We start from the raw sequence: 57,671 nt of genomic DNA, 5'->3' as shown, positions 1-57,671 counted from the left end.
CCTGCATCTCGCGCATGAGGCCGCCGCCCTCCAGGGTCCCGATGGCCGAGGCGGCCTTCGGGCACGTCAGGTAGAACAGCGTCGGAAAGGGCGTGCCGTCGGGCAGCCTCGGCGCCGTCTCGATCACGGCGGGCCGCCCGCACGGGCAGCGGCTCGCCACGCCGCGCACACCGCGCGGCTCCCGTCCGAGCTGAGCCGCTATCGCGGCCCGGTCACCTGCTTGCATCATTTGCGTCCCCACCCGCGGATCTCACGTCGGGCCCCTCCCGCCGGGCGCGTCCGGCCCCTCCGCCGGGGCGTCCGGTTCCGTCCCGCCGAGCCGCGGGACGGGTCAGCGCCGCTTGTCGGCCGCCTCCACCGACCGCCACAGCGTCTCGTACCACGGCGGCCTGTTCGTCGGCCCGCCCTTGCGGGCCTGCCGCCCGTCGCCGTCGCCGCCGTCCAGCACGATGTAGCACTTTACGTCAGGACGGCAGTAATGGAGTCTTCGCGTCGCCTCACGCTCAATGTACGACTTATCCCCCAACTGCTGCTTGCGTTGGGCGAGAATCTCCACCTGGCGGCGGGCCACCGCCTCCTTCTGCCGGAGGTCGGCGATCTCCTTGCGCTGGGCGATGTACTCCCGGACGGGATAGGCCAGGCTCAGCGCGATCGCGCACACCACCACGGCCAGGATGGCCGCACGGCTGGTCAGCGCCGGATTGCCGCGGCGCGCGCCGCCCGCGCGGCCCTCCTCGTCCCCGTGGTCGTCGTGCCCGGCTCCGGGGTCCGCCCGGGACTCGCCCCGCGCCATCAGCCCTGCGCGTCGAAGCGCGGGAACGCGGCGGCGCCGGCGTAGCGGGCGGCGTCGTCCAGCAGCTCCTCGATGCGCAGCAGCTGGTTGTACTTGGCGACGCGGTCGCTGCGGGCCGGGGCACCGGTCTTGATCTGGCCGCAGTTGGTCGCGACGGCCAGGTCGGCGATCGTGGTGTCCTCGGTCTCGCCGGACCGGTGGCTCATCATGCAGCGGTAGCCGCTGGTCTGCGCGAGCGAGACGGCGTCGAGCGTCTCGCTGAGCGTGCCGATCTGGTTGACCTTGACCAGCAGCCCGTTCGCGGCGCGGGCCTTGATGCCGCGGGCGAGCCGCTCGGGGTTGGTGACGAACAGGTCGTCGCCGACGATCTGGACGCGGTCGCCGATCGCGGCGGTGAGGCCCTCCCAGCCGGCCCAGTCCTCCTCGTCGAGCGGGTCCTCGATGGAGACCAGCGGGTACTCCGAGACCAGCTCGCCGTAGTAGGCGGCCATGTCGTCGGAGCTCCGCTTGGTGCCCTCGAAGGTGTACTGGCCGCCCGAGTGGAACTCGCTGGCGGCGACGTCCAGGGCGAGCGCGACGTCGCGTCCGGGGGTGAAGCCGGCCTTGCGGATCGCCTCCATGATCAGGTCGAGCGCGTCCCGGTTGCTCGGCAGCTCCGGCGCGAACCCGCCCTCGTCGCCGAGGCCGGTGTTCAGGCCCTTGGCCTTCAGCACCGACTTCAGCGCGTGGTAGGTCTCGGCGCCCCAGCGCAGCGCCTCGGCGAAGGTGGACGCGCCGATCGGCGCGATCATGAACTCCTGGATGTCGACGTTGGTGTCGGCGTGCGCGCCGCCGTTCAGGATGTTCAGCATCGGGACGGGCAGCAGGTGCGCGTTCGGCCCGCCCACGTAGCGGAACAGCGGGAGGCCGGCGGAGTCGGCCGCGGCCTTCGCGACGGCCAGGCTGACGCCGAGGATCGCGTTGGCGCCGAGCGCCGACTTGCCGGGCGTGCCGTCGAGGTCGACCAGCAGCTGGTCGATCAGCCGCTGGTCGGAGGCGGGGTAGCCGACGAGCTTCTCGTCGATGGTCTCGTTGACGGCCCGGACCGCGTTGCGGACGCCCTTGCCTCCGTAGCGCTCACCCCCGTCCCGCAGCTCGACGGCCTCGAACTGGCCGGTGGAGGCCCCGCTCGGCACGGCGGCGTGCGCCTCGGTCCCATCGGCGAGCAGGACCTCGACCTCGACGGTCGGGTTGCCGCGGGAGTCGAGGATCTCCCGGGCGAGTACGGCCTCGATCGACGACACGGGGAACCCCCTGGTGGTGCGAGTGATCTGACATGGAGCGGTCTGGTGCGGTCACCGAGCCTATCCGCGCGGCCCCCGCACCGCCCAACTGGCTCGCCGCCGACCGGCATGACGACTCACATATCGGACACCGGCACGGCGTGAACTGAACGATCTTTTACCCGCCGCCCACGGTCGTGTTTGCCCCGTTCCGGCAAGAAATCACGGGTACTGGCAGGAACGTGAACGCACCCGGGAGGTCGTCATAGGTGTCCGGCCCCGCTGGCCGCCCGTGCAGCTGAGCCGCTGGATCTGGCGGGCCGCCCTCCGCAATCCCGAGATCCGGGTGCGCGTGACGATAACGGCCGTGCTGGTCACGCTGTTCCTGTCGACGGCGTTGTGCGCGACGGTGCTGTTCCTGGTCAGGCGGCAGGTGGTCAGCGACACCATCGAGGAGCTGTCCAAGGACAGCCGCAGGGTCGTGACCCTGTACCACGCCGGCCGGCTGCAGCAGGAGATCGTCGCGCCCAACAGCGAGCTTCAGCAGGTGGCGGACCGGCGGGACAGGGTGTACGCGGCCACGCCGCGGATGCGGGGCCGGCCGGCCCTGCCGTTCCCGCCCCCGCCGCAGGACAACGACCGCCGCGACGGCCGGATCTGCGACGTCGACGCGCCGGGCGGGGAGTGCTTCCTCGTCGTCGAATACCAGATCGGCCTCGGGGAGGACGCGCTGTTCGTCTACTCCCTGGCGGCGGAGCCGGGACTCCTTCCGCGCCCGCTGCTCACGGCGCTGCTCCTGTTCAGCATCCCGTTCTTCGCCGGCCTCGTCGGCTACGGAACGTGGCGGTCGGCGACCCGCACCCTGGGGCCGGTCGACGAGATCCGCCGGGAACTGGACGAGATCACCGCCACGGACCTGCAGCGCCGGGTCCCGCGGCCGGCCCGCCGCGACGAGGTGGGCCTGCTCGCCGAGAGCATCAACGCGACCCTGGACCGGCTGGAGCAGGCGGTCGCGCGGCAGCGCGGGTTCGTCTCCGACGTCTCCCACGAACTGCGCAGCCCGCTCGCCGCGCTGCGGATGGAGCTGGAACTCGCGCTGTCGGCCCCCGAGGAGACCGACATGTCCGAGACGCTGCAGGCCATCCTGATCAACACCGACCGCTTGGCGGCGGTGGTGGACGACCTGCTGGCGCTGGCCCGCCTGGAAGCCGACCGGAACTTCCAGCGCGAGACGGTGGATCTGACCGAACTGACGGACCAGGAGGTGCTGAGGCGCCCCCGCCGCGCCCAGGTGACCGTCCTGTCGGAGGGGGCGGTGACGGTGCCGGGCGGGCGCGGGGAGCTGGCGCGGCTGCTGACGAACCTGATCGACAACGCCGTCCGGCACGCGTCCCGCGAGGTGACGGTGATCCTGCGCCTGGAGTCGCCCGCGACCGCGGTCGTCGAGGTGATCGACGACGGCACCGGCATCGCGCCCGAGGACCGCGAGCGGGTGTTCGAGCGATTCACCCGGCTGGCCGAGGGGCAGCACCGCGACGCCGGCGGCACCGGGCTCGGCCTGGCGATCTCCCGCGACATCGCCGAGGCGCACCGCGGCTCACTGATCCTCACCGACCGCGCCGACGGCGCCCCCGGCGCCCGCTTCGTGCTGCGGCTGCCGCGGTGAACGCCCGCCCCGGGGGCCGCGCCGCGGCGGGCCGTCAGGAGATCCCGAGTTCGGCGCGGAGCCGTTCGCGTTCGGACTCCAGCAGCTCGATCTGGCCCTCCAGCTCCTCGCGGGCGGCGAGGTACTGGCCGGAGTCGGCGAAGTCCGTGGCGTCGCCGGGCGGCGGCGGAAGGTCGGCGCGGAGCCGGTCGAGGGTCTCGTCGAGGTCGCGGAGCCGGGTCCGCCGGTCATCGCCGGCGGTCTCGCCGCCGGTCCCGCCCGTGTCGCGCCGGTCCGGGTCGCTCTGGTTCGTGTCGCGCTGGTTCATGTGGTCCTCCCGTGGGTCTGCATGCCCGTGACGCGGTGGTCCTCACCCGCGCACGCGATCAGACGCGGATCACGGTCTTGCCGCGGGCGCCGCCGGCCCGGTTGGCGGCCAGCGCGTCCGGCGTGCCCTCCAGCGGCACCTCGCGTTCGACCCGGACCCGCAGCTCGCCCGCGTCGATCAGGTCGGACAGCCGGTCCAGCAGCTCGGCCGTGGGGTCGCTGTCGAGGTTGACCCCGCGCAGCCCCTGGGCCTCCATCGAGTCGGGGTTCACCGACCAGACGGAACTGACGTACGTCCCGCCGGGGCGCAGCAGCTGGGCAAGGACCTCGGTGGCCGTGGTGTCGCCGACCATGTCCAGGACGGCGTCGATCCCGTCGTCGTGGACGGCCAGCACCTGGGCGTTGAGGTCGCCCTTGGTGTGGTCGACGGTCTCGTCCGCGCCGAGCCGCCGCATCGTCCCGGCCATGTCGTCGCGGGCGGTCGCGATGACCTTGGCGCCCTCCCTGGCGGCGAGCTGCACCACGCCCTGCCCGACGCCGCCGGTCGCGCCGACGACGAGGACGGTCTGCCCGGCGTCCACCCGCGCCTCCGCCACGATGTCGAGAGCGGCCGCGCTCGCCGTCGGCACCGCCGCGGCGTGCGTGTAGATCATGCCCTCCGGAATCTTGGCGACGGGCCCGTCGTCGCGGGCGAGGGCGTACTCGGCGAACGCGCCGAGGCCCCGGTCCTCCTGGGCGAAGGTCCCGTAGACCTGCTCGCCGTGCCGCAGCCGGGTCACGCCCTCGCCGACCGCCTCCACGACCCCGGCGCCGTCCTGGCCCAGGATCAGCGGGAAGGACGCGTCGACGGAGTCCTTGAACATGCCGTCGGCGATCCTCCAGTCGATCGGGTTCAGCCCGGCCGCGATCATCTTCACGAGGATCTCGCCCGGCCCCGGCTCCGGACGCGGCAGGTTCATCAGCGCCGGTGTGGCGCCGTACTCGGACACGGCGATGGCTCGCATGACGATCGTCCCCCCGATCGGCTCAGCAGGGGCCCGACACCCCGCCACGTGATCTACCCGGCCGCCGGACGATCACACAGGTCAGAAGATCACACAGTCAGACGGGCGCAAAGGTCAGGCGGGCACACGGGTCAGGCGGGCACACGGGTCAGGCGGGTTCCTGCTGCGCCGGGTCGCCGGGGCGCGGCGGGAGCGTCGGCGTGTTGGTCGGCAGCGGCGGGAGCGGCGGCTGCGGCCCGCCGTCGTCGTCGCCGCCACCGCCACCGCCGCCGTCGCCGCCGCGTCCGGGGCCCTTGCTGACGCGCAGCGTGATGGTGGCGCCCGGCTCGGCGGAACCGGGGCCGGGCGACATCTCCGCCACGGTGCCCTCGTCGTACCTGCGGGACTCGACGCGCCCGCCGACACTGGTTCCGAAGCCGGCGCCGCGGAGCCGGTCGATGGCGTCGCGCAGCTTCATGCCGCGCACGTCGGGGACCTTGACCCGCTCCTCGCCCGAACCCTTGCTGAAGTAGAACGACGGCGGCCGGTGGAACGAGGTCGCGTCCGTGTTCCTCAGCGCCCCGCGCATGCTCTGCTGCCAGATCGGCGCGGGGATCGTCGCCCCGTACACGGCGCCGTAGCACCGGCCGTTCATGCACAGGCTGGTCATCGGGTGCTTGTAGCCGCCGCGCGGGTCGCCGACCCACACGGCGGAGGCGAGGTCCGGGGTGTACCCGGCGAACCAGGCGGCGGAGAAGTTGTCGACCGTGCCGGTCTTGCCGGCGGCGTCGCGGCCGAGGCCCATGCCGCGTGCCGTGCCCTTGGTGAGGACGCCGCTCAGCACGTGGTTGACGGCGTCCGCGACGCCCTTGTCCATCACCCGCTCGCAGTCGCGCGGCGGGACCTTCAGCTTCTTGCCGGACGCGTCGGTGATCTCCTTGATCGCGATCGGCTCGCAGTACTCGCCGCGGGCGCCGAACGCCGCGTAGGCCGCCGCCAGCCGCAGCGGGGAGACGGCGTTGAAGCCGAGCGTGAACGCCGGGTACTGCTCCAGCGGCTTGCCGTTGGCCTGCTTCATCCCGAGGCGTTCGGCCATCTTGACGGTGTCGCAGAGGCCGACCTCCTTCTCCAGCGCGAGGAAGAAGGTGTTGACCGAGTGCTGGGTGCCCGTGACGATGCTGAACTGCTTGCCGCCCTCGCCGTCCGCGGCGTTGCCCAGCGACGCGGTCGGGTCGCCGACGCGCTCGCCGTCGCAGTTGCGGAAGCCGACCGGGACGTACTCGCGCGGCGCCATCAGGCGGGTGCCGAACGGCATGCCCTCGTCCAGCGCCGCGGCCAGCGTGAACGCCTTGAACGTGGATCCGGCCTGCATGCCGATGCTGGAGCCGTGGCTGGCGTCGGCGGCGAAGTTGATCCAGGTCTTGCCGCGCTCCTCGTCCGGGCCGAGCTCGCGGTCGACGACCATGGCCTTGATCTCGCCGGTGCCGGGCTCCACCATCGCCTCGGCGGCGGCCTTGTGGGCCGAGTTCTTGGGCGGGACGTGCTCGTTCACGGCACGCTGCGCCGCCTTCTGCGCCCGCCGGTCCATCGTCGTGCGGATCGTCAGCCCGCCCCGTTTGAGGAGCTTCTCCCGTTCCTTCGCGGTCTTGCCGAACACCGGGTTGATGAGGATCTCGCGCTGGACGTAGTCGCAGAAGAACGGCGCCACGCTGGACACGCAGCCGCTCCGGACGTTCTGGACGTCCAGCTTGACGGGCTGCTTCTTGGTCTTCTCCGCCTTGGCGGGGTCCAGCCAGCCGAGTTCCGCCATCCGGTCGAGGACGACGTCGCGGCGCTGCCGGGCCGCGTCGGCATGCTTGGTCGGGTCGTAGGCGTAGGGGTAGCGGATGACGCCGGCGAGCAGCGCCGCCTCGGCGAGGTTCAGCTCGGAGGCGTGCTTGGAGAAGTAGTGCCGGGACGCCGCCTCGATGCCGTAGGCGCCGTCGCCGTAGTAGGCGATGTTGAGGTAGCGGCGCAGGATCTCGTTCTTGGTGAACCGCTTCTCCACCGCGACCGCGTACCGCAGCTCGCGGACCTTGCGCGCGGCGGTGATCTCCCTGGCCGCCTGCCGTTCGCTGTCGGAGTCGGCCTGGGTGAGCAGCAGGTTCTTCACGTACTGCTGGGTGATGCCGGAGCCGCCCTGCGTCACCGAGCCGTGGCTGAGGTTGCTGGCGAGCGCCCGTAGCGTGCCCTGCACGTCGATGGCGCCGTGCTCGTAGAAGCGGCTGTCCTCGATGGCCAGGACGGCCTTCTGCAGGACCGGTGCGATCTTCTCCAGCGGGACGTCCACCCGGTTCTGGTAGAAGAAGGTGGCGATGGTGCGTCCGTCCTCGGACAGGACCCGGGAGCGCTGCGGTACGCCGGTGGTGGTCAGCCCCTCCGGTTCGGTCTGGAACCAGTCCGCGGCATCGCGGGCGCCGACGCCGGCCGTGCACGCGGTGGGCAGCAGCATGAGGGCGACGATGAAGCCGGCGAGGCCGCCGAGCGCCCCCAGCCCGCGGACCGCGCGGGCCTTCTCCTCGCGGGTGGTGGACGCGGTGAGGATCCGGCGGGGGCGGCCGCCGGGGCGGCGGGGCGGCGCGGAGCCACCGGGGGCACCCTCTCCTGCATCCGGGTTCCCGGGCTCATCTTCGGCCCCAGCCAGCACGCGCTTAGCGTAAACGTGCGTCTCTGGCCGGACCACCCCATCCTCGATGTTCCGGTCGAAATCGCCCAGATTGCCGCTCGATTCAGGCGTGCGGCGCTCGTCGTTCCCAGGCTCGGACACGATCGCGGAATACCCGGGATACCGCCCGCAACTCGGACTCGGGATCAATTCCCCGCTCCGCGGCCTCCCGGACGAGCTCGAAGAGCCGGACGCCCAGGTCGCTCCCCGCGTCCGAGCCGTTCCCCGCACCCGCTCCGGGTGCGGCCTCCGCCGCGCCGCCGGGGCTCGCCGCGAGACCCGCCGCGAGGTCGGCCGGGGCGTTCATCCGCGCGGCGCGGCGCTGGAGCTGCGCGGCCAGCGACAGCGCGGGCTGCCCCATCGGCACGCCGTCGAGCGCCGACGCCTCCGCGCCGCTCTTCTCCGCCCGCTCGGCCGCCTTGATCTGCTCCCAGTTGGCGTTGACCTCGTCGGCGCCGGAGACGGTCACGTCCCCGAACACGTGCGGATGGCGGCGGACGAGCTTGTCGACGATCGCGCCCGCCACGTCGTCGATGGTGAACGCGCTCTCGTCGTCGCGTTCGGCGGCCACCACCGAATGGAACGCGACCTGCATCAGCACGTCGCCCAGTTCCTCCCGCAGCGCGCCGAGGTCGCCGGACTCGACGGTGTCGAGGACCTCGTACGCCTCCTCCAGCAGGTACGGGACGAGCGTGACGTGCGTCTGCTTGCGGTCCCACGGGCATTCGCGGCGCAGCGTGTCCATCACCGACACCAGGTCGAGCAGCCGCGCGCCGGGCAGGTCGTAGGACCCGTGGAGCACCTCCACGTCCAGCGGGTCGTTCACGACCAGGGTGCCGATCTCGCGCATCAGCGGCTCGTCGCCCTCCGGCGCGGCCACCCACAGGACGTCGCGGCTCCGCGCGTCCGCGACCAGCCGGGACGCGTCGGGCGCGTCGACGACCTCCGGGACGATCCCGGCGTCGCGGAGGGGCGCCAGCAGCGGGTGCCCGTCACGGACCAGGACGGCGCCGGCGGACCGGAGCGCGTCCCAGGCACGCCAGGTCAGCAGGCCAGGCGCCACCCGGTGCGTGGTGGCGAGCAGCGTCAGACCCATGTCGGCTCCATGTCAGGCCCCGTGTTTCCCAGAAACTCGTGCGTCTCAGATACCCGAATCGGGGCTGGACAGCCGGTTCACGAGGGGGTTGACCTCGAACTTGCCGGGGTCGTAGCTCCCGTACCGCGGGTTGATCTCGATCTTCATGTCGTCCGCGGTGCGCCGGAACAGCTCGTTCCACTTCTGCCCGGCCTGCTGCGTCGCCGGGTCGAACCGGTTGGTCAGGTTCGCCCCGAAGCGCTCCATCACCGCGACCTGCGTGGCGACCAGGCGCGCCAGGTCACGGGTGCGCTCGCGGGGCAGCCCGCTCGCCAGCGTGATCGACTCGGCCCCGCCCTGCCGGTTCAGGCCCTCGACGGCGTCGTCGACCCGCCCCCCGGTGACCTCGACGCCCGTCTCCTCGGCCACCTCCTCGGCGACCCGGAAGTTGATCAGCAGGGTGAGCGCGCCCCGCAGGTCGGACTCGGAGTCGCCGGCGAGCTGCGGCGCCGGATTCGCCGGGTTGGCGCGCAGCTCGTTGGCGGCCGGGTCCGTGCGGAACTGCTCCCGCCAGTCGCGGACGGTCTGGCTGAGATCGGTGACGGTGATGCGGTCGCCGTCGACGAGGGCGGCGGTCCCCGCCTTCGGCGTGCCGCCGCAGCCGGCCAGCGCGCCGGCCGCCACGACGGCGGCCACCGCGACCTTCACGGACTTACCGAACACGGAACATTCCCATCTCATTGATCATTCTTTGGGGATCGCCTGAACACTACCGCCGTCGCCGGGGGCTCCGGAGGGTCGTCCCCCGGAGACGCTACCGCGCGGCGGTGGCCGATGAGGCCTCCAGGAACAGGGCCTCGACCAGGTCGGTGGCCCATTTCAACAGCTCCTGATCGCGCAGCGGCCTGCCGCCGAGCGGCGCGGTCTTCGGCGCAGGCACCAGCAGCGTGTCGGTCGCCGGCTTCAGGATGCTCTTCGGATACAGCCGCTGCAGCCTGACCTGCTTGGAGTCGGGCAGGTGGACGGGCGTGAACTTGATGAAATTGCCCTGGACGGTGACGTCGCTGAGCCCCGCCCTGCGCGCCTTCGCCCGGAACCGCGCCACCTCCAGCAGGTTCAGCACCGCGACGGGCAGCGGCCCGAACCGGTCCTTCAGCTCGTCTCGGACGGCGCCGATCTCGTCCTCGGACGTGATCGCGGCGATGCGGCGGTAGGCGTCCAGCCGGAGCCGCTCCCCCGGGACGTACTCGTGCGGCAGGTGCGCGTCGACGGGCAGCTCGACCCTCGTCTCGACGGCCTCGGGCTCCCGGCCGCCCTCCTTCAGGTCCCGGACGGCCTCCCCGACCATCCGCACGTACAGGTCGAACCCGACGCCCGCGACATGACCGGACTGCTCGGCGCCGAGGATGTTGCCCGCGCCGCGGATCTCCAGGTCCTTCATCGCGACGTACATGCCGGCGCCGATCTCGCTGTGCTGCGCCAGGGTCGCGAGCCGCTCGTGCGCGGTCTCGGTGAGCGGCTGCTCCGGCTGGTAGAGGAAGTACGCGTACGCCCGCTCCCGGCCGCGGCCGACGCGTCCGCGCAGCTGGTGCAGCTGCGACAGCCCGTACATGTCGGCGCGGTCGACGATCAGGGTGTTGGCGTTCGGCACGTCCAGCCCGGACTCCACGATCGTCGTCGCGACCAGGACGTCGTAGTTGCGCTCCCAGAAGTCGACCATGACGCGTTCGAGCTCCTGCTCGTTCATCTGGCCGTGCGCGATGCCGATCCGCGCCTCCGGGACGAGGTTCGCCAGGTTCGCCGCGACCTTGTTGATCGAGCGGACCCGGTTGTGCACGAAGAACACCTGGCCCTCGCGCAGCAGCTCGCGGCGGATCGCGGCGGCGATCTGCTTCTCCTCGTACGGGCCGACGAACGTCAGGACGGGGTGCCGCTCCTCCGGCGGAGTCAGGATCGTCGACATCTCGCGGATGCCGGTCAGGCCCATCTCCAGCGTCCGCGGGATCGGCGTCGCCGACATCGCGAGGACGTCCACCTGCGTCCGGAGGCGCTTCAGCTCCTCCTTGTGCTCGACGCCGAACCGCTGCTCCTCGTCGATGACGACCAGGCCGAGGTTCTTGAACCGGGTCTGCGACGACAGGATGCGGTGCGTGCCGACGACGACGTCCACGGTCCCCTCCGACAGGCCGCGCAGCGTCTCCTCGATCTCCTTGTCGGACTGGAACCGGCTGATCGGCTTCACCACGACGGGGAACGCCGCGAACCGCTCGCTGAACGTCGACATGTGCTGCTGCACCAGCAGCGTCGTCGGCACGAGCAGCGCGACCTGCTTGCCGTCCTGGACGGCCTTGAACGCGGCCCGCACCGCGATCTCGGTCTTGCCGTAGCCGACGTCGCCGCAGATCAGCCGGTCCATCGGGACGGGCCGCTCCATGTCGACCTTCACCTCGTCGATGGCGGCGAGCTGGTCGGGCGTCTCCACGTACGGGAACGCGTCCTCCAGCTCCCGCTGCCACGGGGTGTCGGCGCCGAACGGGTGGCCGGGGCTCGCCATCCGCGCCGAGTACAGCCGGATCAGCTCCCCCGCGATCTGCTTGACGGCCTTGCGGGCGCGGGACTTGGCCTTCTGCCAGTCGGCGCCGCCGAGCCGGTGCAGGCTCGGCGCCTCGCCGCCGACGTAGCGGGTCAGCTCCTCCAGCTGGTCGGTCGGGACGAACAGCCGGTCGCTCTTGGCGTACTCCAGGATCAGGTACTCGCGGGTGGCGCCCTGCACCGTCCGGCTGACCATCTCCACGTACCGTCCGACGCCGTGCTGCTCGTGCACCACGTAGTCGCCGGGCTTGAGCTGCAGCGGGTCGATGCCGCCGCGCCGCCGCGACGGCATGCGCCGCGCGTCCTTGGTGGACGACTTCTGCCCGGACAGGTCGGTCTCGGTCAGCACGGCGAGCTTGACCGACTCCCAGGTGAACCCGTTCTCCAGCAGCCCGGTCGTCACGTTGACCAGCGACGGCTCGGGCGGCCCGGCGAGGTCGGCGAGCCGCGCGCCGAGGCCCTCCTCCCCGACGAGCTGGACGAGCCGCTCGGCGGGCCCGTGCCCGGCGGTGACCAGCACGACGCGCCATCCGCCGTCGATCCAGCCCTTGAGGTCGCCGACGACGCGCGTGGTGTCGCCCCGGTAGGCCTCCGCCGCCTGAACCCCGAGATTCAAAGCCTCGCCCTCAGGGTTCAGGGCGGTCACGCTCCAGCGCGGCAGACCCAGCTCCGTGCTGTGCGCGCGGACGTCCTCCAGCGAGCGGAACGCGGCGGCGCCGAGGTCGATCGGCGCCTCTCCCCCGGCGGCGGCGTTGACCCAGCTCGCCTCCAGGAACTCCTGGCTCGTCCGGACCAGCTCGGCGGAGCGGGTGCGGATCCGCTCCGGCTCGCACACCAGCAGCGCCGACCCGTCCGGCAGCAGGTCGGTCAGCAGCTCCATGCCCTCCGCGAGGACGGGCGAGAACGCCTCCATGCCCTCGACGGTGTCGCCGTCGGCGATCCGGCTCAGGATCTCCTCCAGGGCCGGGTGCTCCTCGGCCAGCAGCTTCGCCCGCTCCCGCACCTGCGCGGTCAGGGGCAGCTCCCGGCACGGCGGCGCCCACAGCCCCCCTTGCGCCACTTCCAGGGAACGCTGGTCGGCGGCTTTGAAGTAGCGGATCTCCTCGACGGTGTCGCCCCAGAACTCCACCCGGAGCGGGTGCTCCTCGGTCGGCGGGAACACGTCCAGGATGCCGCCGCGCACGGCGATCTCACCGCGCTTCTCCACCAGGTCGACGCGGTGGTACCCGGCGTCCACGAGGTTCCGGACGGCGTCGTCCATGTCGGCGTCCTCACCGGACGCCAGCCGCACGGGCTCAAGGTCGGCGAGCCCGGACACGATCGGCTGGAGCACCGCGCGGATCGGCGTCACGACGACGTCCAGCACACCGCCCTTGCCGATTCCGGGAAAGTCATCCCCGGCCGCGTCCGGGTGGAGCGCGTCCGGGTGGACGAGGCGGCGCAGGACCGCGAGCCGCTGCCCGACCGTGTCCGACCGCGGCGACAGCTTCTCGTGCGGCAGCGTCTCCCACGCCGGGAAGTGCGCCACGCGGCCCGGGTCGAGCAGGCTCGACAGCGCCGCCGTCAGGTCCTCGGCCTCGCGGCCGGTCGCGGTCACCGCGAGGACCGCTCCGCCGCTCGCCGAGGCACCGCCCCGCGCCCTGACGGCACGGCTCAGCGCCGCGGCCAGGATCGGCCACAGCGATGCCGGCGCGACGATCTCGGTGTCCACGCGCGCCTGTTCGAGGGCGCGCTCCAGACCGGGATCGGTGCACGCAAGGTCAACAAGTCCAGAAAGCGTCATCTTCGCCCGCTAATTCGCCATTCACCCCGTGGCAGGGCAGCCCGAAAACCCGGAATTCCAGCGGAACCCCGGTACCGGGTACAAGAGTACGCGCCCGCGGGCCCCGCCCGTTCAAGCGATGGCGCAGCGCACGAAGGTGCACGCAGGGCGACACGGCGGTTACCAAGAATGGGCAAATAGCGGACGGAGTGCAGTCAGACGATTACGCTGCGAAACTGTGACCGAACTGCGCACGCCGCCCATCAACGACGGTGATCTCTTCTCAGAACGCGCTCGCCAGTACGCCCTAGAGAAGCCCCTGCAGCGGATCCACATCCTGGAAGCGGGCTGCGGCTGGGGTACGGGACTGGACCTCGGCGACCGCGGACACCACGTCACGGGGGTCGACATGGACCTCCCCGACCTGCGCGCCTACACCTGCGAGCGGCCCGACCTGGACGCCTGGCACCTCGGCGACCTGCGGACCGTGCCGCTGCCGCCGCGCGCCTTCGACATCGTCCACGCCTCCTACCTGATCGAGCGCGTCCCGCACGCGGAGCTGGTGCTCGACCGGTTCGTCGCCGCGCTGAAACCCGGCGGGCTGCTGCTGGTCCACCTACGCGACCGCAACACCGCGTTCGGCTTCCTCGACCGGGCGCTCCCCCGGTGGATGCACGCCTCCGGCCGCCGCCGGCGGCGCACCCGCCCCGGACGGGGCCCGCGCGGCGCCCACGCCCGCGTCCCGTACGCGGCCTCGGACGGCGACCCCCGGGGCGGGGGCGGCGCGGCCGGGGGCGGCGCCGAGCGCGGCGCCCGGCAGGCCGATTCCGCCCGGCAGGCCGAAATCGCCCGGCAGGCCGAAATCGCCGGACAGGCCGCGGGCACCGAGGCCCCGGTGCGGCCCGCGCCGCGGCCGGTGGTCCGGACGAGCCCGCCCCCGGCGACCTACGACCGGGTCGCGTCCCGCTCCGGCATCCAGTGGTACTGCGTGATGCGCGGACTGGTGGTCTCCGAGGAGTACACCTCCCGGCAGGCCATCGACGCGCTCGGGGCCGGAACCGGCCCGGCCGAGCTGCTGTGCCGCCTGGTCTCGGCGATCAGCCGGGGACGCCTCACCGCAGACCACAGCGAGGTCACGTTCGTCATCCGCAAACCCGAGAACCGTTTCGCCCGGGTCATCTGAACCACCGCACGGGTGGGGCGAAGGTGCGTACTCCCAGGCCGGCACAGTATTTTTCCTGCGGAAACTCCCATGCACACGGACCAGCCCGGCCTCCGCGCCGGGCGGGATCGGAGATCGCGGTGACCGCCGAAGCCGGCCTTCCCGACACGCTGCGCGACCTGCCCGTCTGGACCCCGGGCCCGGTGGAGCTCGCCGACATGGAGCTGATCCTGGCCGGTGTGTACCGCCCGCTGACCGGCTTCCTCGGCTCGTTCGACACCGCCATGGTGATCGCCGGCGGCCGGCTGGCCGACGGCACCCCGTGGCCGGTCCCGGTCACCCTGTCGGTGCCGAAGGAGCTGACCGAGCACGAGCGGATCGTCCTGCAGGACCCGGAGGGCGTGCCGCTCGCCGTCCTGCGGGTCGCCGAGGTGTGGCAGGACCCGACGAGCCAGGCCTGGCGGCTCGCCGGGCCGCTGGAGGCCCTCCGCGCCCCGGCGCACGGCCCGTTCCACAGCCTGCGCCGCCGCCCCGACGAACTCACCCCCCACGACGGCGACGTGCCTGCGGAGTCTCCCGAGGAGGGGCGACCCCCCACATCCCCCGGCAACGTGCTTGCGGTGGCCCCCCGCGGGTTCCTGCACCGCAAGCAACTCGGGCAGCTCCGGCAGGTGGCCGAGCGGCTCGGCGCGGAGGTCCTCGTCCTGCCGATGCTGAGCGGCGAGCACGACGAGTGCCTCGTCCGGGCCCTGCTGGGCGTCCGCAGGGAACTGCCGGACGGCGCCCGGATCATTCCCGTTCCGCTCCCGGCCCGCGGCGACACGGGCGTCTCGGACGACCGCGACGTCCTGCTGCACGCGCACATCGCGGCCGCGTACGGCGCCACCCACCTGCTCGCCGACCGCGAGATCGAGGGCACCGAGATCCCGGTCGTGGTGCCCGAGCCGTGGGCCTACGACGCCGACGTGGAGGTCTGGCGGCCGGTCGCGCGGATCGAGCCCGACCACGTACAGGCGGAGCTGACGCCCGAACGGCTCGGCGAGCTGCTGGACGCCGGCGAGCCCGTCCCCGACTGGTTCACCCCGCCCGCGGTCGCCGCCGAACTGGCGCTGGCGCGTCCCCCCAAGCTCTCCCGCGGCATCACGGTGTTCTTCACGGGCCTGTCCGGCTCCGGGAAGTCCACGGTCGCGCGCGGCCTGGCCGACGCCCTGATCGAGCGCGGCGGCCGGACGGTCACGCTGCTGGACGGCGACGTCGTGCGGCGGATGCTGTCGGCGGGCCTGACCTTCTCCCGCGCCGACCGCGACCTCAACATCCGGCGGATCGGGTTCGTCGCCGCGGAGATCACCCGGCACGGGGGCACCGCGATCTGCGCGCCGATCGCGCCGTACGCGGCGACCCGCGCGGAGGTGCGCCGGATGGTGTCGGCCGTGGGCGACTTCATCCTCGTGCACGTCGCGACGCCGCTGGAGGAGTGCGAGCGCCGCGACCGCAAGGGCCTGTACGCCAAGGCGCGCGCGGGCCTGATCCCCGAGTTCACCGGCATCTCCGACCCCTACGAGGAGCCCGAGGACGCCGACCTGACCCTGGACACGTCGCGGCTGGCGCCGGACGAGGCGGTCGGCGAGGTCCTCGATCTGCTGGTGGAGGGCGGCTGGGTGCGGCCCGCATAGCGCCCCGGGTAGCGGCCCGCATAGCGCCCCGCATAGCGCCCCGCGTAGCGCCCCGCATAGCGCCACCGCGGTCGCCCCATCAGCCGCAGTGCGCCCGACCTGTCCCGTTTGTACCTCTGAACCCGGGTTACGACCCCGTCGGGATGTGCTTTAGGGTATACGCGAGTTTTCCTATATAGCTGGTAGGTCATGCCGATGGACTTCGATTGGGCCATGGCGCTGGGCTCGTTCCTCGTCGCCATCATCGTCGGGCTGACCGGCATGGGCGGCGGCGCCCTGATGACGCCGATGCTCGTGACGTTCTTCGGCGTCAGCCCGCTCGCCGCCGTGTCCAGCGACCTGGTGGCCGCCGCCGTCATGAAGCCCGTCGGCAGCGCCGTCCACTACCGCCAGGGCACCATCAACATGCGGCTGGTCGGGTGGCTCTGCGCCGGGTCGGTGCCCGCCGCGTTCTCCGGCGTCCTGCTCGCGAAGGCCCTCGGCCGCGGCGGCTCGATCGAGGACGTCATCAGCATCGCGATGGGCGTCGCGCTGATGATCGCGGCGGGCGGGCTGGTGCTGCGCGCCTACATGTCCCACCGAAGGCGCGGCGAAGCCCCCGAAGGAGAACGGGAGGCGCCCGAGATCGAGGTCCGCCCCCTGCCGACCCTGCTGGTCGGCCTCGTCGGCGGGCTCGTCGTCGGCATCACCTCGGTCGGGTCCGGCTCCCTCATCATCGTCGCGCTGCTCGCCCTCTACCCGGCGCTCAAGGCCAACCAGCTCGTCGGCACCGACCTCCTCCAGGCCGTCCCCCTGGTCTTCGCGGCCGCCGTCGGCCACCTGCTCTTCGGCGACTTCCGGATGGAGGTCACCGCCGCCCTGCTCGCCGGCTCCGTCCCCGGCGTCTACCTCGGCTCGAAGATCTCCTCGCGCGCCCCGAGCGCCCTCATCCGCCGCTTCCTCGTCCTGGTCCTCGTCGCGTCCTCGCTGAAGATGTTCGGCCTGGGCGCCGTCCCGCTGGGGTGGACGCTCCTCGCCCTGATCGCCGCCGCCGCGACCGTCTGGCTCGTCCTCCGCCGCACCGCCCGCAACCGGGATACTCTGCACTCTCCGGTCGCATCCCCCGGCCGATCCGGCGCGTCAGGAGAGCAGAGCAAGCGTGGACCAACGATGGCCGCATGACACCGTCGACGTCCTCGGCGTGCGGGTCAGCCGCACCGGCGTCGGGCAGTTCCGGTCGCTCGTCGCGGCGGCCGTCAAGGAGCGGACGAAGCTGACCGTCACCTTCGCCAACCCGGACTACGTCCTCAAGGCGCAGAAGGACCCTGGGCTGCGCGACCTCATGAACGGCTTCGACCTCAACCTCCCCGACGGCTGGGGCGTCGTGCTGGCCGCCAGGATCTTCGGGCTTCCCGTCCCCGGCCGGATGGCGAACGACGACCTCACCGACGACCTGTTCGGGCAGCCCGCCGACGAGGGCTGGCGGGTGTTCCTGTTCGGGAACGCCCCCGGCGTCGCCGACGAGGCCGCGGTGAACGTCCAGAAGTGGTACCCCGGCCTGAACATCGCGGGCACCCAGCACGGCCACTGGGCGGACGAGCACGGCCGCCTCCCCGCCGAGACCGCCGAACGGCTCGTCGCCGAGATCAACGACGCGTCCCCCGACATCCTCCACGTCGGCCTCGGGACCCCGCTGCAGCAGCAATTCGTGACCGAGTACCGCGACCGCCTCACCGCACCCGTCATCATCACGTGCGGCGCCTACTTCGAGCACCTGGCCGAACGGCGCGACTACTACCCGGCCTGGGTCCTGAAGCTGCGCGTCGGCTTCCTGTACCGGCTGGCCCGCGAACCCCGCCGGCTCTGGCGCCGCTACACCATCGAGCTAGGCGCCTACCTGACCCGGGTCGTCCTCCACCGCCTCCGCCACGGCAGACAGGACCGCGGCGCGAAGCCCGCCGCGTGAGCGACATCTCTTTAGCGCGGCGCTTTCCCGGAACCGCTGTCCGGCATTGGGCCATGTGGTAGGACAAGATGCCATCACCGTCCCCGGCCGCACTCCGGAGCACCTCCATGCGCCCCATCATCGCCTGCCTCACAGCCGTTTCCCTCTCGGCGTTCGCCGTACCAGCAGTGGCGGGCGCGGCCTCCGCCGACATCGCCCAGCCGTCGGTGGTCTCCGCCAATCCGGTGAACAACACCCCCCACGTCCTGGACGGCACCGTCCGCGCGATCGCCGTCGTGGGCGACCTGGTCGTCGTCGGCGGCAACTTCGACGAGGTGCGCGAGGCCGGCAGCGGCAAGAAGACGGTGAAGCGGCACAACCTGTTCGCCTACGACATCCGCACCGGGAAGATCAGCACGGTCTTCGTGCCGAAGGTCGACGGGACCGTCCACGCGCTGGCGGCCGGGACGAGCGGCTGGGTCTACCTGGCCGGGACGTTCAAGAACGTCAACGGCACCAAGACCGGCACGGTCGCCTTGCTCAAGACCACGACCAACGCGCTGCACCCCGGTTTCAAGCCCAACGTCAACTACCGGGTCACGACGATGGTGCGCCGCGCCAGCCGGATCTACATCGGCGGCTCGTTCACCAAGGCCGGCGGGAAGTCCCGTACCGCACTCGCCCGGCTGAACGCGCTGACCGGCGCAGCCGACACGAACTTCGACTTCACCATCACCACGCCGCGGTCCGGCACCCTCAAGGTCTTCCGCCTGGCGGTCGACCCCACCGACAAGCGCATGGTGATCAACGGGACGTTCACCCGGGTCAACGGCCAGAGCCGGGACCAGATCGCAATGATCAACCTGGGCGACGGCGTCGCGAAGCTCTCGTCCTGGTCGACGCGGCGGTACTCCACCCCCTGCAACCTCTCCGCGTTCGACACCTACATGCGCGGCATGGACTTCTCCCCCGACGGCAAGTACTTCGTCGTCGTCACCACCGGCGGGCCCTACGGCCAGAGCCAGCTGTGCGACTCCGCCGCCCGCTGGGAGGCCGGCCGCACCGGCTCCGGGCAGCAGCCCACCTGGGTCAACTGGACCGGCGGCGACACGCTGCTGTCCACCTCCGTCACCGGCGCCGCCGTCTACGTCGGCGGCCACCAGCGCTGGCTGGACAACCGCTACGGGCGCAACAACCCCGGCCCCGGCGCGGTGTCGCGTCCCGGCATCGGCGCGCTCGACCCCAAGACCGGCAAGGCGCTCGCGTGGAACCCCACGCGGACGCTCGGCCACGGCGTCGAGGCACTGGTCGCCCACCCCAAGGGCCTCCTGGTCGGCAGCGACACCGACCAGCTCGGCCGCGAGTACCACGGCCGTATCGGGATGTTCCCCCTGGGATGAGCGCGACGGGGCGCATGTGAGATAAAGGGGCAACGACCATCCAGAGGAAAGGGCGGTCCGTGCACCATCGCGACCCGTTCCCCGGTGGCCATCACAGGCCCGACGCACGCCGCTCCGGGCCCGTCCCGCCATCGCGCGGGAAGGACCGCCGGCGGCGCGGCCCGCGCCCCTCCTTCTACTACACCTCCGCCGGCACCCTCCTGGTCGTCGGCGGCTCCGTCGTCGCGACCGCGCTGAGCGGCCCCGGCCTCGACCGGGACGCCCGGACGACGTCCGCCACCTCCGAATCGGTCGTCCCGGCGGCCGCCGACACCTACGTGGTACGCGAGATGCCCGGGGAGGGGTTCGGCGACGCCGGAAAGATCACCGCCTCGCTCTGGCCCGATTGGCACACCGAGGCGTACGTGGCGTTCGACGTGCCGCAAGGCACCCCGCGCATCACCCGGGCCCGCGTCGAGTTCACCTTCGAGCGCCCGCGCAACCGCCCGCGCCAGGTCGAACTGCGCACGGTGACCGGCTCCTGGACCGAGACGGGCACCTCCTGGCGCAACCGTCCCGCCACGGGCCCCGTCGTCGCGACCGCCGCGACGGGCGACGACAAGATCTCCTTCGATGTCGGTTCGATCGTGAACGGCCCCGGCCGCTACGCGTTCGCCGTCATCAACCGGAACGACTCCTCGGCCGCGTCGCTGCACTCGCGGGAGACCGGGCACGGCGGCCCCCGCCTCGTGCTGAGCACCCGGCCCGGCGAGTCCCCGGCTCCGAGCGCGTCCCCCACCCGGACGCCCGAGGCCTCCGGCTCCGCCCTCCCGCAGCCCGGCCCCGAGCCGACCTGGCGGGCGCCGCGCCCGGCCGCGCCACCCGAGACGCCGCCGGGCGACGGTAAGACCCTCTGCGGCATCTCCCTCAACCTCAAGCCCGGGGAGACGTTCCAGCAGGCCCTCGGCCGCCTGGACGGCAAGTACGGCGGGCTGGAAACCGTCCGGCTGTTCTATCGCGGCGTCCCCCCGGCGTGGCCCGGCAACCCCGACACCGGCAGCCGCCCGCCGATCATCTCGTTCAAGCTCGCGCCCGAGGAGGTCCTCGCGGGCGAGCACGACGAGGCCATGACGCGCTGGTTCGCCACCGCGCCCCGCGACCGCGACGTCTACTGGGTCTACTACCACGAGCCCGAGGACAACATCGCCGCCGGCGAGTTCACCGCCGCCGACTACCGCGCCGCCTGGCGTCATCTGCGGGCCCTCGCCGACAAGGCCGGCAACTCGCGCCTGCACGCCACCCTCGTCCTCATGAGCTGGGACCTCGACCCGCTCTCCAAGCGCGACTGGCGCGACTACTACCCGGGCCGCGACGTCATCCAGGTCCTCGGCTGGGACACCTACAACCTCGGCTGGAAGAAGGGCCGCTACGACTCGCCCGCCACCATGTACGACCGCGTCGTCGCCGTCAGCGCGAAGGAGAAGCTCCCCTTCGGCATCGCCGAGACCGGCAGCTACCTGGTCGGCGACGACAAGGGCGACCAGCGCGCCGACTGGCTCCGCGCCACCAACGCCTACCTGAAGAAGCACGGCGCCCTCTGGGTCTCCTACTTCGACCTCGACTGGGAGACCGGCGACTTCCGCCTCCTGGACGCCCCGAGCCGCAATGCCTGGAAGGAACTCTGCTGAGCCCGACTCCGGCTCGGCCCGGCAGGCAATGACCCGACTGGCAATGAAACGACCCCGCCGGGGTTCCGGCGGGGTCGTGTTCTGAGATGGGTTCGCTTACTTGCGGGCGAGAACGATCGTCCACATGGCGGCGCGGCTGGACGCGTTGGTCGTCGCGGTCTTGCCGCCGTAGTCGCCGGTGGCGACGGCTCCGCCGCTGTCGGCGATCAGGCTCGTGATGCGGCCGCCACCCGAGCCGATGCCCGTGCCACGGGTGGTGACACCGGCCGGCGCCGTCCACGAGGTGGTGCTGGACGACTTGTCGCCCCAGTACGTCACCGCCCACGAACCGCCCGCGCCGACCGACGCGTCCGGGCTCTCGTGCGCGGTGACCGCATCGGAGTCGGTGCCCTTCGCGACCTCCGCGATCGGGTCGGAGGTGTTGGTCCCCGCATAGGCCAGCAAACGGATGTCGGCCTTGGTGTAGCCGCTCAACCCGATGTTGACCTGCGTACCCGCGTCACCGGCCTGCGCCACTCGTTTCCACAGGACGGAGGTCGCGTTGCCGACTTCCTGAGTGTCGACCTCGGTCCAGCCGGCCGGCGGCGTCGTCATCGAGTGGTCGGCGCTGTTGAAGGTCAGCACCATGATCAGGCCGTCGCCGGGCTGAACCGACGCGGGGATCTGAGCGGTCGCGGTCGAGACGTTGGCGTTGCCGCCCGCACCGCCGCGGTAGGCGATGCCCGCCTGGTTCGATGCCACCGTCACCTGCTCCGACTTGGTGCCCTTGCCGCCGGCGTCGTCGGTCACCGTGAGCTTCACGGTGTAGGTGCCGGCCTGCGCGTAGGCGTGCTCCGCCGTCGCGCCGGTGCCGGTCTGGCCGTCGCCGAAGTCCCACGCGTACGACGCGATCGAACCGTCGGCGTCCGCCGAGCCGGACGCGTTGAACGCGCAATCGAGAGCGTTGCAGTTGCTGGTCAGCGCGGCGGTCGGCTCCTGGTTGGACACTCCGCCGGCCCCGCGGGCGAGGACGATCGTCCACATGGCGGCACGGCTGGACGCGTCGGTCGTCGCGGTCTTGCCGCCGTACTGGCCGGTGGCGACGGCGCCGCCGCTGTCGGCGATCAGGCTGGTGATGCGGCCGCCGCCGGACCCGATGCCCGTACCACGGGTGGTGACACCGGCCGGCGCCGTCCACGAGGTGGTGCTGGACGACTTGTCGCCCCAGTACGTCACCGCCCACGAACCGCCCGCGGCGACCGGCGCGTTCGGGCTCGTGTGCGCGGTGACCGAGTCGGCGTCGATGCCCTTGGCGACGGCGGCGACCGGGTCGGCGGTGTTGGTGCCGTCGTAGGCCAGCAACCGGATGTCGGCCTTGGTGAAGCCGCTCAGGCCGATGTTGACCTGCGCGCCGGCGTCGCCTTCCTGGGCGACCCGCTTCCACACGATGGAGGTCGCGCTGCCGACGTCCTGGGTGTCGACCTGTGTCCAGCCGGCCGGCGGCGTCGTCATCGAGTGGTCGCCGCTGTTGTAGGTGAGGATCATGATCAGGCCGTCGCCGGGCTGGACCGACGCCGGGATCTGGGTGGTCGCGGTCGAGACGTTGGCGTTGCCGCCCGAACCGCCGCGGTAGGCGATGTCCGTCTGGTTCGGCGAGACCGCGACCTCTTGGGACTTGACGCCCTTGCCGCCGCGGTCGTCGGTCACCGTGAGCTTCACGGTGTAGGCGCCGGCCTCCGCATAGGCATGCTCCGGCGTCGCGCCGGTGCCGGTCTGGCCGTCGCCGAAGTCCCAGGCGTACGACGCGATCGAACCGTCGGGGTCGGCCGAGCCGGACGCGTCGAACGCGCAGTCGAGGGCGTTGCAGTTGCTGGTGAAGGTGGCGGTCGGCTTCTGGTTGGGCGTCCCGGCGAACAGGAACACCGCCCGGCCGCGCCAGTCGGCGGCGCTCACCTCGGTGGAGCTGCCGGACGGCACCCCGGCCTCGGAGAACGCGACCCGGTAGAGCTTGCCGTCACCGTTGTCGACGTAGTAGAGGTGCTCGCCGTTGACGAACATCCCGCCGACGGAGCTCCAGCTCATGCCGGGCAGGTTGCCGACGGCCGTGTGCTCCTGCGCGCCGACGACGTTGCTCTCGGGCGTGAACGTCCGGTAGTACAGCGCGGACTGCCCGCGCGTGTAGTAGATCCGGCCGTGCGAGAAGAACATGCCGGTGATACCGGCGACCTGCCCGTGCCAGGTCGCCATGTTGACGAGCTGGTCCGCGGTGTTGATCTGGGTGGGGGCGCCGAGCGTGGTCCCGTCGAAGGTGCGTCGGTTGAACGTGCCGTCCGCGACACCGTAGAACAGCTCATTGTTGATCATGAAGGCGCCGCGGGCGGACCGCCAGTCGACGCCGGCGGTGCCGTCGGCGACCTCGTCCCCGGTGGTGGTGCCGTCGAACGAGCGGTGCTTGAGGTAGTTCTGCGCGCCGGCGCCGATGCCGCCTGCGGAGTAGACGTTGCCGGGCAGCTCACCGGTGTGGGACGGCGGGATCACCTTGCCGCCGGCGAGCGGGAACAGCGCGAACTTGGGGTGCCATTCGCCGCCGACGTTGTCGGTGTCGCTGCCGATGTACAGGCCCTCGGCGGTGGCGAGCATGTCGAAGACGCCGACGCCCTTGTCGCGGCCGGGGTTCCAGCTGAACGGCAGCCCGGTGGCGGGGTCGAGCGCGGCGATGCCCTCGCGGGAGACGGCACCCTCACCGGGCCGGTCGGCGGCGAAGGGGTTGTTGGCCCAGCGGAAGTGGCCGCCGACGTAGACGGCGGTGTCGGTGATCTCGACGGCGTAGCTGGTGTCGCCGCCGGTGTAGTTCACCCAGGTGGGCTGCTGGCCGCCGCCGGTCGCGGCGCTCTCCCAGCGAGCGTGGGTGTCGCACAGCCTGGGCGGGCTGCGGTAGGCGCCGGTTGTCGTCACGACGAAGAACTTGCCGTCCGGCGAGAACTCGACGTCGCGCATGTAGGTGTCGAACGACTGGGAGCACTGGTCGGCGTAGCGGATGGTGTCCCAGTTCGCGAGCTGCGCGCTGGCGCCGGTGAGGTCGACCATGACGATCTGGCGCCGGGTGGCGCCGTTGACCGAGCTGAAGTTGCCGACGCCGACGAGCTTGGAGCCGTCGGGGCTGATGTCCATCTTGTAGACCTGGGTGACGCCGTCGCCGGTCTGGGTGCCGGCGATGTTCAGGTCGACGAAGTCGTCGCGTGCGCCGGTCTGCGGGTTGAGGGCGGCGAGCGCGGGACGCGCCGCGCCGCCGGCCGTCGCGAAGGTGCCGGCGACGTAGAGCCGGCCGCCGGCGAGCCGCAGGTCGCGGACCCTCGCGTCGAGCTGCGGCTGGAACGCGGTGATCGGCGCGCCGGTCTGGGCGTTGATCCGGGCGAGCACGAAGTGGCGGACGCCGTTGATCTCGCTGAAGTTGCCGCCGATGTAGAGGGACTGGCCGTCGGGGGCGGGCAGCAGCACGCTCGCCTCGCCCTTGTTGAGGCTCGGCGTGAAGTTCGGGTCGATCGCGCCGGTGGCGGCGTCGAAGGCGAACACCCGGTTGCGGGTCAGCGTGGGCCGGCCGGCTCCGGGCTCCTTGACCTGCGTGAAGGAGCCGCCGACATAGATCTTGCCGCCGATCTTGACGATCGACTTCACCGCACCGTCCAGGACCTGCGGGGTGTGGTCCGCCGGATTGTCGCTGACGACACGTCCGTGGCCGGGCTCCGACCCCCGCTGGTCCGCCTGCGCGGGAGTCGCGACGGTCAGGCCCGTCAGCGTCCCCAGCGCGAGTACGGCCCCCGCGGCGATGGTCCCCCACCTGCGTCTGCCCATCGACCCCTCCGTGCAAAGTAGAAGCAAACCAGTCGTATCGTGCGCGTAAAGGTGACCGGCGCCGGGCAAGCGTAGCCAGTGGCCGAATGGCGCCGACGTTCAGATCCCTAACATTTAGGTTTCAACTATCGAACGCCACTACAATTCAGTCGCACGACGGTCGTGTCCGCAGATCCGCGGACACGTCCATCGCGTCCCGCGAGGTACGCTGCGCACCTCGGAGGGACGCTCATACGGCCGCGGCGGACGGCCGAAAAGCGTGGCCGAAGGTGGCCACCACCCGGTGTCGCCCCCTGGCAGGCGGCCGGGCGTCCTCCAACGATGCGACGGTGGAACCGGGCGGCGCGGTCCGCGTACCCGACGCGCGTCCAGAAACGGAGCAGTGGTTGACCGGGATGCGAGGGATCGCGGGGAGCACGCCCCTCGCGACGCCGCGGCTGCTGCCGTGGCGCCTGCGGCCGGGATGGCCGCTCACCCTCGCGTTCCTCGGCTTCCCGCTGTGGTGGATCCTCGGCCTCGCCAACGTCGTGCTGCTCGTCATGACGGTCCCCATGGCGGTGACGCTGTGGCGGCGGCGCGGCACGCTGGTCGCGCCCGGCGGATTCGGCGTGTGGCTGTTCTTCCTGGTCTGGGTGATGCTCGGCGTGCTGGTGCTGTGGGCGGACGCGCCCCTCGCCGAGCCCGGCGGCGGCTTCAGCAGGCTGCTGGTCTACGGCTGGCGGCTCGCCTGGTACCTCTCGTTCACCGTCGTCCTGCTGTACATCGGGAACCTCAGCGAACGCGACCTGCCGTCCGGCCGGATCGGCAAGCTGCTCGGCTTCATGTTCATCGTGACGGCCGTGGGCGGGCTGATCGGCTCGTTCTTCCCCTCGATACAGCTGACCTCCCCGGTGGAGATGCTGCTGCCGCAGGGACTGGTGGAGAACTCCTTCGTCCGCGACATCGTCCATCCGAAGGTCGCCGACATCGAGTCGATCCTGGGGTTCGAGCAGTCCCGGCCGATGGCGCCGTTCGCCTACGCCAACACCTGGGGCGCCGCCTACGCGTTCTTCCTCCCGTACTTCCTGCTGACGTGGGTCGTGCGGGCCGGGACATGGCGCCGCGGGATCGCGTTCGCCATCCTGGCGGCGTCGCTGTGGCCGGTGGTGTACTCGCTGAACCGCGGCCTGTGGGCGGCGCTCGGCGTGATGGGGCTGTTCGGGGTCGTCAAGCTCCTCCAGGTCGGCGGGCCCCGGGTGATCGCCTGGACGGCGGGGATGGCCGCCATCGGCGCGATCGTCGTGGCGCTGTCGCCGCTGCCGGGTCTCGTCCAGGAGCGGCTGGAGAACCCGCACAGCAACAACCGCCGCACACTGCTCGCCGAGGAGACGACCCGCAGCGCCCTCACGGGGTCTCCGCTGGTCGGTTTCGGCTCCACCCGCAACGTGCAGGGCGACCTCGGCCAGGTGGCGGGCGGCGCGAAGGTCGGCTGCAAGGCGTGCGAGTCGCCGCCGCTCGGCACGCAGGGACACCTGTGGCTGCTGCTGTTCGCCAACGGCGTCGTCGGGACGATCGCGTTCTGCGCGTTCTTCACCTTCCGGTTCTTCCGGCACTGGCGAGACCGTGGCGCCTACTCGCTGGCGGGCTGCGCCGTCCTGATCGCCTGCGGGCTTTTCATGATCACTTACGACATGGTGGAGGTACCGCTGTACACGGTGATGATCGCGGTCGCCCTGATGTGGCGGGCCAGGCGGGACGCCCTCGGCGGCCCCCCGCCCCGCGCGTTCGCCCGCAGCCTCACCGCGGCGAGGTCGCGATGACCGGCACGGCGCCGGACGGCGACCAGACGCGCCGCGCCTGGATCGAGGCGGTCGAGGCGCTGTGGCCGGGCGCGCACGTCGAGGAGACCGGCCCCGGCGAAGCGGACGGCGCCCGCCGCGAGCTGGCGTTCCTGCCGAACGCCGACCGGCCGAGGCTGCTGGTCCCGGCCGGGCTGCCGCGCGCCGCGGCGGCCGCGCTGCGCCGCTACAGCAGCGACCTCGGCCTGAAGCAGCGCGTCTCCCGCGGGCTCACCGCGGCGGCCGTCCGCACCGGCCTGCCCGAGCGGACGCTGAAGGACCGCGTGCGGGTGACCGGCGGCGACGCCTCGATCGAGGACCACCTGGCCGCGCTGCTCGGCCGCCCGGTCGTGCTCAGCATCGGCCTCGGCAGCGCCCGCGCCAACCGCAAGCCGATCCTGCACGTGCTCTCGCCGGACGGGAAGCCGGTCGCGTTCGTCAAGGTCGGCGACACCGGCACGGCCCGCGACCTGCTGGCGGGCGAGGCCGCCGCGCTGACGTACCTGGACTCGCGGCTGCCCGGACCGGGCTCGCGGGCCCGGCTGCACGTCCCGCGGCTCCTTCACCACGGGACGTGGCACGGGCTGGACCTGCTCGTCCTGGAACCGCTTCCGACCAGCGCGCGCGGCTGGCGGCCGCGCGGCCGGGCACCGCTCGCCGAGATGCGGACGCTGTTCGAGGCCGGCGGCGTCGAGCGGGCCCCGCTGCGCGACAGCGGCTTCTGGGACGCGATGACCGTGAGCCCCGCACAGGTCCTGGACGAGCGGCAGCGCGCCCGGTTCGGCGACGTCGTCGAGAACGTCGGCAAGGCGCACGGCGAGCAGGTCCTCGACTTCGGCGCCTGGCACGGCGACTGGACGCCGTGGAACATGGCCTGGCACCGCGGTGTGCTGCGCGTGTGGGACTGGGAGCGGTTCGCCCGCGGCGTCCCGAACGGGTTCGACCTGCTGCACTACCGGCTGCAGGAGTCGATGCGCACCGCGTCCGGTCCGCCTTACGCGACCTGGCCGGACGCCGCGCCGGCGGTGCTGGAGCCGCTCGGGCTGACCGGCGCCGCGGCGGACGCGACCGTCCGCCTCTACCTGCTGGAGCTGTGCCGCCGCTATCTGCTGGCCGCCCAGGAGCCGATCGGCGAGCCGTTGCGCGCCGACACCGAACGGCTCCTCGACCTCTTGCACTCGGCTCTCGCCGGGGGGCCGTCCCCCCGCAGTGACACGCCGCCGCACGCCGGCTCCGGGAGGAACTCGTGATCTCACGCCGTGACGCCCCGCAGTGGGCCAAGGAGGCCGGCCGGGCCGCCGCCCGCGCCGGCGGGCGGCTGACCTCGGGCACCCGCATGCTGCCGGACTTCCTCCTGGTCGGGACGCAGCGCGGCGGCACCACGTCGCTGTTCCGGGCGCTGGCGGCGCACCCGGCGGTCGTCCAGCCGAACCTCCACAAGGGCGTCCACTACTTCGACGTCAACTACCCGCGCGGCCTCGCCTGGTACCGGGGGCACTTCCCGGTCCGCTCGTTCGCCGAGCGCCGCGTCGCCTCGGCGGGCGCCGCGGACGGGGCCGCGCCGATGGCCTTCGAGTCGGCCGGCTACTACATGCACCACCCGCTGGCGCCGGAGCGGATCGCGCGCGACCTGCCGGGCGTGAAGCTGATCGCGCTGCTGCGCGACCCGGTGGTGCGCGCCTACTCGGCGCACAAGCACGAGCTGGCCCGCGGATTCGAGACCGAGCCGTTCGAGCGGGCGCTGGACCTGGAGCCGGAGCGGCTCGCCGGCGAGATCGACAAGATCAAGGCCGACCCCTCGTACGTCAGCCACGGCCACCGCCACCACTCCTACGTGGACCGCGGCCAGTACGCCGACCAGATCGAGCGGCTGTTCGAGCTGTTCGGACGGGAGCGGGTGCTGGTGCTGTACGCGGAGGACTTCTTCTCCGAGCCCGAGCCCTGCTACGACTCGATCCTGGAGTTCCTCGGCCTGCCGCGGTGGCGGCCCGCCTCGTTCGAGCGGCACAACGCCCGGCCCGGGTCCCCGCTGCCGGACCACCTGCACCGCCGCCTCGCCGACCACTACGCCCCCTACGACGACAAGCTCGCCGCACTCCTCGGCGCCGAACCGGCGTGGCGGCGGGCGGGGCCGCGGTAGGACGGCGATGAACAAGCGCACCCTCGGCCCGTCCAGCGTGCAGGCGGAACCGCCGCTCGCGCCGGACTCGATCCCCGTCACCCGGTTCGCGGGCGCCGTCCGGCGGCACCTCGCGGCGCTGGTGATCGCGGTGCTGGCCGGCGGCGCCCTCGGTGCCGCGCATGTCGCGCTGACCCCGGCGACCTACACCGCGCGGATCGCGGTGCTGGCACCGCCCGTCGCGCTGCACCCGGGCATCGACATCGGCTCGGCGCTCGACGCGAACCTGCGGCAGCCGCGCGAGACGACGATGGACACCGAGGCCCAGCTCCTCTGGTCCGACATGGTGCTGACCGAGCTGGCGACCCATCCCGGCTTCGACGCCTCGCACGCGGAACTGCGCGACCGCATCGACCTGACGGTGCCGACCAACACGCACGTGCTGACGATCGGCGTCCGGGCGGACACGCCGGAGAACGCGCAGAACGGCGCCGAGGTCGTCGCCGACGCGTACCTCGCGGTGCGCAGGCAGATCCTCGGCTCGATCCAGGAACGCAACCGGGAGGCGCTGGAGCAGAACCTCGTGCTGCTCAAGACCCAGCTGAAGGCTCTGCCGGGCAACGCGGACCAGCTGCGCCGGCTCACCACCCGCACCCGCCGCCAGGCGATCGTGAAGCAGATCCGCGACGTGGAGCAGCAGCTCGCCGGCCTGAAGAGCAAGCAGGCGCAGCCCGGTGAGGTGCTGAGAGCCGCCGGGCTGCCCGAGAGGCGCGACGACCCCGAGCGCGACATCGCGGGCGCCACCGGCGTCGGCATCGGGCTGCTCGCCTGGGTCGTCTTCGTCCTGCTGCGCGAGACGCGGCCACGCCGCATCCGGCGGCCCGCCGACCTGCGGCTGCACATCAGGCTGCCCATCATGGTGGAGGCGCAGACCCTGGGCGGCGGGCACCGCGAGGTCAGCCGGCGGCTGCGCAACCTGGTGTTCGACACCGAGGCCACCACCGTGCTCGTCGCCGGCGTCCCCGCCTCCGCCGGCATCGAGCTGGCCTACGAGCTGGCCGAGCTGTGCACCGAGGGCGGCTCGCCGACGACCGTGCTGCGGATCGCCGCGGACGGCGAGGGCCTCGGCGATCCGTCCCGTCTCACCCGCGGCCGCCGCGGGTTCACCGTCCGGCTGGTGCGCAGCGACGACGACCGGCAGCTCACCCGGGCGGTGGACAAGGCCGGCCGCGAGTCCCGCATCGTGGTCATCACCACACCCGACATCAACGGCGCCGACACCATCGCCGCGGCCGCGGCCAGCGACCTGACCCTGGTCGTGGCGGAACGCGGCCGGGCCCTGGACCGCGAGGTCGCGAGCGGCGTGCTGGCCCTCGACCAGTCCGTCAGCCCGGCGCGCGGCATCGTGCTGACCGCCCCCAGCCTCGGTGGTCCCGAACCCCGGGCCCCGAGGCGGACCCCTGCCCGGACCACCCCCAGAGCCACCGCTCCCGGACGAGGTTGACATGAACGGAACCGTCCCCGTGCAACGCGCGGTTAAAGTCGTGATGAACAGTCCGCCAAGCACGACACGGATCTATAAGGGGGATCGTCGTGGGAGCTGACCAGACGGCCGACCCGCACGGGGGGCAGCTGCTGTCCCTGGTCCGGCGCTATATGGCGGTGCTGATCATGCTCGGCGTGCTCGGCGCGGGCGCCGGCGTCGCCCTGGAGATCACCGTGCCGCCGCCGTACAAGGCGACGGCGACCGTGCTGGTCAGCCCGCTGGAGGGCAACCCGTACTCGCCGGAGGGACGCGGCGACGACCTGGTGAACCTCCAGACGGAGGCGCAGCTGGTCGCCACCGACGGGGTCGCCAAGATCGTCCAGAAGAAGCTCGGGCGTGAGCCGCAGGGCGAAGTGGAGGTCTCCGTCCCGCCCAACACGCAGGTGCTCAACCTGACCTACACCACCACCAGCTCGGCGAAGGCCCGCGCCGGCGCGCAGGCGTTCGCCGACGCCTACCTGGAGTACCGCACACAGCGCGCCCAGGGCGTGGTGAACAACCAGCTCGGCAAGCTGAAGGCGCAGGCCGCCAAGGTCGAGCGGCTGCTTCTGCAGACCAACCGCGAGATGGCGACCTCCGCCGGCTCCAAGCGGGCCACCCTGCAGCAGCGCGTCACGGCCTACACCAATCAGCTCGGCGTGATCGACGAGCAGTCCAACGACATCGCCAGCACCCCGCTCGACCCCGGCCAGGTGATCACCCCGGCCGACGCGCCGGCGGGGCCCGGCATCATCCGCAAGGCGCTGTACGGTGCCGGCGGCCTGTTCCTCGGCCTGCTCGCCGGCTTCGTGATCATGCTGCTGCGGGAGCGGCTGAACCAGCGGCTGCGCAACGCCGAAGCGGTCGAGGGCCTCGGTGTCCGGGCGCTGTCCACCATCCCGTCCGGCGGCCCGCCCGGCGACTCCCTCGCCCTGGTCAGCGCCCCCAAGAGCCCGGTCGGCGAGGCCTACCGGCGGCTGCGCGCCGCCGTCGTGGCGACCGCGCCGCAGACCCCGGTGGCACTGCTGGTCAGCAGCGCCACCCCGGGCGGCAGCGCCCGGCTGGCCAGCGCCAACCTCGCGGTCTCGCTCGCGTTCGCGGGCGCCAAGACCATCATGATCGACGCGACGACCGAGGACGCCGACATGACCGGGCTGTTCGGCGCGCGGCCGGGCAAGGGACTGTCCGACACGCTGCTCAGCGGCACCGACCCGGCGACCCTGCTGATCCACACCGATTCGCAGCTGCGGCTTCTGCCGCGCGGACCGCGCGCCCTGGAGGCCGCGCACCGGTTCAGCGGCCCCCGCATGCGCGAGACGGTGAAGGTGCTGCGCCGCCGCAGCGAGTACCTCGTCGTCAACGCGGCGAGCCTGCACGACGCCGACGCGCAGGCGCTGTGCACGTTCGTGGACGCGGTCGTCCTCGTCGTCAACCAGGGCGTGACCACCCGGGAGGAACTGCGCCAGGCGTACGTTGAGGCCGAACGCGCCGGCGTCACCGTGCTCGGCGCCCTGCTGGAGCCGCCGGAGCAGCGCGGGGAAAGGCAGGCGCGTCCCGCCCCGCCCCGCCAGGCCCGCCCGCCGCGCGGCGGAGGCGGCCGGGGCGGCGTCGAGACGCGCGCACCTGAGACACGCGGCGGCGACGCGCGCGGCGCCGGCGAGGGGCCCCTCACGTGGGGCGATGACCAGCCGGGCCCCGAGGACGCCCGGCACCCCGACCCGGCCGAGGACGTCGGCGGCTACTGGCCGAGCGCGCCGCACGACGAGAGCGAACAGGGCGCCGTGGACCCGGCGACCCTGACCACCCAGGCGCTGCCGCAGATCAAGGCGCAGCCGGGCGACGGGCGGCAGGTCGCTTCCGGGCCGCCCCGCCAGCTCGGGTCGCGCCGTGCCGCACCACCGGCCGGCGCGGGACGGCGCGGCATGCCGCCGGGGCTTGAGCCGCCGTCGGGGCCGGGCAAGCCCGTCGCCCCGAAGCCCGTCTCGCCGACGGAGGTCACCCAGGGCTCCGGGTCGCCGTCCCCGGCATCCGGTTCGGCGCGGCGCCGCGACAGCAGGGCGCGGCCCTCCGAGCCCGACCCCTCCGACCCTGCGCCTGCGGCGCCCCTGGAAGAGGCGGAGACCGACGCCGCGCTGGAGTCCGCCGCGACACGGACGCAGGAGGACATTTCCAAGTACATGCCGCCCGAGATCCCGGACGAGCCCGCGGACGGGTCGGCCGGCGAGTCCTCGGACGTCGTGCCCCGCTACGGCAAGAAGGCGCACAGGGCCGGACGGCATGCCGGATCCTGAACCGGGCGCGGCTCAGCCGCGTGCGGGCGCCGGCGAAGGCGAAGCGGGCGCACCCAACCTGAACAGGCTGGCCAGAGGCGGCGCGCTCAACCTGGTGGGCGCCGCCGTGGCGGGCGTGCAGGGCCTCGCGCTGGTCTTCCTCGTCGCGCACCTGTACTCACAGCGGATCGCGGGCACGTTCTTCGCGGCGACCTCGCTGTTCATCATCCTGCAGGCGGTCTCGTGGCTCGGCACCGACGCCGGGCTGCTGCGCTGGCTGCCCCGGCACCTCGCGCTCGGCGACCGCGCCGCGGCGCGGCGGACGGTGCCGGTGGCGCTGGTCCCGGTCGTCGCCACCGCGGTGCTCGCCGGGCTCGTCCTGCTGGGCACGGCTCCGTGGACGGCGAGCATCGTCGGCGCCGGCGACCCCGGCGAGGCCGCCGGCATGGTGCGGGTGCTGGCGCTGTTCCTGCCGCTGGCGGCCGCGCAGGACGCGCTGCTGGCGGCGACCCGCGGGTACGGCTCGATGCGGCCGACCGTCCTCGTCGACAAGATCCTCCGGCAGACGCTTCAGGTCGCCGGAGTGGTCACGGCGGCGCTGCTGGCCGACGACGCGATCTGGCTGGCGCTGGCCTGGGCCGCGCCCTACCTGCCGTGCCTGACGATCGCGGCGCTGTGGTACCTGAAGATCAGCCGCGCGGGCTCCGCCGCCGACCGCGCGGAAGCGCGACCGGCCGCCGGCCCCGTCCCGCCGGTTCGGGGAAGGGCCGGATGGCTTCCGCTGGCGGGCGAATTCTGGCGGTTCACCGCGCCGCGCGCGTTCGCGCAGATCTGCCAGACGGCGTTCCAGCGCGCCGACATCGTGCTCGTGGCGGCGCTCAGCTCGCCCCGCGAGGCGGCGATCTACACCGCCGCGACCCGGTTCATCGTGATCAGCCAGCTCGTCACCCAGGCCGTGCAGAACGTCATGCAGCCCGCCGTCAGCCGGCTGCTGGCGCTCGCCGACCGGGCGGGCGCCCAGCGGATCTTCGCGGTGTGCGCGTCGTGGAACCTCGCGCTCGCCTGGCCGGTGCACCTGTCGATCGCGGTCGGCGCACCGGTCTACCTGGGCGCGTTCGGCCCCGGCTACGGCGGGTCGGGCGAGACCGTCACCGTGATCCTGGCGATGGCGATGCTGGTGGCGACCGCGACCGGCGCCCGCGACGTGATGCTGCTGATGGCGGGCCGCAGCGGGCTCAGCCTGATCAACCAGAGCACCGCGCTCGGCGTGAACCTGGTGCTGAACGTGCTGCTGATCCCGCCGTTCGGGATCGTCGGGGCGGCGCTCGCGCGGGCGTGCGGACTGCTCGTCCGGACGCTGCTGGCACTCGTCCAGGTCCGCCGGATCCTCGGGATGTCCCCGGCGAGCGCGGGCCTGTTCTGGGCCGGCGGCTCGGCCCTGGTGAGCTTCGCCGCGCTGCCGCTGGCCGTCCGGTTCGCGGCCGGTTCCAGCGCCGTCGCCCTCGCATGTGCGCTGGTCCCGGGCGCGATCCTGTACTTTGCCCTACTGTGGGTCGGCCGTGAGCGGCTGTCCCTGACCGCATTCGCCTCCCTGCTGCCGGGGAGGCGCGGCCGCGCCGCACACGGGTCCACGGGCCCCGCCCCAGCGGGCCCCGCCGCCCCGCCGGCCGCCGAAACGACATCTGCCAGGAGCGTCCATGCCCACGGGAATTGACATGCCGGGAATGCAGCAAGTCCGCCGGAAGTCCCGCGCGGTGCTGCGCAAGAGCGGGCTCGCGCCCAGCGGCCCCGTGTACGGGCGGCTCGTCGATGCCGGGCGCTCACTGCCGATCCCCGCCGCCGCCCGCGTCGCGGTGTCCACCGCCGTCCTGCGCCGCCCGTGGAAGGTGCCCGTCCGGTTCGACCAGCTCCTCGTCGGCGCGCAGGGCGGCTGGACCGCCCGCGAGTTCGCCGACCGCACCGGCGACCTGCTGTGGCCGTCGACGCCGTTCCTCGACGGCCCGCACGTCGCGCTGCTGCGGCTCGCCGACGAGGTCCCCGACCTGACCGACGAGCAGATCCTGGACAGCGGCTACGGGCGTCTCGGGATGCGCTGCATCAAGGCCGGCGGCAATTACTTCGGCGGCACCGACGAGGCGGGCGTGCTCGCCGCGGCCCGCGTTTTCATCGCCCGCTACCGCGGCGAGCCCGCCCCGGGCGACCACGGGCAGGGCGACCGAGGGAAGGGCGAGAAGCCCCGCCCGCAGCAGAGCGGCCCCCAGGACCCGGTGCTCGTCGCTCCCGTCCGCGGCTCCGACCGGTACCAGATCCTCGACGGCCACCACCGTCTCGCGATCGCCGCGATGAGCGGTGCGGACGGCGCCTCCGTCGTCGCCAAATGGCTTCCCGTCACCACTCCCCTGCAGGACCTCCTGCTCAAGATGAGCTGGCTCGACGGCACCCATGAGCTGTACCAGCCGATCGACGCGCCCGAACTGGAGTCCGGCTGGACGACGGTGCGGCAGTGCACCGACCGGCTCACCAAGATGGACGCGTTCCTCGGCGAACGCGGCATCACCAGCGGACGGTACCTGGACGTCGCGAGCTGCTACGGCTGGTTCGTCTCACAGATGGCCGGGCGCGGCTTCGACGCCGAGGGCATCGAGCGCGACCCGCTCGCCGTGCCGCTGGGCCGCGCGGTCTACGGCCTCCCCGACGGCGTCATCTCGACCGGCGACTGCGTCGAGTTCCTCGGCGGCCACGACCCCGCCCGCTGGGACGTGGTGTCGTGCTTCAGCCTGCTGCACCACTTCGTCCTCGGCCGCGGCTCGGTGACCGCCGAGGAGCTGATCCGGCTGCTGGACCGCGCCACCGGCCGGGTGCTGTTCTTCGACACCGGCCAGGACAACGAGGCGTGGTTCGCCGAGTCGCTGCGCGGCTGGGACCCGCCGCGCGTCGAGCGGTTCCTGCGCGAGCACACCGGCTTCGACGAGATCATCGACCTCGGCCCCGACGAGGACGCCCGTCCGCCGTACGAGGACAACTACGGCAGGCACCTGTTCGCCTGCGTCCGCACGACGTGACGCCCGCACGTCCCGTTCCCGTGCGCCCCGTTCCCGTGCGCCGGGCGGTCGCCGCGCTGGTGGCCGTTCCCGTGCTCCTGGCGGTGGCGGCGTGCGGGGGGTCCGCGTCGACCGCCACGGCGCCGAAGATGTCTCCGCCCGCCGCCGCCGGGTCCGCGGGCGAGCGGACCGGTGTCGTGTGGACGAGCGGCCTCAACACCAGCGGGCAACTCGGCCGCCCCGGCCCGGACTTCGACGCCGCGCTCGCGCCGGTCACCGGCGCCGGCGGCGAGGGCCGGCTCGGCCGGGTGCACGCCGTCGCCGGCGGCGGCCGCCACTCGCTGGCCATCGTCGACGGCGGCGCGGTCGTCGCGTGGGGGGCCAACGACCACGGTCAGCTCGGCGACGGCACCACCCGCGACAGGCGCGTCCCCGTCCCCGTCCGCGCACCCGGCGGAGATCCCGGCCGGCTGGACGACGTCGTCGCGATCAGCGCCAACAACGACTTCTCCATGGCGCTGCGCGGCGACGGCACCGTGGTGACGTGGGGTGAGGGGTCGTCCGGCCAGCGCGGCACCGGCGAGCGCACCGCCCCGCGCGTCCCCACGGTCGTGAAGGCGCCGGACGGGAGCGGGCCGCTCACCGGCGTCACCGCGATCGCCGCCGACGGCCACACCGAGCTGGCGCTGCGCCGCGACGGGCAGGTGCTCGCGTGGGGCGCCAACGACTACGGGATGGTCGGCGACGGCACCCGCGAGGACAGGTCGCTGCCCGTGCCGGTGCGCGGCCTGGACGGCGCCCCGCACCTGACCGGAGTCATCCGCATCGCGATCGGCGGCCAGCACGGGCTGGCGCTGCTGCGGGACGGGCGGGTCGCGTCATGGGGACACAACGATCTCGGGCAGCTCGGCGACGGGTCCCGCAAGGACCGCCTCACCCCCGCCCTGGTGTCGGGGGTGCGCGGTAAGGGCGACCTCGGCGACGTCACCGCGCTCGCCGCGGCCGAGAAGCACAACTACGCGCTCCGCGCGGACGGCACCGTCGTCGCCTGGGGCAACAACACCGCCGGGCAGCTCGGCGACGGGACGCTGAAGCTCCGCACCGCCCCCGTCCCGGTCGTCGGCAGCGACACCGAGGACGAGAGGCTGCGCGACGCCGCGCACGTGTTCGCGGGCGAGGCGTACGGCGCGGCGATCCTGGCCGACGGGACGACGCTGACGTGGGGCGCGGGCGGCAGCGGCCAGCTCGGCTCCGGGAAGCGAGCGCCTCGCAGCCGACCCGGCACGGTGGCCGCCGCCGGCGGCGCCGCCTTGGGCGAGGCCCTGTCCGTGGGCGTCGGCGAACGCCACCTGATCCTGCTGGTGAGCCCCTAGACGTCCCTGCGGGGCCCGGACTCTTCGGCCGACGGCCCCTCTTCCGGCCTAGGCGCGGACGCCTGCGTACCGGGCGCAGGCGGCTGCGCGGCAGGGGCCCCGGGTGCGGGCGCACCAGGCGCACCTTGTCCAGACCCACCGTGCCCAGGCCCACCCTCTCCAGGTGCGCCCTGCCCAGGCGCGCCTTGTCCAGGCGCGCCTTGTCCAGGCCCACCCTGCCCAGGCGCACCCTGCCCAGGCCCACCCTGCCCAGGCCCACCCTGCCCAGGCCCACCCTGCCCAGGCCCACCCTGCCCAGGCCCACCCTGCCCAGGCGCGCCCTGTGCGAGGGGACCGGGCGGCGGGCCGCCGGGCGCGCCCGGCGTTGCGGGAGCGGGCGTTGCGGAACGGCGCCGCCACAGCAGGAACCCGGCCCCGGCCACCGCCACGGCCACCGCGGCGCCGCCGCCCAGCACGAACGGCATGGCGGAGCCGTCGTCCTCCGGTGCGGCCTCCGGGGCGCCGGCGGCCGGCCCGGTCGGCTGCGACTGGGCGAGGGTCCGCTCCTCCTGCTGCTGCACCTCCGCCGGCGCCTCCGGCGCGGGCTTGCCGTTGTTGCCGGGCTTGCCGGGCGGGGGCGGCGCGTACTTCGACTCCGGCAGCGTCTGGACGAACCTGAGCAGCGCCAGGTCGGGCTTGCCCTTGCTCCCCTTGACGGCCTTGTCGTAGACCGTCCTCACCTGGCTGCTCGGCAGCGTGTTCGAGGCCACCTTGAACTGGTCACCGGCCAGCACGGCGTAGGTGCCCTCGCGGTTCATCAGGCCCGGCAGCTGCTTCAGGATCTGCCCGGCGTCGTTCCCGGCCGGCACGATCGCGATGAAGACAGGGACGGACCGTCCCTGCGCCTGGCGGAGCAGTTCCTGCGCCCCGTCCGACCGGTAGTACTTGGCGTCCGAGTCGAGGTAGTAGCCGCTCTCGGTGATGCCCTCGGCGACCGCGTCGAGATCGACCTCCGCGAGCGCGGGCGTTGCGGTCAGTCCGAACGCCGGCGCCAGCGCCAGCGTCAGCACCCCGGACGCGACGATGCGACGGGAAGAGATGTTCACGAGAGCGGCTCCTTCTAACACTCTGCGGCGACCATTGACAGTACCGACGTGACGTGGGGAAAGGCGGCCAAAGCCGGGAAACGGTACCGATGCGTCAGATACCGCGTCCCCGGGTGTGCAGGGCGAGCAGGATCCGCTTGCCGGACACGACGCCGGACGCGACGGCGAGCGCGAACGGCACCCGCCGCTCGGCCGGGTTCGCCTTCAGCGCCCGCGCCGACCAGCGCAGCGCGTCCCGCCGCCGTCCGACGGTGGCGCAGCCGAAGGCGAGCTGACCGTACACGCGCCCCGCGGCGCCGGATTCCTTCCCGATCTCCGGGTAGTGCTCCAGGAACCACTCCAGCGCCGCCACCTTCGTCTCCCACGCCTGCGCGTAGTACGAGGTCAGCCCCCACAGGACTCGGACGTGCGGCTCGTCCACGTTGACGACGGGGTGGCGGCGCGCGGCGCGCAGGGCGAGGTCCCAGTCCTCGCCCTGGCTGCCCGGAATCGTCTCGTCCACCATGCCGATCTCGATGAGCGGCTCGCGGCGCGCCACATAGGTGGACGAGTGGACGCTCATCATCCGGTCCCGGATGAGGGCGTCATAGGTGACGCGGTCCGTCCCGGCCAGCCGGGGCAGCTCGCGCCCGTCGAAGTCGATGAGGATCCCCGAGCTGCACAGCACCGCCTCGGGTTCCCCCTCAAGGGCCTTCACCTGCGCCGCGAGCTTGCCGGGGAGCCACAGGTCGTCGTCGTCGCAGAACGCGACGAGGTCGGTGTCCAGGGCCAGGATTCCGGAGTTGCGGGCCCCCGCGAGGCCCGGCTCGCGGGTGTTGGCGATCACCTCGACGCGGTCGCCGGCGAGCGAGGCGTCCGGCTCGGCCCGGTCGAACACGACGACGGCGCGCAACTCGCCCTCATAGTCCTGCGCGAGCACCGACTCCAGGGCGCGTCGCAGCAACTCCGGCCGGTTGTGCGTCGGGAGGACGACTCCGACGGATGGGGGCATCGATTGCCTGCCTTGAAGGTTCGGGGGGTGGGCCGGGAGCCGGAGGGTGAACGAGCCGCGGGGCCGCCGGTGCGGCCCCGCGGCGGCCGTCAGCTCGCGCCGGTGATCATGCCGGCGGCGACGGTGTTGTTGGTGGCCTCGTCGACGAGGATGAAGCCGCCGGTGAGGCGGTTGCGGCCGTAGTCGTCGACGAACAGCGGCTGCGTCACGCGCAGGGAGACGCGGCCGATCTCGTTCAGGCCGAGCGCGTCCGCCTGCTCGTCGCGGTGGAGGGTGTTGACGTCCAGCCGGTAGTGCAGGTCCTTCACCAGCACCTTCGCGGTGCGGGTGGTGTGCTTGATCACCAGCTTGGAGCGCGGGGTGAGGGCGCGGTCCGGGGTCATCCAGCAGACCATCGCGTCGATGTCCTGCGCCACCTCGGGGCGGTTGTTCGGACGCGCGATCATGTCGCCGCGGGAGATGTCGATGTCGTCGGCGAGGCGGAGCGTCACCGACATCGGCGCGAACGCCTCGTCCACCGGGCCGCGCGGGCCGTCGATCTGCGTGATCCGCGTGGTCAGCCCCGACGGCAGATGCACGACCTCGTCGCCGGGCTTGAGGACGCCGCCCGCGACCTGGCCGGCGTAGCCGCGGTAGTCGTGCAGCTCCGGGTCGGTGGACGCGTGCGGCCGGATCACGTACTGCACCGGGAACCGCACGTCGATCAGGTTCCGGTCGGACGCGATGTGCACGTGCTCCAGGTGGTGCAGCAGCGAAGAGCCCTCGTACCACGGCATGTTCACGCTGCGCTCCACGACGTTGTCGCCGTGCAGCGCCGAGATCGGCACGAACGTCAGGTCCGTCACCGCGAGCTTGGAGGCGAACGCCGTGAACTCCTCCACGATCCGCTCGTACACGTCCCGGTCGTAGTCGACCAGGTCCATCTTGTTGACCGCCACGACCAGGTGCGGGACCTGCAGCAGCGTGGCGAGGAACGCGTGCCGCCGCGACTGCTCCAGGATGCCCTTGCGGGCGTCCACCAGGATGATCGCCAGGTCGGCGGTGGAGGCGCCCGTCACCATGTTGCGGGTGTACTGGATGTGCCCCGGGGTGTCGGCGATGATGAACTTGCGGCGCGGCGTCGCGAAGTAGCGGTACGCGACATCGATCGTGATGCCCTGCTCCCGCTCGGCGCGCAGCCCGTCGGTCAGCAGCGCCAGGTTCGTGTATTCCTCGCCCCGGTCGGCGCTCGTGCGCTCCACCGACTCCAGCTGGTCCTCGAAGATCGACTTGGAGTCGAACAGCAGCCGGCCGATCAGGGTGGACTTGCCGTCGTCGACGCTGCCGGCGGTCGCGAACCGCAGGAGGTCCATCGACTTCGCCCCGTACTGGGCCTGCCCATGCTGGGCCTGCGCGGGCTCGTTCGCGGCCATCAGAAGTAGCCCTCCTTCTTGCGGTCCTCCATCGCGGCCTCGCTGGTGCGGTCATCGGCGCGGGTCTGCCCGCGCTCGGTGATCCGCGTCGCCGCGATCTCCTCGATCACCTCGTCGAGGGACGAGGCGCTCGACTTCACCGCGCCCGTGCAGGACGCGTCCCCGACCGTCCGGTACCGGACCGTCGCCTCGAACTCCGGCTCGTCGTCGCCGCGGTTGGCGAACCCGGTCTGCGCGTCCAGCAGCAGCCCGTCCCGCTCGAACACCCGGCGGGTGTGCGCGAAGTAGATCGGCGGAAGCTCCAGCCCCTCCCGCCGGACATAGTCCCAGATATCCAGCTCCGTCCAGTTCGACAGCGGGAACACCCGCACGTGCTCGCCCTGCACGATCCTGGTGTTGAACAGATTCCACAGCTCCGGACGCTGGTTCTTCGGGTCCCACTGCCCGAACTCGTCCCGGAACGAGACCACCCGCTCCTTCGCCCGCGCCTTCTCCTCGTCGCGGCGCGCCCCGCCGAAGGCGGCGTCGAACTGGTGCTCCTCCAGCGCGTCCAGCAGCGGCGTGATCTGCAGCCGGTTCCGCGACGCGCGCCGCCCCTTCTGCTCCACCACCCGGCCGCTGTCGATCGCGTCCTGCACCGACGCCACGACCAGCCGGACGCCCAACTCGGCGACCCGCCGGTCACGGAACTCGATCACCTCGGGGAAGTTGTGCCCGGTGTCGACGTGCATCACCGGGAACGGGATCGGGGCGGGCCAGAACGCCTTCTCGGCCAGGCGCAGCATGACCAGGCTGTCCTTGCCGCCGGAGAACAGGAGCACCGGCCGTTCGAACTCGGCCGCCACCTCCCGGAAGATATGGATCGACTCCGCCTCAAGGACGTCCAGCTGGGACAACAGATAATCGGAACGCTGCATGGTCTGGGGCTTCTCTCCACGCTCTCTGGCAGATGCAACCGGTGGCACGCGACGTGCGCACGCCTTCCCACCGGATCCGAACGTCAGCACGCCTCGATCAAATCCCGCCCGGTCTACGGTGCAGGTCAGGGTAGGGCGCCGCGCACATCCCGGATGCCGGACAGCAGCGTCGGCGCCGACACAGGGTGACACAACAGGATATCCGGCAGCCGAGGGTCCTTCCGGTTGTACTCCAGAACCGACCCGTCGATCCGCGACGCGTGCGCGCCCGCGGCGAGCGCCACCGCCGCCGGCGCCGCCGAATCCCACTCGAACTGGCCGCCCGCGTGCACGTACGCGTCGACCTCACCGAGCAGCACCGCGGAGATCTTCGCCCCCGCCGACCCGATCGGCACCAGCTCCACCTCCATGCCCTCCGAGGAGGGACGACCGTCCGCAGCCCCCGGAACCGCTCCTGAGATGCGCTCGGCCATCTGGCGGACGAACTCCGGCGGACGCGTGCGGCTCACGGCGATGCGGAGCTTGCCCGCATCCGGCGCCGGAATGTGCAGCGGCACCTCACGCGGCAGCGCCCCGCGGGCCGTCCCCGACCCCGCCGTCACCGGGTCGGGCTCCCCCGGATCCACCCGGACGAGCGACGCGCCGCCGGTCGCGTCCGTCCGGAGCATCAGGCCCTGCGCCGGGAGCGCCACCGCCCCGGCCGCCAGCCGCCCCCCGCCGGACGCGTCCCGCTCCCACAACGCCACATGAACGGCCCAATCACGGCGGCCCTCCTCGGAGAACTCGCGGGTGCCGTCCAGCGGATCGACGATCCACACCCGGCCTGCCGTGAGCCGCTCGGCGTCGGCGGTGTTGCGGGTCGGGGCACGGTCATCACCCCGCGACCGCTTTCCCGCGACCGAGGAACGACCCTCCTCCGACAGGACGGCGTCACCGGGACAGCGCTCCGCCAGCGCCTCCATGAGGTACTCGTGCGCCCGCAGGTCGCCCGTGTCCTTGAGGACGCGCGCGTCCGCGAACCCCACCTCGTCCCGCACGCCCAGCAGCAGCCGGCCCGCCGCGCCGGCGAGCTCCGCCGCCAGCACGTGGTCGTCCGCCGCCACTCCCGCTGTCATCCCTTGATCACATTCCCGACTCGACTGGTCTGTTCGGTCCACTTTCTCATGCGGCCCCGCCGCGCCCGCGGGCCAGGGTGGCCCATCGGCCGGTGCCCGTCACTCAGTAGGCGCCGGAACCGCGGAACACCGCCGACCAGGTCTTCCACATGATCTGCAGATCCATGGCGAGCGTCCAGTTGTCCACATAGCGCAGGTCGAGCCGCACGGACTCCTCCCACGTGAGGTCCGAACGGCCGCTCACCTGCCACAGCCCGGTCAGGCCCGGCTTCACCACCAGCCGCCGGTACACGTCGCCGCCGTACTGGGCGACCTCCTCCGGCAGCGGCGGACGCGGCCCCACCAGCGACATCTCACCGCGCACCACATTGATGAGCTGCGGCAGCTCGTCCAGCGAGTACCGGCGCAGCCACCGCCCCACGCGCGTCACCCGCGGGTCCGCACGGATCTTGAAGAGCACGCCGTCGTTCTCGTTGCTCTCCAGCAGCTCGATCTTGCGGGCCTCGGCGTCGCGCACCATCGTGCGGAACTTCAGCACCGTGAACTCCCGGCCGCCGCGCCCCACCCGGGACTGCCGGAACATCACCGGACCCGCGCTCGTCACCTTGATCAGGAACGCGACGCCCAGCAGCAGCGGGCTCAGCAGCAGCAGCCCGCTCAGCGCGGCCGTCCGGTCGAACAGGCCCTTGAACACCTTGCGGCCGCCGTCCAGCTCCGGGTGCTCCACATGCAGCAGCGGCAGCCCCGACACCGGGCGGATCGAGATCCGCGGACCCGTGACGTCCATCAGCGCCGGCGCGACCACCAGCTCCACGTCGTCGCGCTCGATCTGCCACGCAAGCCTGCGCAGCGCCACCCCGTCCATCTCCGGGCACGCCAGGACCGCGACCGAGTCCGCGCCGATCCGGTCCGCCACGGCCGCCGCCTGGGAGAAGTCGCCCAGCACGGGAACACCCTCGACTTCGCTCACCGCGTCGTCGCCCGCGGCCAGAGCCGACGGCAGGCACACGGCCACGATGTCCATCCCGTGGTAGCGCTTCTGCCGCAGCAGCTTGATCAGGTCCTCCACCGACGTGCGGTGCCCCACCGCGACCACACGCCGCATGCACTCGCCGTTCCACCGCTTCTTGTGCAGCCACTTGCGCAGCCGGTACCGCGCCAGCAGGTTCAGGAACGTCCCGAGCGGCAGCGCCATCACCACGTACCCGCGCGCCACCTCGGTCTTCGTCGCGTACGCCACGATCGCGACCGTCGCGGTGAGGATGAACCCGGCCCGCAGGACCCGGTGGAACTCCTCGTACCCCACGCCGACGTACCGCGGCTGATAGGCGCGGCACAGCATCAGCGTCGGCAGCCACACCATCGGAAGCACCACCGTCAGCGCCACGTACGGGGCGTTCAGCTCGGTGGGGACCCCCGGAAACCTGAGCACGAACGCGATCACGCCCGCCATCAGCATGCTGAGGAAGTCCAAATAAACCGCTAGGCGGCGATAGGATCCACTCCAGTTCTGCGACCCCGAGCGCTTGTGCTCATGGCGGATCGATGACTCGGCCTGGACCTTGTCAACGACTGCCATAGACCACTCACCAATCCCCTGTAACGCGCGCACCGACTGCGCGATTCACATCGAAGACGGTTGAACGCCACCTGAGGTTCACATGCATCACGAACCTCAGTCGATGAGCATCCTACGATCTCTTTGCCGTGGTCACGGGCCGAACCCCGTCCTGAGCACGGCAACCCCGACGAACCCGGACGGATGCGGACGAAAACACCGCACGTCGGCGTGATCACCGGGCATGATCGAACCCGCTGACCGGATCCGGTCAGCCCGCGTGGAAGACGTTCTGCGCCGCGCCCAGCCCATCGGCGATCAACGCCTCCGCCGCGTCCGCGGCCCGGTCCACCTCCAGATCCAGGACCTTCCGCTCCGCCGCCGAGAAATCCTTCAACACGAACGCCGCCGCGTCCATCCGCCCCGGCGGCCTCCCCACCCCGAACCGGACCCGCAGATACTCCCGCGTCCCCAGCGCACTCGTCACCGAACGCAGCCCGTTGTGGCCGTTGTCACCACCGCCCCGCTTCAAGCGCACCGCACCGAACGGGATGTCCAGCTCGTCATGGACGACGATCAGCCGCTCCACCGGCACCTTGTAGAAATCACAAAGCCCCTTCACCGGCCCGCCCGACACGTTCATGAAGGAACGCGGCTTCGCCAGCACCGCGCGCGCACCCGCCAGCCGCCCCTCGAGCACGTCCGCCCGCGCCCCGAAGACCTTCGAGCGGTGCGACTTGAACTTCCCGCCGACCCGGCCGGCCAGCACGTCCAGCACCATGAACCCCGCGTTATGCCGGTTCTTCGCATACGACGGCCCCGGATTGCCCAGCCCGACCACCAGCCACAGATCCGCGCTCATCCGAACTCCTCCACCACGACCCCCCGCCAACGACCCTCGGAACCAGCACGGCCCCCGCCGGTGCACACTGAATCTGCGCACCCGCGGGGGCCATGAAAGAACACTGCGGCCGGCTACCCGGCGAGCGTCGACGCCACCGTCACTCGGCGGCGCCCTCGCCCTCGCCCTCGGCGCCCTCCGCCACGGCCTCGGCCTCGGCCTCGGCCTCGGGCTCCGTCGACACGCTCGCGTCGAGGATCTGCAGAATCAGAATGTCCTCGTCCGCCGCCAGCGTCGCTCCCGACGGCAGCTTCAGGTCCTTCGCCAGAACCTGGCTGTCGATCTCCAGCTCGCTGATGTCCAGCTCCACCGACTCGGGGATCTGCGTGGCCTCGGCCTCCACCGAGATCTCCACCGCGGTCTGCGCGACCTGACCACCCGGCACCACATCGCCGACCAGCTGCACCGGCAGCTCCACGACGACCTTCTCACCGCGCTTCACCAGCAGCAGATCGACGTGCTCCAGGAACCCCTTGATCGGGTCGCGCTGGACGTCCTTCGGCAGCGCCAGCTCCGCGCCGTTCCCCAGACCCTCGATCGTCAGCAGCACGTTCGGCGTCTTCAGCGCCAGCATCAGAGCGTGCCCCGGCAGCGAAATGTGCTGCGGGTCGGTGCCGTGACCATAGAGGACGGCGGGCACCTTGCCGGCCCGGCGGGTGCGCCGCGCGGCACCCTTACCGAACTCGGTGCGCGGCTCGGCGGCAATGCGTACCTCGGACACGGCGAAAACTCCTCGTTTGTTGCGATCCACGGCCGTCCGGCACTGGACGTCCGCTACGGACAGAGCGAATCAGGCGATGCTCGATGCGTCAGGCGCCTCGAAGATTCTTTGCGTTCCCCGGGGAATGCGGCTCCACTACCGGCACCGCACTGACGACCCAGGCATACGCGGGTTAATAAAGTCTAGCAGTACTCATGGCAGTGCCCTTGGCGGTCGGGCCCTGGAGGGCCCTCCCTTCGGCGGGCACTGCGGTGCGATCGCTGTGTTTGCTTGCAGTGCCCTTGGCGTCGGGCCCTGGAGGGCCCTCCTTCGGCGGGAACTGCGGTGCGATCGCTGCATCGCTCCGAACTCGCCTGGCGGCTCGCTGCGCGATCAGGTTTCTTGCTTCGCTTGAAACCTGCCTTCGGACGCGATCGCGATTTCTCAGGTCGTCGCGGGGTTGCGGTGGTGGCTGGGGTTGTCGGGCATGAGCCAGAACCTCGGGGCGTGCCCGAGAAAATCCCGAACCTCGCGGCCCGGAGGAGGTGCCCCGGGGTCAGCTGTGGCCGCCGAAGAGGCTCGTTACCGAGCCGTCGCTGAAGACCTCGTTGATCGCGCGGGCCAGCAGGGGGGCGATCGACAGGATGGTCAGCTTGTCGAACTGCTTCTCCTCCGGGATCGGCAGCGTATTCGTCAGCACCACCTCGGAGATCCGCGAGTTCTTCAACCGGTCCACCGCCGGACCCGACAGCACACCGTGCGTCGCCGCGACCACCACCCGGCTCGCACCCTGCTCGAACAGCGCGTCAGCCGCCTTCAGGATCGTGCCGCCGGTGTCGATCATGTCATCGACGATCACACAGGTGCGGCCCTCGACCGCGCCGACGACGTCGAAGACCTTCACCTCGTTCGCCACGTCCGGGTCGCGCTTCTTGTGAATGATCGCCATCGGCACGCCGCCGAGCCGGTCCGACCAGCGTTCGGTCACCCGTACCCGGCCCGCGTCCGGCGCCACCACCGTCACCTGCGAGGTGTCCAGGCGGCTCTCGAAGTGCTGCGCCAGCAGATCCAGCGCGAACAGATGGTCCACCGGTCCGTCGAAGAAACCCTGGATCTGCGCCGTGTGCAGGTCGACGGCCATCAACCGGTCCGCGCCCGCCGTCTTGAACAGGTCCGCCATCAACCGCGCCGAGATCGGCTCACGGCCCCGGTGCTTCTTGTCCTGCCGCGCATACCCGAAGAAGGGCGTCACCACGGTGATCCGCTTGGCCGACGCGCGCTTCAACGCGTCCACCATGATCAACTGCTCCATGATCCACTGGTTGATGGGAGCGGTGTGGCTCTGGATCACGAAGGCGTCGGAACCGCGAACCGACTCCAGGAACCGCACGAACGTCTCACCGTTCGCGAAGTCGTACGTCGACGTCGGCGTCAGATCGACGTGCAGGTTGTCGGCCACCTCCTTGGCCAGCTCCGGATCGGCTCGGCCGGTGAAGAGCATCAGCTTCTTCTGACCGCTCGCTTTGATCCCACTCACCTCTGACAACTCCCCCTCATTGGAACTGTGCTTTATGTGGGTTGTTGTCCCCACTCCCCGCGCACCACAAGAGTCGGCCGCACGGATGCTCGGTTTCGGGGAGGACGCCGCTGTCCCCCACCTCCCCGCTCTGCGGCGGGGCAGTCCTCATCGGGCGCGCCGCGCTACGGCGCGTCCTCCTCCCGGGCACGGCGGGCCGCCTCCGCCGCCGCGGAACCCGGCCGTCTCCGCTCCACCCAGCCCTCGACGTTGCGCTGCCGCGCCCGCGCGACCGCCATCGCCCCCGGCGGGACGTCCTGGACGATCACCGAACCCGCCGCGGTGTAGGCGCCGTCGCCCACCGTCACCGGAGCGACGATCATGTTGTCGCTGCCGACCTTCACATGCGAGCCGATCACGCTGCGATGCTTCTCGACGCCGTCGTAGTTCACGAACACCGAGCTCGCGCCGATGTTGGAGCCCTCGCCGATCTCCGCGTCGCCCACGTAGGTGAGGTGCGGCACCTTCGTGCCCTCGCCGATGTCGGCGTTCTTCGTCTCGACGTAGGTGCCGACCTTGGCCTTGCGCGCAAGCCGCGACCCCGGCCGCAGATAGGCGTACGGGCCGACCGTCGCCTCCGGGCCAACCTCCGCCTCCACGCAGACCGCGTTGATCACGGACGCGCCTTCGCCGACGCGCGTGTCCGTCAGCGTGCAGCCCGGCCCGACCCGCGCGCCCTCGCCCAGGTGCGTCCGGCCGTGCAACTGCGTCCCGGGGTGGATCTCCGCGTCCTGGTCGGCGGTCACCTCCACGTCGATCCAGGTGGTGGCCGGGTCCACGATGGTGACCCCGGCCCGCATGTGCGCCTCGAGGATCCGGTCGTTCAGCTGCCTGCGCGCCTGCGCGAGCTGGACCTTGTCGTTCACGCCCTGGGTCTCCACCCAGTCGGCCGCAAGATGCGCGCCGGCCCGGTGACCGTCCCCGCGCAGGATCGCCACCACATCGGTGAGATACTCCTCACCCTTGGCGTTGTCGGTGGTCACGCGCTTCAGCGCGTCCGCCAGCAGCGCGCCGTCGAAGGCGTACATGCCGACGTTGATCTCGTTGATGGCCCGCTGCTCTTCGGTGGCGTCCTTGTGCTCGACGATCGCCGCGACGCTCCCGTCCGCGGCTCGGACCATCCGCCCGTAACCGGTCGCGTCCGGCATCTCGGTCGTCAGGACGGTCGCCGCGTTCCCCTCGGCCTCATGCGCCTGGACGAGCGCTCGCAGCGTCTCGCCCCGCAGCAGCGGGTGATCGCCGTTCGTGACGACGACGGTCCCGTTCAGCGCGCCGGTCTGCTCCAGGGCCATCCGCACGGCGTGGCCCGTCCCGCCCTGGCGCTCCTGCACGGCCGCCTCGGCGTCCGGCGCGGCCTGGGCGAGATGCTCGACGACCTGCTCGCGCCGGTGCCCGACGACCACCACGAGCCGCTCGGGCTCCAGTTCTCGCGCGGCGGCCAGGACATGGCCGAGCATGGTTCGCCCGCATAGCTCATGCAGCACCTTCGAGGTACGGGACTTCATCCGGGTGCCCTCGCCCGCGGCGAGGACGATGACGGCGGCCGGGCGGCTCGCAGCACTCACAAGGAGGCTCCTCGGCATCGCGGACGGGATCGGTGACGAGCGCGCCCACCTGCACCATCACGGCATGACAGGCCCCGGCGCACCCGACACGGGCAGGATACCGCCCAACCCCCACCTGTCACCCCGCCGCCCACCCCGCGACAGGCCTGCGACATTTCAGACAGCTCCGCCGCCAGGGCTCGAACCTGGAATCTTCTGGACCAAAACCAGCTGCGTTTCCAATTACGCTACGGCGGACCGGCAGGCCTCTCCCGCGCGCGGGACGCCTGCCCGAGCCACGATACCGGCCGGAGCCGCGCGTCCCACACCCATTACCGAGGCGCGCCCGGCCGGCGGGGATCTCGCCGCTTTCGTCATGCCACAAGTCGGCAGATATGTCTCAGGTCGGTTTAGAACGGCTGGTGCGGGCAACTCGTCTTGCGTGGCGCTCGCTCACGGCCGGGGCGCGGGCGGCACACCGGCCTCCGCGAGGACGAGCCGGTTGACATGAGAGACCGCCGGGAAGGCGGCGCCGGTCGGTGGGCCGGTGAGCGAACCTTCGTCGGGCTTCGAACGTTGATGCTGGGTGAGGGCCATTTCGTCACCCTTCCGCGGCGGTCTGAGAGTCATCTGATCCGCAAGAGAGTTTTGTGGCCCATGAGGCAGTTTCCCACTGAGTTTACGGTTCGGCAGGTGCTACCTACGGTTCCGTAGGTTACGTTGGCGTAGGTAAGGCTGCCCCTAGTCGCAGGAAGTGGTGACGCATGACAACGGCTCCAGCCATGGATCCCCCTCGCCCGCAGCGGCGTCCAGAGATCGACCCCGAGCCCCAGGGCAACGCCGAACGCGTGCTCGTCGCCGTGTTCACCGGTGTGCCGTTCCTGGCCCTGTTCGCGGCCGTCCCGCTGGCCTGGGGAAGCTTCCTCGGCTGGACGGACGTCGTCCTCGTGGCGGTGTTCTACGTGCTGTCCGCCGGGGGGATCACGGTCGGGTACCACCGGCACTTCACCCACGGATCGTTCAAGGCCAGGCGGGGCCTGAAGATCTTCCTGGCGCTGGCGGGAAGCCTGGCCATGGAGGGGCCCGTCATCACGTGGGTCGCCGATCACCGGCGTCACCACAAGTACTCCGACAAGGAGATGGACCCGCACTCGCCGTGGCGGTTCGGCACCGACTGGAAGGCGCTGGCGAAGGGGCTGGCGTGGGCGCACTACGGCTGGCTGTTCGACGCCAACCGGACGTCCAAGGAGCGGTTCGCCAAGGACCTGCTGAACGACCGGGACATCAAGCGCATCCATCTGGCGTTCCCCGCGCTGGTGGCGGTGTCGTTCTTCCTGCCGGCGGCCATCGGGGGCCTGGTGACGATGTCGTGGGCCGGGTTCCTGACGGCGCTGTTCTGGGCGGGGTTCGTGCGGATCACGCTCGTCCACCATGTCACGTGGTCGATCAACTCGATCTGTCACACGTTCGGCAAGGAGGACTTCGAGGTTCGCGACAAGTCCCGGAACGTGTGGTGGCTGGCGATCCCGTCGCTGGGCGAGTCGTGGCACAACCTGCACCACTCGGACCCGACGTGCGCGCGTCACGGCGTGCTGAAGGGGCAGGTCGACATCAGTGCGCGCATCATCTGGGCGTTCGAGAAGACGCGGCTGGCGTACGACGTGCGGTGGCCGAACGACGACCGGCTGGCGGCGAAGCGCACCAAGCAGGCGGTTTGACCGCCACAATTGATCCCGTGACAGAACCCGCCCCCAGACCGCGCAGAAAGCGGATGACCGGCAAGGAACGGCGCGAGCAGCTTCTCGACATCGGCCGGGGGCTGTTCGCCGAGCGCGGCCTGGACGGCACGTCGGTGGAGGAGATCGCCTCCGCGGCCGGTGTCTCGAAGCCCGTGGTGTACGAGCACTTCGGCGGTAAGGAAGGGCTCTACGCGGTCGTCGTCGACCGGGAGTTCGAGAGCCTGCTGAGGCTCGTCACGGAGTCGCTGAACTCGGCGATCCATTACCGCGGGAAGCTGGAGAAGGCCGCGCTGGCGCTCCTGCAGTACATCGAGGAGCATCCGGACGGGTTCCGGATCCTCGTGCGGGACTCGCACGGCGGCACGGGCACCGGCAGTTACGCGAGCCTGCTGAGCGAGATCGCCGGTGAGGTCGAGCACGTGCTCGCCCAGGAGTTCGACCGGCGCGACTATGACGACAGGTTCGCGCCGATGTACGCGCAGATGCTGGTCGGCATGGTGGCGATGACGGGCCAGTGGTGGCTGGACGTCCGGAAGCCGCGTCGTGAGGATGTGGCGGCGCACGTGGTGAATCTGGCGTGGAACGGCCTGGCGGCGCTGGAGCCGAGGCCGTCGCTGGATCCGCGGCGTCGCCGCAAGGAGATGGAGCGCCGTGAGCGGCGCGCGGAGAAGGCGGCCGCGAAGGCGGAGAAGGCCGAGGAGAAAGCCGCGGCGAAGGCGGAGAGGGCGCACCGCAAGGGGCGCCGCGAGGTGGACGGGCTGACCGACCCTTCGGTGTGACGGGCGGTGCCGGTGTGACGTGCGCCGGTGTGACAACCGGTGGCCGCCCGGAGTTCGTCCGGGCGGCCACCGGCCAGGGGTCGCCGGCTTCGGGTTGCGAGGCCGGGATTCGCCGGAAGCCGCCCGCCCGTCCGAGCCGGCACACCGCAGGGGAACGAGTAGCGTCCCTCGGCGGGCGGGCGGCGTCCCGTCTATGGGGTTGTCCGTCTGGCGATCACGAAGATCCTCCGGAACGGGAACACGGTGCCGTAGGGAGCGGCGGGGTAGGCCTGCCGTAGCGCTTCGCCGTAGGCGGTGAGGAATTCATCTGTCTCGCCGGGGTCGAGGGCGGTGAGGACGGGGCGCAGCGTGGTGCCTTTGACCCATTCGAGGACGGGGTCGTCGCCGTGGAGGACCTGCGTGTACGTGGTCTCCCAGGCGTCGACGGCGTATCCGCGGCGGGTGAGGAGGTCGAGGTAGCCGGCCGCGTCGAGAACGGGGGCGTCGTCCTGGAGGGCGCCGAGTTTGCGGCGCCACCTGTCCGAGCGGCCCAGTTCGCGGAGCAGGACATGGCTGGGTGCGTCGAAGTTGCCGGGGACCTGGAAGGCGAGGCGTCCGCCGGGTGCGAGGGCGCCGGCCCATCGGGGCAGGAGGTCGGTGTGCCCGGGGATCCATTGCAGGACGGCGTTGCTGACGATGAGGTCGACGGGCTGTTCGGGGCGCCAGGTCGCGGCGTCGGCGACCCGGAACCGGAGCCGGCCCGGGATTTCGTGTTCGCGGGCGCGGGCGATCATTTCGGGTGAGCTGTCGAGGGCTTCGACGGCGGCGCGGGGCCATCGGGCGGCGAGGGTGGCGGTGAGTTCGCCGGTTCCGCATCCGAGGTCGGCGATGCGGGCCGGGTCTGTGCCCGTTTCGCCGAGGCGTGCGGTGAGTTCGGCGAACGGCCTGGCGCGTTCGTCGCCGAAGGCCCCGTACTGGACGGGGTCCCAGACGGCCGCGGCTTGTCTCGACATCAAGAGAGAGCATGCCCGACCCATATCTTGATGTCAAGAATCCTTTGGGTCTAGGACGATTGACGGATCCCGCGCCGGTGGCGGCGTTCGTAGGGTCGTCGCATGGAACTCGGTGAAGGCGGATGGGCGCTGGTGCTCGGGCCCGGCGGGCCGGTCGGCACGGCGTGGCTGACGGGTCTCGCGGCGGGGCTGCGGCGCGCGGGAACGGATCCGGCCGCGGCGGATGTGATCGTCGGGACGTCGGCGGGCGCGATCGCCGGGGCGATGATCGCCACGGGGCGGGACCTGGCGGCGCTGGCGGAGCTTCCGCCCTCGGACGAGCCGCGGGCGGCGGCGGACGGTTCGGTGATGGCGAGGGTGTTCGAGATCGGCGGCGACTCCGACCTGGACCCGGACGAGGTCAGGCGGCGGATCGGGCGGCTGGCCCTGGAGGCGGAGGCGCTGCCGGAGGAGCGGCACCTGGCGAGCATGGAGTTCCTGGTGGGTCGGTCAACCGCCGCCGGGGGGTCGTCCGCCCAGGATGAAACGGACGAGTGGCCACCGGGGCGGCTGCTCATCACCGCGGTGGACGTCGAGTCGGGGAAGCCGGTCGTGTGGGATAGGACGAGCGGCGTCCCGCTGGCGGCGGCCGTGGCGGCGAGCAGTGCCGCGCCGGGGTTCGCGGAGCCGGTGACCATCGGCGGCCGCCGGTACATGGACGGCGCGTTCGGCGGCGGGTCCAATGCGGGCCTGGCGAAGGGCGCCGGTGCGGTGGTGCTGGTCGAGCCGATGGCGCACATGTCCGACGGCGCGGGGGCCGATGTCCGGATCGTCCCCGACGAAGGGGCGCTGGAGGCGTTCGGGGAGAACGTCGGCGACCTGGCGCGGTGGGCGCCGGTCTACCGGGAGGGGTTCCGGCAGGCCGCGGAGGCGGCGGCGCGCATCAGGTCCGTGGCGGGTGTTTGAACCCGGTGTCCGCCGATTGGTTGACATCGGCACCGAACGGGCGGTGTTTCTCGATATCAAGACAGGTAGGGTGTCGGCATGCAGGATGAGGTGGACCGGCTGGTCGAAGCGTGGAACACCGAACGTCCGGACCTGGACGTCCGGCCGCTGCAGGTCCTCAGCCGCGTCTCCCGGCTGGCCCGGCACCTCGACCGCGCCAGGCGGTCGGTGTTCGTGGACCACGACCTGGAGTCGTGGGAGTTCGACGTGCTCACCGCGCTGCGCCGGGCCGGGGCCCCCTACCAGCTGAGCCCGGGGCGGCTGCTGCGGGCGACGCTGGTGACGTCCGGGACCATGACGAACCGCATCGACCGGCTCGCGGCGGCGGGCCTCGTCGAGCGGCACCCCGACCCGCAGGACAAGCGCGGCGTCCTGGTCCGCCTCACCGACGCGGGCCGGACGCGGGTGGACGCCGCGTTCGCCGACCTGCTGGACCGGGAGCTGGCGATACTGGACAGCCTCAGCCCCGACCAGCGCGACGTCCTCGCCGGCCTGCTCCGCACCCTCCTCATCCCGTTCGACAAGGACACCGAACGCCACTAGCGCCCTACGCCAGGGCGGTCTCCAGGGCGGCGGCGATGCCGCAGAGGCGTTCCTCGCCGCCCGCGGGGCCGATGAGCTGGACGGACGCCGGCAGATGCGACCCCGGCAGCGGGACCGGCAGCGCGAACGCCGGGAGGCCCGCGACGTTGATCTGGCCGGTCAGCGTGGTGAGCAGAAGATCGGAGTGGTCGTCGTCGCCGGGTTCGGGCGCGACGACGGGCAGGACGGGCAGCGCGATCGCGGCGTGCCGGGCGAGGATCGCGTCCAGCTCCGCCCTGATCGCCTCGCGGACGCCGGCGGCCCAGCCGAGACGCCCTGCGGCGGCGACGTCGTGCAGTGTCTGCAGGCGCCGGTGGATGCGTCCGCTCATCTTCGGCGGGTCGCTGATCAGGTGGCCGTTCTGCCGCCACCCCTCGTCGGCGACGTAGAGCCCGTTGGCCGTGGCGGCGTCGTGGTAGTGCTCGGACGTCACGTCGGTGACGGGGCCGAGGCGGCGCAGGGCGTCGTCGACGGCGGCGTCGATCGCGGGATCGATCTCGAAGGCCGGGCCGACGCGCAGGCGCGCGATGGTCATGGACGCCTCGTACGGGACGGGTGCGAAGCCGGGCTCGATGAGGCTCATCCCGAGGACGACGGCGGCGACGTCGCGTCCCAGCGGCCCGACGACGTCGAGCGTGGGCGACAGCGGATACACGCCGTCGAGGGGGACGCGCCCGCTGGTGGTCTTGAGGGCCGCGATGCCGCAGCACGCGGCGGGAATGCGGACGGAGCCCGACGTGTCGGTGCCGAACGCGACGTCGGCCTCGCCGGTCGCGACGGCGACGGCGGAGCCGCTGGACGACCCGCCCGGGACGCGGGACGGGTCGAGCGGGTTCACCGGGGTGCCCGCCCACGGGTTGACGCCGTCGGCGGCCACGCACAGCTCGTTGAGGTTGGTCTTCCCGGCGATGCGGGCACCCTGGGCGCGGGCCGAGGCGACGACGGGTGCGTCCGCGGCGGCGGGTTCGGCGCGTTCCGCGACGGCCTGGCAGCCCGCCGTGGTCGGCAGCCCGGCGACATCGATGGCGTCCTTGACCGCGAGCCGGGGGCCGTCACCGGGCTCGTCCGTCCTGATGATCCATGTCGTCATCCAGGGATCATCCCCGGTCCGGCCTGGGAACTCCAGCCGGGGTCAGCCGATGTCCTCGGCGAGCATCAGCCACTCCTCCTCGACCCCGGCGGCCTCGGCCTGGATCTCCCTCAGCCGGCCGTCGAGCTCCTGCAGCTTGGTGTAGTCGGTGGCGTGCGCGGCGAGCTGCTCGTGCAGCTCGGCCTCCTGGCCGGCGAGTTTCTCCAGGCGGCGTTCGAGCCGGTCGAGTTCCTTGCGGGCCTTCCAGTCCTGCCCTCCGCCCTTCGGCGCGGCCGGCGCGGGCGCGGCCCTCTCCGCGGGCGCCGCCGGCCTGTCGGGGCGCGTCGGCTTGGGGGCCGTGCCGGCGGCGCGGCGTTCGAGGTACTCGTCCACCCCGCCGGGCAGGAGCGACACGCGGCCGTCGCCGAGGAGCGCCACGACATGGTCGGTGATGCGCTCCAGGAAATACCGGTCGTGGCTGACGACGACGAGCGTCCCGGGCCAGCCGTCCAGGAGGTCTTCGACCTCGGTGAGGGTCTCGATGTCGAGGTCGTTCGTGGGCTCGTCGAGAAGCAGGACGTTGGGTTCGGCCATGAGGAGGCGCAGCAACTGCAGGCGGCGCCGCTCACCGCCGGACAGGTCGCCGACGGGCGTCCACTGGCGGTCGCCCGGGAAGCCGAGGCGTTCGAGGAGCTGGCTCGCCGTCCAGTCGCGTTTGCCGACGGTGATGCGGCGGCGGATCTCCTCCACCGCCTCCAGGACGCGGCGCGACGGATCGAGTTCCTCGAGGTTCTGCGAAAGATGCGCGAGCTGGACGGTCTTGCCCCGCACCACCTTTCCCGACACCGGCGAGACGGACCCGTCGAGCAGGCGCAGGAGGGTGCTCTTGCCGCTGCCGTTGACGCCGACCAGGCCGACCCGGTCACCCGGGCCGAGCCGCCACGTCATGCGTTCGAAGATGGTGCGCTGAGCGTCGCCCTCGCCGAGCGCGACCTTGACGTCCTCCACGTCGTAGACGGTCTTGCCGAGCCGCGCGGTCGCGAACCGGGTCAGCTCCACCGAGTCGCGCAGCGGCGGCTCGTCGGCGATCAGCGCCTGCGCGGCGTCCACCCGGAACTTCGGTTTGGACGTGCGGGCCTGCGGGCCGCGCCGCAGCCACGCCAGCTCCTTGCGCAGCAGGTTCTGCCGCTTGGCCTCGGTGGCGGCGGCGATCCGGGCGCGTTCGGCCTTCGCCAGGACGTACGCTGAGTAGCCGCCCTCGTAGCGTTCGACGCGGCCGTCGACGACCTCCCAGGTCCGCTCGGTCACCTCGTCCAGGAACCAGCGGTCGTGGGTGACGATGAGCAGCGCGACCCTGCGGCCCTTCAGGTGCCGGGCGAGCCAGTCGATCGCCTCGATGTCGAGGTGGTTGGTCGGCTCGTCCAGCAGCAGCAGGTCGGACTCGGGGACCAGGAGCCGCGCCAGCGCGACGCGGCGGCGCTCACCCCCGGACATGCCGGCGAGCGGCGCGTCCAGGTCGAGGTCGGCGAGCAGGCCGGCGAGGACGTCGCGGGCGCGGACGTCGCCCGCCCACTCGTGCTCGGCGCGGTCGCCCAGCACGACGGACCGGACCGTCGCGCCCTCGGGGAACTCGTCCCGCTGCGCGAGGGTGCCGAGGCGCAGGCCCCGCGCATGGGTGACGCGCCCGGCGTCGGGTTCGGTCTCGCGCGCGACGACGGACACCAGGGTGCTCTTGCCGCCGCCGTTGCGGCCGACGACGCCGACGCGGTCGCCCTCGTCCAGGCCGAGGGACACGGCGTCGAGCAGCGGCTCGGGCCCGTAGGCCTTGGCGACGTTCTCAAGGTTGATCAGATTCACGACGTCAGCCAGGCTAGCCGACCGCGCGGGTGCTCAAGGCCCGGGAGGCGGCCCCGGCGGGGGCCCCTGTCCCTGCGGGGGGCCGTATCCGGGCGGGACGTACCCCGGAGGGCCGTGCCCGGGTGGCGGGTTCCCAGGCGGGCCGTATCCGGGCGGGAGGCTCTGGTTCCTCTTCCGGCTCGACGACGCGGCGACGATGACCACTACGACCACCACGGCGATCAGCAGGACCAGCAGGACGATTCCGACCAGCAGCGCGGCGAACGACATCAAGCGGGCCTCACAGATCCGAGGGACTCACCGGACGGCCGGGGGCGATGCCGGCCCGCCCTCGCTCCGTGCCCCAAGGGTAGTGGCCTGCCGCCGCCGCGCCGCCACCGAACCGGGCGCGTCGCGGCGGAGCGCGCGGTCGCGGCGCACGGCCAGCAGGAGGAGCGTCGCCATCATCGCGACCGCCACAAGGGCCATCAGCCCGGACAGGTACGTCATCGGTCCACCTCGTCGGAGGGAATCGGTGTCACGGGTACAAGACGCCCGCCGCGGGCCCGAAGTTCGCTTGTGTGACGAGCGCAGCTACCGCGTCCGCCCGCGCGGCCGGCCGCCTCCGCCGGACCACGCCGGTCACACCCGTCACATTTCGTCACACACCGTCACATTTCGTCACACGACGGTCGCGCCCGGGACGGGACCCGAGGCCCGCAGCACCTGCGCGGCGACGCCCGTACCGTCCAGCGCGCCCGCGATACCGGCCGCGTCCTCCTCGGTCTCGGCGAGGAACGCGCAGGTGGGGCCGGACCCGGAGACGACAGCGCCGACCGCGCCGAGGTCGCGGCCGGCGTCCAGGACGCGGTCCAGCGACGGCCGCAGCGACAGCGCGGCGGGCTGCAGGTCGTTGGTCAGGGCGGCGCCGAGGCCCTTGGCGTCA

At 72.2% G+C, this 57,671-nt stretch carries 45 protein-coding genes and 1 tRNA gene (2 of these 46 cut by a window edge); 19 read left to right on the top strand and 27 right to left on the bottom strand.

The features are described 5' to 3' along the window. The 3 genes from AB0C35_RS10615 to eno form a co-directional block, all read right to left on the bottom strand. A protein-coding gene (locus AB0C35_RS10615) for a DUF501 domain-containing protein (RefSeq protein ID WP_358452871.1) crosses the window boundary here: on the bottom strand, positions 1-229 show its 5' end (the start). The gene continues 329 nt to the left of window position 1, outside the view; only the first 229 of its 558 coding nucleotides appear in the window; the start codon lies at positions 227-229; its stop codon lies off the left edge, out of view. 102 nt (positions 230-331) lie between these two features. Further along, complete coding sequence (locus AB0C35_RS10610; RefSeq protein ID WP_358452869.1) at positions 332-793, bottom strand: septum formation initiator family protein; 462 nt, start codon at positions 791-793, stop codon at positions 332-334. Then, positions 793-2,076: a phosphopyruvate hydratase gene (gene eno / locus AB0C35_RS10605; RefSeq protein ID WP_358452867.1), complete on the bottom strand. Its 1,284-nt coding sequence runs from the start codon at positions 2,074-2,076 to the stop codon at positions 793-795. The genes AB0C35_RS10610 and eno overlap by 1 nt, the downstream gene beginning before the upstream one ends. 271 nt (positions 2,077-2,347) lie before the next feature. Here eno and AB0C35_RS10600 point away from each other — a divergent pair, with 271 nt between their 5' ends. Beyond that, the gene (locus AB0C35_RS10600; protein ID WP_358452865.1) at positions 2,348-3,721 is read left to right on the top strand and encodes a HAMP domain-containing sensor histidine kinase; all 1,374 of its coding nucleotides are present in this window, start codon (positions 2,348-2,350) and stop codon (positions 3,719-3,721) included. 34 nt (positions 3,722-3,755) lie between these two features. On the opposite strand, the gene AB0C35_RS10595 is transcribed toward AB0C35_RS10600, so the two are convergent. The 6 genes from AB0C35_RS10595 to mfd all read right to left on the bottom strand — a co-directional run bounded on the left by AB0C35_RS10595 (position 3,756) and on the right by mfd (position 13,164). After that, positions 3,756-4,028: a hypothetical protein gene (locus tag AB0C35_RS10595; protein WP_358452863.1), complete on the bottom strand. Its 273-nt coding sequence runs from the start codon at positions 4,026-4,028 to the stop codon at positions 3,756-3,758. Positions 4,029-4,086: 58 nt separating this feature from the next. Further along, complete coding sequence (locus AB0C35_RS10590; protein ID WP_358452861.1) at positions 4,087-5,031, bottom strand: NADP-dependent oxidoreductase; 945 nt, start codon at positions 5,029-5,031, stop codon at positions 4,087-4,089. Between the two features lie 148 nt (positions 5,032-5,179). Then, positions 5,180-7,696 carry a transglycosylase domain-containing protein gene (locus AB0C35_RS10585; RefSeq protein WP_358452859.1) on the bottom strand — a complete coding sequence of 839 codons (2,517 nt, stop codon included), beginning with the start codon at positions 7,694-7,696 and terminating at the stop codon, positions 5,180-5,182. An 82-nt stretch (positions 7,697-7,778) separates the two neighbouring features. Next, the gene (locus tag AB0C35_RS10580; RefSeq protein WP_358452857.1) at positions 7,779-8,810 is read right to left on the bottom strand and encodes a MazG family protein; all 1,032 of its coding nucleotides are present in this window, start codon (positions 8,808-8,810) and stop codon (positions 7,779-7,781) included. A 45-nt stretch (positions 8,811-8,855) separates the two neighbouring features. After that, on the bottom strand, positions 8,856-9,512 hold the full coding sequence (locus AB0C35_RS10575; protein ID WP_358452855.1) for a hypothetical protein: 657 nt from the start codon (positions 9,510-9,512) through the stop codon (positions 8,856-8,858). A gap of 91 nt (positions 9,513-9,603) precedes the next feature. After that, entirely contained in the window at positions 9,604-13,164 is a 3,561-nt protein-coding gene (gene mfd, locus AB0C35_RS10570) for a transcription-repair coupling factor (protein WP_358452853.1), read from the bottom strand. Between the two features lie 217 nt (positions 13,165-13,381). Between mfd and AB0C35_RS10565 the strand changes: the two genes are divergently transcribed. From AB0C35_RS10565 to AB0C35_RS10540, 6 genes are all read left to right on the top strand, one after another. After that, the gene (locus tag AB0C35_RS10565; RefSeq protein WP_358452851.1) at positions 13,382-14,326 is read left to right on the top strand and encodes a class I SAM-dependent methyltransferase; all 945 of its coding nucleotides are present in this window, start codon (positions 13,382-13,384) and stop codon (positions 14,324-14,326) included. A 119-nt stretch (positions 14,327-14,445) separates the two neighbouring features. Then, positions 14,446-15,978, top strand: a complete 1,533-nt coding sequence (gene cysC / locus AB0C35_RS10560) for an adenylyl-sulfate kinase (RefSeq protein ID WP_358452849.1) — start codon at positions 14,446-14,448, stop codon at positions 15,976-15,978. Positions 15,979-16,173: 195 nt separating this feature from the next. Next, a complete protein-coding gene (locus AB0C35_RS10555; RefSeq protein ID WP_358452847.1) occupies positions 16,174-17,139 on the top strand; it encodes a sulfite exporter TauE/SafE family protein in 966 nt (321 codons plus the stop codon). Beyond that, the gene (locus tag AB0C35_RS10550) at positions 17,117-17,923 is read left to right on the top strand and encodes a WecB/TagA/CpsF family glycosyltransferase (RefSeq protein WP_358452845.1); all 807 of its coding nucleotides are present in this window, start codon (positions 17,117-17,119) and stop codon (positions 17,921-17,923) included. The genes AB0C35_RS10555 and AB0C35_RS10550 overlap by 23 nt, the downstream gene beginning before the upstream one ends. Positions 17,924-18,030: 107 nt before the next feature. After that, a complete protein-coding gene (locus AB0C35_RS10545; RefSeq protein WP_358452843.1) occupies positions 18,031-19,302 on the top strand; it encodes a delta-60 repeat domain-containing protein in 1,272 nt (423 codons plus the stop codon). 59 nt (positions 19,303-19,361) lie between these two features. Then, positions 19,362-20,969: a DNRLRE domain-containing protein gene (locus AB0C35_RS10540; protein WP_358452841.1), complete on the top strand. Its 1,608-nt coding sequence runs from the start codon at positions 19,362-19,364 to the stop codon at positions 20,967-20,969. A gap of 96 nt (positions 20,970-21,065) precedes the next feature. Here the strand turns inward: AB0C35_RS10540 and AB0C35_RS10535 are convergent, their stop codons facing one another. Continuing rightward, positions 21,066-24,800, bottom strand: a complete 3,735-nt coding sequence (locus tag AB0C35_RS10535; RefSeq protein ID WP_358452839.1) for a PKD domain-containing protein — start codon at positions 24,798-24,800, stop codon at positions 21,066-21,068. A gap of 395 nt (positions 24,801-25,195) precedes the next feature. On the opposite strand from AB0C35_RS10535, the gene AB0C35_RS10530 reads away from it, so the two are divergent. The 8 genes from AB0C35_RS10530 (at position 25,196) to AB0C35_RS10495 (ending at position 36,945) form a co-directional block, all read left to right on the top strand. Then, positions 25,196-26,599, top strand: coding sequence for a hypothetical protein (locus AB0C35_RS10530; protein ID WP_358452916.1), 1,404 nt, complete (start codon positions 25,196-25,198; stop codon positions 26,597-26,599). Beyond that, positions 26,596-27,867 (top strand): hypothetical protein, encoded by a 1,272-nt coding sequence (locus AB0C35_RS10525; protein ID WP_358452837.1) that lies wholly within the window; start codon positions 26,596-26,598, stop codon positions 27,865-27,867. Before AB0C35_RS10530 ends, AB0C35_RS10525 begins: the two co-directional genes overlap by 4 nt. Next, positions 27,864-28,757, top strand: coding sequence for a sulfotransferase domain-containing protein (locus tag AB0C35_RS10520; protein ID WP_358452835.1), 894 nt, complete (start codon positions 27,864-27,866; stop codon positions 28,755-28,757). The genes AB0C35_RS10525 and AB0C35_RS10520 overlap by 4 nt, the downstream gene beginning before the upstream one ends. A gap of 7 nt (positions 28,758-28,764) precedes the next feature. Then, a complete protein-coding gene (locus AB0C35_RS10515; RefSeq protein WP_358452833.1) occupies positions 28,765-30,240 on the top strand; it encodes a hypothetical protein in 1,476 nt (491 codons plus the stop codon). 89 nt (positions 30,241-30,329) lie between these two features. Then, on the top strand, positions 30,330-32,552 hold the full coding sequence (locus AB0C35_RS10510; RefSeq protein ID WP_358452831.1) for a hypothetical protein: 2,223 nt from the start codon (positions 30,330-30,332) through the stop codon (positions 32,550-32,552). Beyond that, positions 32,539-34,245, top strand: a complete 1,707-nt coding sequence (locus AB0C35_RS10505) for a polysaccharide biosynthesis C-terminal domain-containing protein (RefSeq protein ID WP_358452829.1) — start codon at positions 32,539-32,541, stop codon at positions 34,243-34,245. Before AB0C35_RS10510 ends, AB0C35_RS10505 begins: the two co-directional genes overlap by 14 nt. Then, positions 34,229-35,593: a ParB N-terminal domain-containing protein gene (locus AB0C35_RS10500; protein ID WP_358452827.1), complete on the top strand. Its 1,365-nt coding sequence runs from the start codon at positions 34,229-34,231 to the stop codon at positions 35,591-35,593. The genes AB0C35_RS10505 and AB0C35_RS10500 overlap by 17 nt, the downstream gene beginning before the upstream one ends. Before the next feature lie 20 nt (positions 35,594-35,613). Then, on the top strand, positions 35,614-36,945 hold the full coding sequence (locus tag AB0C35_RS10495; protein ID WP_358452825.1) for a chromosome condensation regulator RCC1: 1,332 nt from the start codon (positions 35,614-35,616) through the stop codon (positions 36,943-36,945). Here the strand turns inward: AB0C35_RS10495 and AB0C35_RS10490 are convergent. From AB0C35_RS10490 to AB0C35_RS10440, 11 genes are all read right to left on the bottom strand, one after another. Next, positions 36,942-38,030, bottom strand: a complete 1,089-nt coding sequence (locus tag AB0C35_RS10490; RefSeq protein ID WP_358452823.1) for a hypothetical protein — start codon at positions 38,028-38,030, stop codon at positions 36,942-36,944. The genes AB0C35_RS10495 and AB0C35_RS10490 overlap by 4 nt on opposite strands. Before the next feature lie 94 nt (positions 38,031-38,124). Then, entirely contained in the window at positions 38,125-39,021 is an 897-nt protein-coding gene (locus tag AB0C35_RS10485; protein ID WP_358452821.1) for a glycosyltransferase family A protein, read from the bottom strand. An 89-nt stretch (positions 39,022-39,110) separates the two neighbouring features. After that, on the bottom strand, positions 39,111-40,373 hold the full coding sequence (locus AB0C35_RS10480; RefSeq protein ID WP_358452913.1) for a GTP-binding protein: 1,263 nt from the start codon (positions 40,371-40,373) through the stop codon (positions 39,111-39,113). A gap of 59 nt (positions 40,374-40,432) precedes the next feature. Further along, the gene (gene cysD, locus AB0C35_RS10475) at positions 40,433-41,350 is read right to left on the bottom strand and encodes a sulfate adenylyltransferase subunit CysD (protein ID WP_358452819.1); all 918 of its coding nucleotides are present in this window, start codon (positions 41,348-41,350) and stop codon (positions 40,433-40,435) included. A 125-nt stretch (positions 41,351-41,475) separates the two neighbouring features. Next, a complete protein-coding gene (locus AB0C35_RS10470; protein WP_358452817.1) occupies positions 41,476-42,465 on the bottom strand; it encodes an inositol monophosphatase family protein in 990 nt (329 codons plus the stop codon). Between the two features lie 103 nt (positions 42,466-42,568). Further along, positions 42,569-44,044, bottom strand: coding sequence for a sugar transferase (locus tag AB0C35_RS10465; RefSeq protein ID WP_358452815.1), 1,476 nt, complete (start codon positions 44,042-44,044; stop codon positions 42,569-42,571). 250 nt (positions 44,045-44,294) lie between these two features. Then, positions 44,295-44,885 carry an aminoacyl-tRNA hydrolase gene (pth, locus tag AB0C35_RS10460; RefSeq protein ID WP_358452813.1) on the bottom strand — a complete coding sequence of 197 codons (591 nt, stop codon included), beginning with the start codon at positions 44,883-44,885 and terminating at the stop codon, positions 44,295-44,297. 139 nt (positions 44,886-45,024) lie between these two features. Further along, positions 45,025-45,645, bottom strand: coding sequence for a 50S ribosomal protein L25/general stress protein Ctc (locus AB0C35_RS10455; RefSeq protein WP_358452811.1), 621 nt, complete (start codon positions 45,643-45,645; stop codon positions 45,025-45,027). Positions 45,646-46,180: 535 nt separating this feature from the next. Beyond that, a complete protein-coding gene (locus AB0C35_RS10450; RefSeq protein WP_358452809.1) occupies positions 46,181-47,161 on the bottom strand; it encodes a ribose-phosphate diphosphokinase in 981 nt (326 codons plus the stop codon). A 164-nt stretch (positions 47,162-47,325) separates the two neighbouring features. Beyond that, on the bottom strand, positions 47,326-48,765 hold the full coding sequence (gene glmU, locus AB0C35_RS10445) for a bifunctional UDP-N-acetylglucosamine diphosphorylase/glucosamine-1-phosphate N-acetyltransferase GlmU (protein WP_358452807.1): 1,440 nt from the start codon (positions 48,763-48,765) through the stop codon (positions 47,326-47,328). Positions 48,766-48,929: 164 nt separating this feature from the next. Then, positions 48,930-49,002 (bottom strand) — tRNA-Gln (locus tag AB0C35_RS10440). Between the two features lie 506 nt (positions 49,003-49,508). Here AB0C35_RS10440 and AB0C35_RS10435 point away from each other — a divergent pair. Continuing rightward, the gene (locus tag AB0C35_RS10435; protein ID WP_358452805.1) at positions 49,509-50,462 is read left to right on the top strand and encodes a fatty acid desaturase; all 954 of its coding nucleotides are present in this window, start codon (positions 49,509-49,511) and stop codon (positions 50,460-50,462) included. 17 nt (positions 50,463-50,479) lie between these two features. Then, positions 50,480-51,262, top strand: coding sequence for a TetR/AcrR family transcriptional regulator (locus tag AB0C35_RS10430; protein WP_358452803.1), 783 nt, complete (start codon positions 50,480-50,482; stop codon positions 51,260-51,262). A gap of 191 nt (positions 51,263-51,453) precedes the next feature. Here AB0C35_RS10430 and AB0C35_RS10425 read toward each other — a convergent pair whose 3' ends face one another. Further along, positions 51,454-52,254, bottom strand: coding sequence for a trans-aconitate 2-methyltransferase (locus AB0C35_RS10425; RefSeq protein ID WP_358452801.1), 801 nt, complete (start codon positions 52,252-52,254; stop codon positions 51,454-51,456). 102 nt (positions 52,255-52,356) lie between these two features. Here AB0C35_RS10425 and AB0C35_RS10420 point away from each other — a divergent pair, with 102 nt between their 5' ends. Both AB0C35_RS10420 and AB0C35_RS10415 read left to right on the top strand, forming a co-directional pair. Next, entirely contained in the window at positions 52,357-53,199 is an 843-nt protein-coding gene (locus AB0C35_RS10420; protein WP_358452799.1) for a patatin-like phospholipase family protein, read from the top strand. A gap of 78 nt (positions 53,200-53,277) precedes the next feature. After that, positions 53,278-53,781 (top strand): MarR family transcriptional regulator, encoded by a 504-nt coding sequence (locus tag AB0C35_RS10415; protein WP_358452797.1) that lies wholly within the window; start codon positions 53,278-53,280, stop codon positions 53,779-53,781. Between the two features lie 4 nt (positions 53,782-53,785). Here the strand turns inward: AB0C35_RS10415 and AB0C35_RS10410 are convergent, their stop codons facing one another. The 5 genes from AB0C35_RS10410 to AB0C35_RS10390 form a co-directional block, all read right to left on the bottom strand. Beyond that, positions 53,786-54,910 (bottom strand): amidase, encoded by a 1,125-nt coding sequence (locus tag AB0C35_RS10410; protein ID WP_358452795.1) that lies wholly within the window; start codon positions 54,908-54,910, stop codon positions 53,786-53,788. Between the two features lie 42 nt (positions 54,911-54,952). Further along, on the bottom strand, positions 54,953-56,746 hold the full coding sequence (locus AB0C35_RS10405) for an ABC-F family ATP-binding cassette domain-containing protein (protein WP_358452793.1): 1,794 nt from the start codon (positions 56,744-56,746) through the stop codon (positions 54,953-54,955). 33 nt (positions 56,747-56,779) lie between these two features. Beyond that, positions 56,780-57,016, bottom strand: coding sequence for a hypothetical protein (locus AB0C35_RS10400; RefSeq protein ID WP_358452791.1), 237 nt, complete (start codon positions 57,014-57,016; stop codon positions 56,780-56,782). A gap of 27 nt (positions 57,017-57,043) precedes the next feature. Then, complete coding sequence (locus AB0C35_RS10395; protein ID WP_358452790.1) at positions 57,044-57,235, bottom strand: hypothetical protein; 192 nt, start codon at positions 57,233-57,235, stop codon at positions 57,044-57,046. A 171-nt stretch (positions 57,236-57,406) separates the two neighbouring features. Beyond that, positions 57,407-57,671, bottom strand: partial view of a 4-(cytidine 5'-diphospho)-2-C-methyl-D-erythritol kinase gene (locus tag AB0C35_RS10390; RefSeq protein ID WP_358452911.1) — the end only. The gene runs 656 nt beyond the window's last position; the window shows 265 of its 921 coding nt (coding positions 657-921); the start codon falls outside the window, past its right edge — the gene reads right to left on this strand; the stop codon is at positions 57,407-57,409.

Origin of the sequence: Spirillospora sp. NPDC048819 (genome assembly GCF_040650055.1) — a bacterium.
Lineage (GTDB): Bacteria > Actinomycetota > Actinomycetes > Streptosporangiales > Streptosporangiaceae > Spirillospora.
The sequence above is the reverse complement of the archived record's forward strand: the minus strand, read 5'-3'. Positions and strand labels throughout refer to the sequence as shown.

Bases quoted from the DNA above. Each gene is read 5' to 3' on its own strand.
- AB0C35_RS10610 (WP_358452869.1), bottom strand. From the start codon at position 793: ATGGCGCGGGGCGAGTCCCGGGCGGACCCCGGAGCCGGGCACGACGAC.
- AB0C35_RS10595 (WP_358452863.1), bottom strand. From the start codon at position 4,028: ATGAACCAGCGCGACACGAACCAGAGCGACCCGGACCGGCGCGACACG.
- AB0C35_RS10590 (WP_358452861.1), bottom strand. From the start codon at position 5,031: ATGCGAGCCATCGCCGTGTCCGAGTACGGCGCCACACCGGCGCTGATG.
- AB0C35_RS10580 (WP_358452857.1), bottom strand. From the start codon at position 8,810: ATGGGTCTGACGCTGCTCGCCACCACGCACCGGGTGGCGCCTGGCCTG.
- mfd (WP_358452853.1), bottom strand. From the start codon at position 13,164: ATGACGCTTTCTGGACTTGTTGACCTTGCGTGCACCGATCCCGGTCTG.
- AB0C35_RS10555 (WP_358452847.1), top strand. From the start codon at position 16,174: ATGGACTTCGATTGGGCCATGGCGCTGGGCTCGTTCCTCGTCGCCATC.
- AB0C35_RS10545 (WP_358452843.1), top strand. From the start codon at position 18,031: ATGCGCCCCATCATCGCCTGCCTCACAGCCGTTTCCCTCTCGGCGTTC.
- AB0C35_RS10535 (WP_358452839.1), bottom strand. From the start codon at position 24,800: ATGGGCAGACGCAGGTGGGGGACCATCGCCGCGGGGGCCGTACTCGCG.
- AB0C35_RS10530 (WP_358452916.1), top strand. From the start codon at position 25,196: ATGCGAGGGATCGCGGGGAGCACGCCCCTCGCGACGCCGCGGCTGCTG.
- AB0C35_RS10525 (WP_358452837.1), top strand. From the start codon at position 26,596: ATGACCGGCACGGCGCCGGACGGCGACCAGACGCGCCGCGCCTGGATC.
- AB0C35_RS10515 (WP_358452833.1), top strand. From the start codon at position 28,765: ATGAACAAGCGCACCCTCGGCCCGTCCAGCGTGCAGGCGGAACCGCCG.
- AB0C35_RS10505 (WP_358452829.1), top strand. From the start codon at position 32,539: ATGCCGGATCCTGAACCGGGCGCGGCTCAGCCGCGTGCGGGCGCCGGC.
- AB0C35_RS10500 (WP_358452827.1), top strand. From the start codon at position 34,229: ATGCCCACGGGAATTGACATGCCGGGAATGCAGCAAGTCCGCCGGAAG.
- AB0C35_RS10485 (WP_358452821.1), bottom strand. From the start codon at position 39,021: ATGCCCCCATCCGTCGGAGTCGTCCTCCCGACGCACAACCGGCCGGAG.
- AB0C35_RS10480 (WP_358452913.1), bottom strand. From the start codon at position 40,373: ATGGACCTCCTGCGGTTCGCGACCGCCGGCAGCGTCGACGACGGCAAG.
- cysD (WP_358452819.1), bottom strand. From the start codon at position 41,350: ATGCAGCGTTCCGATTATCTGTTGTCCCAGCTGGACGTCCTTGAGGCG.
- AB0C35_RS10470 (WP_358452817.1), bottom strand. From the start codon at position 42,465: ATGACAGCGGGAGTGGCGGCGGACGACCACGTGCTGGCGGCGGAGCTC.
- AB0C35_RS10465 (WP_358452815.1), bottom strand. From the start codon at position 44,044: ATGGCAGTCGTTGACAAGGTCCAGGCCGAGTCATCGATCCGCCATGAG.
- pth (WP_358452813.1), bottom strand. From the start codon at position 44,885: ATGAGCGCGGATCTGTGGCTGGTGGTCGGGCTGGGCAATCCGGGGCCG.
- AB0C35_RS10435 (WP_358452805.1), top strand. From the start codon at position 49,509: ATGACAACGGCTCCAGCCATGGATCCCCCTCGCCCGCAGCGGCGTCCA.
- AB0C35_RS10425 (WP_358452801.1), bottom strand. From the start codon at position 52,254: ATGTCGAGACAAGCCGCGGCCGTCTGGGACCCCGTCCAGTACGGGGCC.
- AB0C35_RS10420 (WP_358452799.1), top strand. From the start codon at position 52,357: ATGGAACTCGGTGAAGGCGGATGGGCGCTGGTGCTCGGGCCCGGCGGG.
- AB0C35_RS10415 (WP_358452797.1), top strand. From the start codon at position 53,278: ATGCAGGATGAGGTGGACCGGCTGGTCGAAGCGTGGAACACCGAACGT.
- AB0C35_RS10410 (WP_358452795.1), bottom strand. From the start codon at position 54,910: ATGACGACATGGATCATCAGGACGGACGAGCCCGGTGACGGCCCCCGG.
- AB0C35_RS10400 (WP_358452791.1), bottom strand. From the start codon at position 57,016: ATGTCGTTCGCCGCGCTGCTGGTCGGAATCGTCCTGCTGGTCCTGCTG.
- AB0C35_RS10395 (WP_358452790.1), bottom strand. From the start codon at position 57,235: ATGACGTACCTGTCCGGGCTGATGGCCCTTGTGGCGGTCGCGATGATG.